The organism is Pseudoalteromonas sp. Z9A4, from assembly GCF_011378845.1.
Classification (GTDB): domain Bacteria; phylum Pseudomonadota; class Gammaproteobacteria; order Enterobacterales; family Alteromonadaceae; genus Pseudoalteromonas; species Pseudoalteromonas arctica.
Map to the genome: position 1 here is coordinate 57672 of NZ_WTLA01000005.1, position 57671 is coordinate 115342.

49 protein-coding genes and 2 tRNA genes (2 of these 51 cut by a window edge) are annotated in these 57671 nt (G+C 37.7%); 34 read left to right on the forward strand and 17 right to left on the reverse strand.

All coding sequences use genetic code 11. The annotated features are described in order from the left end of the window. A protein-coding gene (locus tag GQR54_RS05805; protein ID WP_166376821.1) for a peptidase U32 family protein crosses the window boundary here: on the reverse strand, window positions 1–995 show its 5' portion. It extends 1300 nt beyond the left edge of the window; the window shows 995 of its 2295 coding nt (coding positions 1–995); the start codon lies at window positions 993–995; its stop codon lies beyond the left edge, outside the window. Window positions 996–1291: 296 nt separating this feature from the next. On the opposite strand from GQR54_RS05805, the gene GQR54_RS05810 reads away from it, so the two are divergent. The 3 genes from GQR54_RS05810 to GQR54_RS05820 all read left to right on the forward strand — a co-directional run bounded on the left by GQR54_RS05810 (window position 1292) and on the right by GQR54_RS05820 (window position 5626). Beyond that, entirely contained in the window at window positions 1292–2401 is a 1110-nt protein-coding gene (locus GQR54_RS05810; RefSeq protein WP_166376880.1) for an endonuclease/exonuclease/phosphatase family protein, read from the forward strand. A 228-nt stretch (window positions 2402–2629) separates the two neighbouring features. Continuing rightward, on the forward strand, window positions 2630–5017 hold the full coding sequence (locus GQR54_RS05815) for a GGDEF domain-containing protein (protein ID WP_166376822.1): 2388 nt from the start codon (window positions 2630–2632) through the stop codon (window positions 5015–5017). A 189-nt stretch (window positions 5018–5206) separates the two neighbouring features. Next, the gene (locus tag GQR54_RS05820; protein ID WP_166376823.1) at window positions 5207–5626 is read left to right on the forward strand and encodes an MAPEG family protein; all 420 of its coding nucleotides are present in this window, start codon (window positions 5207–5209) and stop codon (window positions 5624–5626) included. A gap of 130 nt (window positions 5627–5756) precedes the next feature. Here GQR54_RS05820 and GQR54_RS05825 read toward each other — a convergent pair whose 3' ends face one another. Then, window positions 5757–7604, reverse strand: a complete 1848-nt coding sequence (locus GQR54_RS05825) for an ABC transporter ATP-binding protein (RefSeq protein WP_166376824.1) — start codon at window positions 7602–7604, stop codon at window positions 5757–5759. Between the two features lie 149 nt (window positions 7605–7753). Then, window positions 7754–8590, reverse strand: a complete 837-nt coding sequence (locus GQR54_RS05830; protein ID WP_165727855.1) for a hypothetical protein — start codon at window positions 8588–8590, stop codon at window positions 7754–7756. A 247-nt stretch (window positions 8591–8837) separates the two neighbouring features. Between GQR54_RS05830 and GQR54_RS05835 the strand changes: the two genes are divergently transcribed. Then, entirely contained in the window at window positions 8838–9242 is a 405-nt protein-coding gene (locus GQR54_RS05835; protein WP_165727856.1) for a GFA family protein, read from the forward strand. Window positions 9243–9248: 6 nt separating this feature from the next. Here the strand turns inward: GQR54_RS05835 and GQR54_RS05840 are convergent, their stop codons facing one another. Next, window positions 9249–10046: a hypothetical protein gene (locus GQR54_RS05840; RefSeq protein ID WP_166376825.1), complete on the reverse strand. Its 798-nt coding sequence runs from the start codon at window positions 10044–10046 to the stop codon at window positions 9249–9251. A 149-nt stretch (window positions 10047–10195) separates the two neighbouring features. On the opposite strand from GQR54_RS05840, the gene GQR54_RS05845 reads away from it, so the two are divergent. The 3 genes from GQR54_RS05845 to GQR54_RS05855 all read left to right on the forward strand — a co-directional run bounded on the left by GQR54_RS05845 (window position 10196) and on the right by GQR54_RS05855 (window position 12674). Further along, window positions 10196–10588 carry a hypothetical protein gene (locus GQR54_RS05845; RefSeq protein ID WP_024589167.1) on the forward strand — a complete coding sequence of 131 codons (393 nt, stop codon included), beginning with the start codon at window positions 10196–10198 and terminating at the stop codon, window positions 10586–10588. Window positions 10589–10706: 118 nt separating this feature from the next. After that, window positions 10707–12110: a M28 family metallopeptidase gene (locus GQR54_RS05850; RefSeq protein ID WP_166376826.1), complete on the forward strand. Its 1404-nt coding sequence runs from the start codon at window positions 10707–10709 to the stop codon at window positions 12108–12110. Window positions 12111–12227: 117 nt separating this feature from the next. Next, entirely contained in the window at window positions 12228–12674 is a 447-nt protein-coding gene (locus GQR54_RS05855) for a DUF4826 family protein (RefSeq protein WP_007580192.1), read from the forward strand. A gap of 62 nt (window positions 12675–12736) precedes the next feature. Here the strand turns inward: GQR54_RS05855 and GQR54_RS05860 are convergent, their stop codons facing one another. From GQR54_RS05860 to mnmA, 5 genes are all read right to left on the reverse strand, one after another. Further along, window positions 12737–13195 (reverse strand): GNAT family N-acetyltransferase, encoded by a 459-nt coding sequence (locus GQR54_RS05860; protein ID WP_010552647.1) that lies wholly within the window; start codon window positions 13193–13195, stop codon window positions 12737–12739. A gap of 154 nt (window positions 13196–13349) precedes the next feature. Continuing rightward, window positions 13350–14507, reverse strand: coding sequence for a cupin domain-containing protein (locus GQR54_RS05865; protein ID WP_166376827.1), 1158 nt, complete (start codon window positions 14505–14507; stop codon window positions 13350–13352). Window positions 14508–14595: 88 nt separating this feature from the next. Then, window positions 14596–15966 carry an adenylosuccinate lyase gene (gene purB / locus GQR54_RS05870; protein ID WP_024589170.1) on the reverse strand — a complete coding sequence of 457 codons (1371 nt, stop codon included), beginning with the start codon at window positions 15964–15966 and terminating at the stop codon, window positions 14596–14598. A gap of 31 nt (window positions 15967–15997) precedes the next feature. Then, entirely contained in the window at window positions 15998–16600 is a 603-nt protein-coding gene (hflD, locus tag GQR54_RS05875; RefSeq protein WP_024589171.1) for a high frequency lysogenization protein HflD, read from the reverse strand. Beyond that, a complete protein-coding gene (gene mnmA / locus GQR54_RS05880; RefSeq protein ID WP_166376828.1) occupies window positions 16600–17700 on the reverse strand; it encodes a tRNA 2-thiouridine(34) synthase MnmA in 1101 nt (366 codons plus the stop codon). Before mnmA ends, hflD begins: the two co-directional genes overlap by 1 nt. Window positions 17701–18060: 360 nt before the next feature. Between mnmA and GQR54_RS05885 the strand changes: the two genes are divergently transcribed. Then, a complete protein-coding gene (locus GQR54_RS05885; protein WP_101216243.1) occupies window positions 18061–19332 on the forward strand; it encodes a sensor domain-containing diguanylate cyclase in 1272 nt (423 codons plus the stop codon). 45 nt (window positions 19333–19377) lie between these two features. Here the strand turns inward: GQR54_RS05885 and GQR54_RS05890 are convergent, their stop codons facing one another. From GQR54_RS05890 to GQR54_RS05920, 7 genes are read right to left on the reverse strand one after another with little or no spacing between them, the layout of a single operon-like run. Continuing rightward, window positions 19378–19815, reverse strand: a complete 438-nt coding sequence (locus GQR54_RS05890) for an NUDIX hydrolase (RefSeq protein WP_165741350.1) — start codon at window positions 19813–19815, stop codon at window positions 19378–19380. Continuing rightward, window positions 19808–20494 carry a pseudouridine synthase gene (locus GQR54_RS05895; RefSeq protein WP_166376829.1) on the reverse strand — a complete coding sequence of 229 codons (687 nt, stop codon included), beginning with the start codon at window positions 20492–20494 and terminating at the stop codon, window positions 19808–19810. The genes GQR54_RS05890 and GQR54_RS05895 overlap by 8 nt, the downstream gene beginning before the upstream one ends. After that, the gene (locus GQR54_RS05900) at window positions 20494–20823 is read right to left on the reverse strand and encodes a TusE/DsrC/DsvC family sulfur relay protein (protein WP_007580207.1); all 330 of its coding nucleotides are present in this window, start codon (window positions 20821–20823) and stop codon (window positions 20494–20496) included. The genes GQR54_RS05895 and GQR54_RS05900 overlap by 1 nt, the downstream gene beginning before the upstream one ends. Before the next feature lie 3 nt (window positions 20824–20826). Further along, a complete protein-coding gene (locus tag GQR54_RS05905; RefSeq protein WP_007580209.1) occupies window positions 20827–21093 on the reverse strand; it encodes a DsrH/TusB family sulfur metabolism protein in 267 nt (88 codons plus the stop codon). Next, window positions 21090–21446: a DsrE family protein gene (locus GQR54_RS05910; RefSeq protein ID WP_166376830.1), complete on the reverse strand. Its 357-nt coding sequence runs from the start codon at window positions 21444–21446 to the stop codon at window positions 21090–21092. The genes GQR54_RS05905 and GQR54_RS05910 overlap by 4 nt, the downstream gene beginning before the upstream one ends. Continuing rightward, window positions 21443–21796 carry a sulfurtransferase complex subunit TusD gene (gene tusD, locus GQR54_RS05915; protein WP_165741353.1) on the reverse strand — a complete coding sequence of 118 codons (354 nt, stop codon included), beginning with the start codon at window positions 21794–21796 and terminating at the stop codon, window positions 21443–21445. The genes GQR54_RS05910 and tusD overlap by 4 nt, the downstream gene beginning before the upstream one ends. A 55-nt stretch (window positions 21797–21851) precedes the next feature. Beyond that, complete coding sequence (locus tag GQR54_RS05920; protein WP_007580214.1) at window positions 21852–22517, reverse strand: Bax inhibitor-1/YccA family protein; 666 nt, start codon at window positions 22515–22517, stop codon at window positions 21852–21854. Window positions 22518–22768: 251 nt separating this feature from the next. On the opposite strand from GQR54_RS05920, the gene GQR54_RS05925 reads away from it, so the two are divergent. The 24 genes from GQR54_RS05925 to GQR54_RS06040 all read left to right on the forward strand — a co-directional run bounded on the left by GQR54_RS05925 (window position 22769) and on the right by GQR54_RS06040 (window position 54263). Continuing rightward, window positions 22769–22859: transfer RNA gene (locus GQR54_RS05925), tRNA-Ser, on the forward strand. A gap of 83 nt (window positions 22860–22942) precedes the next feature. Continuing rightward, window positions 22943–23033: transfer RNA gene (locus GQR54_RS05930), tRNA-Ser, on the forward strand. Between the two features lie 633 nt (window positions 23034–23666). Further along, on the forward strand, window positions 23667–24299 hold the full coding sequence (locus GQR54_RS19755; RefSeq protein WP_346766073.1) for a LytTR family DNA-binding domain-containing protein: 633 nt from the start codon (window positions 23667–23669) through the stop codon (window positions 24297–24299). Window positions 24300–24417: 118 nt separating this feature from the next. After that, entirely contained in the window at window positions 24418–25230 is an 813-nt protein-coding gene (locus tag GQR54_RS05940; RefSeq protein ID WP_007586924.1) for a CPBP family intramembrane glutamic endopeptidase, read from the forward strand. 13 nt (window positions 25231–25243) lie between these two features. Then, window positions 25244–25489: a hypothetical protein gene (locus GQR54_RS05945; RefSeq protein WP_165727867.1), complete on the forward strand. Its 246-nt coding sequence runs from the start codon at window positions 25244–25246 to the stop codon at window positions 25487–25489. Window positions 25490–25663: 174 nt separating this feature from the next. Further along, a complete protein-coding gene (locus GQR54_RS05950) occupies window positions 25664–26044 on the forward strand; it encodes a hypothetical protein (protein ID WP_007586920.1) in 381 nt (126 codons plus the stop codon). 128 nt (window positions 26045–26172) lie between these two features. Then, a complete protein-coding gene (locus tag GQR54_RS05955) occupies window positions 26173–26631 on the forward strand; it encodes a GAF domain-containing protein (protein ID WP_007586917.1) in 459 nt (152 codons plus the stop codon). After that, window positions 26631–26909 carry a hypothetical protein gene (locus GQR54_RS05960; RefSeq protein ID WP_002961910.1) on the forward strand — a complete coding sequence of 93 codons (279 nt, stop codon included), beginning with the start codon at window positions 26631–26633 and terminating at the stop codon, window positions 26907–26909. Before GQR54_RS05955 ends, GQR54_RS05960 begins: the two co-directional genes overlap by 1 nt. Window positions 26910–26924: 15 nt before the next feature. Then, entirely contained in the window at window positions 26925–27575 is a 651-nt protein-coding gene (gene proQ / locus GQR54_RS05965; protein WP_007586916.1) for an RNA chaperone ProQ, read from the forward strand. Between the two features lie 26 nt (window positions 27576–27601). Beyond that, window positions 27602–29626, forward strand: a complete 2025-nt coding sequence (gene prc / locus GQR54_RS05970; RefSeq protein WP_007586913.1) for a carboxy terminal-processing peptidase — start codon at window positions 27602–27604, stop codon at window positions 29624–29626. A gap of 181 nt (window positions 29627–29807) precedes the next feature. Then, window positions 29808–31271 carry a Na+/H+ antiporter NhaC gene (nhaC, locus tag GQR54_RS05975; protein ID WP_197150988.1) on the forward strand — a complete coding sequence of 488 codons (1464 nt, stop codon included), beginning with the start codon at window positions 29808–29810 and terminating at the stop codon, window positions 31269–31271. Window positions 31272–31317: 46 nt separating this feature from the next. After that, complete coding sequence (gene pepN / locus GQR54_RS05980) at window positions 31318–33912, forward strand: aminopeptidase N (protein ID WP_166376832.1); 2595 nt, start codon at window positions 31318–31320, stop codon at window positions 33910–33912. Continuing rightward, window positions 33913–34134, forward strand: a complete 222-nt coding sequence (locus GQR54_RS05985; RefSeq protein WP_010552655.1) for a DUF2835 family protein — start codon at window positions 33913–33915, stop codon at window positions 34132–34134. It begins immediately after the preceding gene. 252 nt (window positions 34135–34386) lie between these two features. After that, window positions 34387–36486 (forward strand): DUF1302 domain-containing protein, encoded by a 2100-nt coding sequence (locus tag GQR54_RS05990; protein WP_166376833.1) that lies wholly within the window; start codon window positions 34387–34389, stop codon window positions 36484–36486. 13 nt (window positions 36487–36499) lie between these two features. Further along, window positions 36500–37864 carry a DUF1329 domain-containing protein gene (locus GQR54_RS05995; RefSeq protein ID WP_024592567.1) on the forward strand — a complete coding sequence of 455 codons (1365 nt, stop codon included), beginning with the start codon at window positions 36500–36502 and terminating at the stop codon, window positions 37862–37864. Between the two features lie 126 nt (window positions 37865–37990). Beyond that, on the forward strand, window positions 37991–38986 hold the full coding sequence (locus GQR54_RS06000) for a YCF48-related protein (protein WP_007586906.1): 996 nt from the start codon (window positions 37991–37993) through the stop codon (window positions 38984–38986). Further along, window positions 38986–41307 carry an MMPL family transporter gene (locus GQR54_RS06005; protein WP_007586903.1) on the forward strand — a complete coding sequence of 774 codons (2322 nt, stop codon included), beginning with the start codon at window positions 38986–38988 and terminating at the stop codon, window positions 41305–41307. The genes GQR54_RS06000 and GQR54_RS06005 overlap by 1 nt, the downstream gene beginning before the upstream one ends. Before the next feature lie 208 nt (window positions 41308–41515). Then, window positions 41516–46357, forward strand: a complete 4842-nt coding sequence (locus GQR54_RS06010; RefSeq protein ID WP_166376834.1) for an NAD-glutamate dehydrogenase — start codon at window positions 41516–41518, stop codon at window positions 46355–46357. Between the two features lie 120 nt (window positions 46358–46477). Continuing rightward, window positions 46478–47488: a quinone-dependent dihydroorotate dehydrogenase gene (gene pyrD / locus GQR54_RS06015; RefSeq protein WP_166376835.1), complete on the forward strand. Its 1011-nt coding sequence runs from the start codon at window positions 46478–46480 to the stop codon at window positions 47486–47488. A gap of 117 nt (window positions 47489–47605) precedes the next feature. After that, window positions 47606–48136 (forward strand): cell division protein ZapC, encoded by a 531-nt coding sequence (locus GQR54_RS06020; protein WP_007586900.1) that lies wholly within the window; start codon window positions 47606–47608, stop codon window positions 48134–48136. A gap of 91 nt (window positions 48137–48227) precedes the next feature. Further along, window positions 48228–50345: a bifunctional 23S rRNA (guanine(2069)-N(7))-methyltransferase RlmK/23S rRNA (guanine(2445)-N(2))-methyltransferase RlmL gene (rlmKL, locus tag GQR54_RS06025; protein ID WP_007586899.1), complete on the forward strand. Its 2118-nt coding sequence runs from the start codon at window positions 48228–48230 to the stop codon at window positions 50343–50345. After that, window positions 50338–50577 carry a glutaredoxin family protein gene (locus GQR54_RS06030; protein ID WP_166376836.1) on the forward strand — a complete coding sequence of 80 codons (240 nt, stop codon included), beginning with the start codon at window positions 50338–50340 and terminating at the stop codon, window positions 50575–50577. Before rlmKL ends, GQR54_RS06030 begins: the two co-directional genes overlap by 8 nt. Window positions 50578–50592: 15 nt before the next feature. Continuing rightward, on the forward strand, window positions 50593–52506 hold the full coding sequence (locus GQR54_RS06035; protein WP_166376837.1) for an ABC transporter ATP-binding protein: 1914 nt from the start codon (window positions 50593–50595) through the stop codon (window positions 52504–52506). An 11-nt stretch (window positions 52507–52517) separates the two neighbouring features. After that, window positions 52518–54263, forward strand: coding sequence for a DUF3466 family protein (locus GQR54_RS06040; RefSeq protein ID WP_166376838.1), 1746 nt, complete (start codon window positions 52518–52520; stop codon window positions 54261–54263). Between the two features lie 118 nt (window positions 54264–54381). On the opposite strand, the gene GQR54_RS06045 is transcribed toward GQR54_RS06040, so the two are convergent. Then, window positions 54382–54888, reverse strand: coding sequence for a DUF2062 domain-containing protein (locus tag GQR54_RS06045; protein WP_166376839.1), 507 nt, complete (start codon window positions 54886–54888; stop codon window positions 54382–54384). Here GQR54_RS06045 and GQR54_RS06050 point away from each other — a divergent pair. Both GQR54_RS06050 and msbA read left to right on the forward strand, forming a co-directional pair. Then, on the forward strand, window positions 54868–57135 hold the full coding sequence (locus GQR54_RS06050) for a DNA internalization-related competence protein ComEC/Rec2 (protein ID WP_166376840.1): 2268 nt from the start codon (window positions 54868–54870) through the stop codon (window positions 57133–57135). The two genes, GQR54_RS06045 and GQR54_RS06050, sit on opposite strands and share 21 nt — an antisense overlap. 60 nt (window positions 57136–57195) lie before the next feature. Next, window positions 57196–57671 carry the 5' end (the start) of a lipid A export permease/ATP-binding protein MsbA gene (gene msbA, locus GQR54_RS06055; protein WP_033027175.1) on the forward strand. 1270 nt of this gene lie beyond the right edge of the window, so the window shows 476 of its 1746 coding nt (coding positions 1–476); the start codon lies at window positions 57196–57198; its stop codon lies beyond the right edge, outside the window.

Below are 57671 nucleotides of genomic sequence, written 5' to 3' on the forward strand. Positions count from 1 at the left end.
TGAGTAGAAAGCTCTTGCTGTGCATCGTAAATTTGCACGACCGAAATTGCGTTGTTTTTTTCATTTGCGTGATCAAAGCTATGGTCGCGCGGGTTATCGGTAAACATGTTTTTGGTCATGTCGCCGGTTAAAAACTTATTAGTAAAGTTACGGTTAAATACTTTGTATAAGCTTGAATCGTCTTCAATTAGGTTACCGGTTTGCACAAACGTGTCTATTTGTTTGCGCCAGCTATCAATAACCGTATGTACGTAGTTAGCGCCTTTAATACGACCTTCTACCTTTAACGAATCAACACCTGCGGCTACTAGCTCTGGCAGGTCGAAATAAGCTGAGTTATCTTTTAAGTTTAACGGATGCTTGTTACCCATCGCAGTTGGCTCGTATTCATCACGACACGCTTGCGAGCAGCGACCACGATTACCCGAGTTACCCACACTTACTGAGCTTGAATAACATTGCCCTGAAAACGCAATACATAATGCGCCGTGCACAAATACTTCGGTTAATACGTCGCATTTATGCGCTACGTCGGTCAGTATTTTAATTTCAGTTAAGTTAAGCTCGCGCGATAAATTTACACGTGTAGCGCCAATGCGCGCTAAAAACTCAACCTGTGATTCGTTATGCGTGGTTAACTGAGTTGATGCGTGAATATGCAACGTAGGAAAGTGCTTTTTAACTATATTGAACAACCCTAAATCTTGCACAATAATGCCATCGAGCGTGGTATTTACTAGCTGATTTAATAGCTTAAATAGCGCACCCATTTCGTGCTCTAATATAACTACATTTAGCGTTAAAAATATCTCACAGCCGTATTCATGGGCTAGGCGAAGTGCGCCGTTAAGCTCATCAAACGAAAGATTAGACGCTCGGTTACGTGCATTAAAGGTATCTAACCCACAATAAACCGCATTAGCACCGGCTACAATGGCGGCTTTTACCGCGTTTACATCACCGCCTGGGGCTAATAGTTCAATCTTTCTACTCATGACAACTTCACTTCGCTCATATTTAATTGCCGCGAATTTTATCTGGTTAAGCACGTTAATGCTATTTATTGAGGGATATAATAAAGACTAAAATAAAAGAGTGTATAAAATTACAATTAAGCTGGCTGATTTATTACGTAAACATGTAATAAAATGATAGTTTATAAGCAAGCAACATTTTCAACTTTACTTAGGCGATACCCATCAGCAATCAAGATCTTAAACAGTTAGATACAGATTTAAACCGTGAAGAGTCTGTAATTATTAACACCCAACTAAAAATAGCCACATTTAACCTGTTTAACTATCTTGAGCCGCCCAATGCATACTATGAGTTTGAGAAGATTTATACCGCGCAACAGTGGGCTAAAAAGCAGCGTTGGATTGTTGATTACTTAACAGAGCACGAGCCTGATGTGATTGGTTTTCAGGAAGTGTTTAGTATTGACTCGTTAAAAGAGCTAGTTGCTGAGCAAGGCTATAACTACTTTGCAGTGGTAGATACACCAGAAGTGATTGACGATTTTATTTATAAGCGCCCCGTGGTAGCGATTGCCTCTAAATATCCCATAGTTGAGGTAGCAGCGGTTGAACACGATAGTGAGCTTGCAAGTACGCTTGGCCTTAATAGTGAGTTTACTTTTAGTCGTAAGGTATTGAGAGTGACCGTTACTTTACCGCACATAGGCAATACTGATTGTTATGTGGTGCATTTTAAATCTAAGCGCCCAATGATTAATGTTGATGAACACAACAAAGAGCTAGCGCCCGAGCAAAACATAATTGAGATTTTAAAAGCGAATGTAGCGGGTGGGTGGGGCTCAACTATTCAGCGTGGCAGTGAAGCTACATTGCTAATGATACAAATGATTACTCGCCGCGAAGCTACGCAACAACCCATGCTATTAATGGGGGACTTTAATAATGAACTTGCGGATGGCGTATTAAGCCATTTACTGACGAGTACGCTGCGCTTTGCACCTGCGTTTGACGCTAAAACCTACCTCGCTAAATATTGTCTAAATGATTCATGGGATTTGTTTGTTAAGTCGCAGCTAAGTAATGATGAGGTTTTTAGCGATGAAGCAATAACAAACGATGTACAAAGTGATTGTGATAGCAGTAACAGCGAGATTGTTGATTCAGCGGATAAAAGCCAAGTAAAAAATATAAACATAACAAAGCCAGCACCGTTAAGGCCGCCAACACATTATTATGGCGCGAGCAGCTCAGTGCTTGATTATATTTTATTGTCGTGTGAGTTTGACGCTAGTTACGATGACAGCTTTTTTGAAGTCAGTGGTTATAACACTTACGACAGGCACTTAATAAACCCTGAGTACGAGCGTGATGATTTAACTACCGACCACGGTGTTGTATTGGTTACCCTTAAACTGAGAAGCTAGGTTTCTCATTTAGTAAGTTACAGCGTACGATTAAGCTAAAAAAGAATTAAGCTGCATTATGCATAATTATGCTAAAATCATAAATTAACAATTACCCATATTGCAGCGAAACTTGACCTGCAGTCTTTATGTGTATATTTTATCGCCAGAATTTTTGCATTAAATTAATAACAAATCACTAAAATGGTAAATATGGAATTTTACACTTACTCGTATCACACGCGAAAGATGGACTTAACTTCGCAAGTACACACTTTCTTCGTAAATCGAATTTATAATTCTAAATTGTTAGTGAAAGCTTTGCTTTTTGCTTTGTTTATTAGTTTAAGTAGCGCTTACGCGCAAGAAACCACCTCATACAGTTTAATCAATGAATCTAATGCAGGGCTGCTAAAAAGAGCCGAATTACTTATGGATACTGACGTTATAACAAGTATCGAACTAAGTAAGGCGTTGTTGTTACAAGCGCAAAGTGCTGATGACACGTTACTCAGCGCAAAATTACATAACTTATTAGGTAAAGCGAATAAAAAAAATAACAATATTAATGAATCGCTTCATCACTTTTCACAATCCTCGGCTTATTACAGTAAATTAAATGATTCACGCAACCAAATAAAGGCGTCTATTAATTATATAAAAATATTATTAGATGAAAAACGTTATGACGAACTTGCTAACCGCATTGAAACTTTATTACCAACAACGCTTGTGTATGGCGATAAGTTTTTTATAGCACAAGTACTCCTAACAAAGGGGGATTCGTTTTATGAACAAAGAAAATACAATGACGCGATCACGCAATATTCATCTGCTTTAAAATACCTTGTAAATAAAGACGTACAAATACAAAAACAGTTAGGTGAAACGTATAAAAAATTAGCTCAGTCGTATAAGCGCCTTGAAAATAGAGAGCAAACGGCTCATTTTTATACCAAAGCTTTAGAGATATATACTAATTTAGATGATTTAAAGTTGATGGCGCGTACATTAAATACACTAGCAGAAGCGCAGCGCTATTTAGACAACTTAGTTTTAGCCCTTGATTACAGCACTCGTGCATTAGAAATACATAAAGAAATTGACGATCCTGTTGGCTTGGCTAAAGCATTATTAGGTGCTGGTATTATTTATCGACATATCAACCTTTATGAAAAATCACTTAAGCATATAAATGAGGCATATTTATATTATAAAAAAGTAAATAACGTGCTTGGGATTGCTAAAACATCCAATCAAATGGGGCTGCTATACACACGATTAAAGCAGTTTGATCAGGCCGAGATTTTCTATCAAATAACCATTGATTTACCAAAAGGTGTGGTCGAGGAAAAAACGCTCGCGTCGGCCTTAAGAGAAATGGCTGTTATTAACTATGAGTCTGGCGACTTAGAATCAGCGATGAAATTTGCTCAGAAAGCTTACGTAACTTATCAAACCAAAAATCTTACATCCTACATTTCTATAACGGCGCGTATTATTGCTAATATTTATCGTGCCCAAGGGAATAAAAACAAGGCTATAGAGTATTACAAAGAGTCGTTGTCGTTCGCCAGAAAAACGGGCAGTAAGCTTTATGAGATAAAGTCGCTAACAGCGCTCGCGGGGATTTTAATTGGTATTGATACAAATGAGGCGATTTCTTTACTAAAAAGGTCACTCGCTTTATCAACCGAAATAGATGATAAGTTACATATGCTATACGCTTATCGTGAAATTCGAATAGCAGAAAAACAGCGTGGACGAATAAATGAATTACTACGTTACGCGGAAGAAGAAATAGCCCTGACCGGAATCATTCAATACGAAAGAGACGAAAGTAAGCTTGCTCTTGAAAAAGCACATTTGCATTCTCACAAAATGGAAATAGAGCTGGAGACGTTAAGAGAAAAAGAAAAACTCCATCAACTTGAGCTTGAAAAGAAAAACAATGAAATTGAAATATCAGGCCAAGCTAGGGTTATATCAGAGCTAGAGCTTGCAAAAAACAAATACGCGAGTATTGCGCTCGCATTTTTATTAGCCGCTTGTTTAGCTATTGTTTTATTGGTTTATCGAAGCTTTATTGCCTCTAAAAAACGTAATGAAGAGTTAGACTATTTGGCCGCGAGAGACCCTTTAACCAATTGTTATAACCGCCGCATTTTATTTGAGATTATGAATCGCGACTTTTTGGATTTACCTCAGATTGAAGAATATTGTATTTTAATGGTCGATATTGACCATTTTAAAAGTGTTAACGATACTTATGGGCACAGCATTGGCGACACCGTACTTTGTGGCGTTGCCAGTCTTTTACAAGCCAATATACGTACGAGCGATAGCGTTGCCCGTTTTGGTGGCGAGGAATTTTGTATTATTTTACCCAACACGACTCAAGAGCAAGCAATACGTATTGCTGAAGCTATTCGTATTAAAGTAGAAAAAGCGATATTTGATGATATTCCTGTTACGTGTAGTTTTGGGGTTACGTCTATTAAATTTAAAGCCAGAACACCTTCTGAGTTAATTGAACAGGCCGATTTAGCACTTTATGAGGCTAAGTCTTTGGGTCGTAATCAAGTTGTGTTGTGGGATTGTGCGTTTGAAGAGTTTAAGCTTTTTAGATCGGAGTAAATCCAGCAGTATACAGCTCAGTTTTGATGTTATTTTTAAAATCATAACAAGTAAATTTTATACAACGCCGTGAGTTACTTACATATGTAATTAGGCTTATTAAATTAACCCTTTAAATATCAGTGTATTAACTTAGGCCTTAAAATTGCACTCTAAACTAAGTTAAAAAACAAAATAAAGGATTTAGTAATGACTGAAGTTGCACTTTCGGCCTATTTGGCATTTTACCTCTATTTAATTATGTTGCTTGTACAGTGGGCTGTGGCTACGTTTAGCAAAGCTAAAGAGCCAAATGCTGTACCAGGTAAAATTGACGAGGATTTATCGCACGATAGCTTTATATTTAGAGCGCATCGTACGTTTCATAATACGCTTGAAAACAGCGCATTATTTATAGGTACGGTGTTATTTGCGTTTGTAATTAATTATCAAAGCCCGATTTTTGCTATGTGTATTTGGGTGTACTTAATTGCGCGCTTAATTCACATGGCGCTGTACTACGCTATAGCAACGGAGAACAACCCAAGTCCACGTAGTTACTTCTTTTTAATTGGTGTGCTTGCTAATGTGGTTATGCTGATAATGATAGGGTTAAGACTAATCTCTTAATTTATAAAAAAGTTATAAGCTCTATTTATAACTTTAAACAAAAAAGCGAAGAGCCTTTAAGGCATCTTCGCTTTTTTGTTTAGGTAGCAGCAGAATATAAACCACGTCTACAGTAAGGTAATATTAATGGCTAATCGACGCCTATAAACCCACCTGTTTGGTGTGTCCACAGGGCTGCGTAAATCCCGCCCTTAGCGATTAGTTCTTCATGAGTGCCTTGCTCAACTACGCCGCCGTCATCAAGTACAATTAATCTGTCCATTTGTGCAATGGTTGAGAGCCTATGCGCTATGGCGATTACTGTTTTGCCTGTCATTAAGTCATCAAGACTTGCCTGAATTGCCGCTTCTACTTCTGAGTCGAGTGCACTGGTGGCTTCGTCGAGTATAAGTATGGGTGCATTTTTAAGTAGCACACGTGCAATAGCAATACGTTGGCGTTGACCGCCTGAAAGAGTAACACCGCGTTCGCCCACTTGTGCATCAAAGCCTTTGTTACCTTTGCTATCTACCAAGTCGTTTATAAACTCAAGTGCCTTAGCTTGTTTGGTCGCGTTGATCATTTCGTCTTGTGTTGCATCAGGGCGACCATACAAAATGTTGTCTTTTACTGAGCGATGAAGCAGGGAAGTGTCTTGCGTAACCATCGCTATGTAGCGGCGTAGACTTTCTTGGCTTACGTCTGTGATGTTTTGCCCATCAATTTTTATTGTTCCTGAGTCAGTATCGTAAAAACGCAGTAACAAGTTAACAAGTGTTGATTTACCTGCACCAGAGCGACCGACTAAGCCAATTTTTTCGCCAGGTTTAATGTTTAAGTTTAAACCATTCATTACTGGGCTGCGATTAGTCTCGTTTGCAGCTTTGCCGTAGTTAAAATGTACGTTGTTAAACTCAATAGCACCTCGGCTTACGTTAAGTGTATCGGCATTTGGTTTATCGGCAACTTCAATAGGGTTAGACAGTGTTTTCATACCATCGGCTACGGTGCCAATGTTTTCGAACAAGCTGCTTATTTCCCACATGATCCATTGCGCCATACCGTTTAATCTAAGCGCTAAACTAACAGCAACTGCAATGGCACCTGCGCTAATTGCACTAAGCGACCATAAATAAAGTGATACTGCGGTAACCGAAAATACTAATAAATAATTTAAGCTTTGAATAACAAAGTTTAGGCTGGTTACCAAGCGCATTTGTTTGTACACAGGCTGCAAAAATACATCCATGCTTTGTTTTGCGTATTGCTCTTCACGCTGGGTATACGAAAACAATTTAATAGTAGAAATATTTGTGTAGCTATCAACAATTCGACCGGTCATTTCTGAGCGCGCATCAGCTTGTGAGCTGGCAATTTTTTTAAGGCGAGGTACAAAATAAAGCTGTACGCAAATGTATAAAACCAACCAAACTAATAAAGGGATCATTAAGCGCCAATCAGCTTCGGCAACTAAAAATACCATTGAGCCAAAATAAACCACTATGTACATTAATACATCGAGTAGTTTGGTCACTGTTTCGCGAACGGCTAAAGAGGTTTGTAATACTTTGGTGGCTATTCTTCCTGCAAACTCATTTTGATAAAAGCTCACACTTTGGCGCAGTAAATAACGATGCGCTAACCAGCGAATCGACATAGGGTAATTGCCCAGTAATGCTTGGTGCAAAATAGCAGAATGAAAAAATACGACTACGGGCAATACCAGTAAGAGCATGACAGCCATTTTGATAAGTTCTGATTTTTGCTCTACAAACAAGGTTTCGGGTGTGTAGGCCGTTAACCAATCAACAAGCTGCCCCATATAGCTAAATAAAGAAACCTCTAAAATAGCGAGCATGGCGGCGCTGATTGACATTAGCACCAACGACAATTCCATTCCTTTGGTGTAGTGACGACAAAAAGCAAATAAAGTCGAAGGCGGCTGAGTAGGTTGATCCTCAGGAAATGCTTTTGTCATTTTTTCAAATAATCGATACATTTTAAAAACTTAAATGGCAAATAATGGTGGCTATTATACCATTTAAGTATTTTTAAATGCAGGTTTGTAAGGTATTAATTGTGAATATGCTAGAGCGTTATTAATATAAACTTATGTATAAAAGAACACCTAAAAACACTTCACTTACTTTATAGCATTGGGTTATTTAGGTTTGTACCTTTGCTCATGTATAAATCGTCATATCTGAGACCACCATTTCCGTAAGGCTTTTTAATTGGGCCTGTATTACAGTTTGCTAAAAAATATATAAGAGGTTGTTCGCGCTTCATTCTAAATTGTGCATTTTTATACACCAGTGTTTGCTTGCTAAATTCACCACCTTTTACGTAAACATCATATTGCTGACCTTGCTCTGAGGCTGCTGCGTTATTAACAACGTACCATACGTCGTACCAGGTATTTGTTTGCAGTGGCTTGGCCGATTGTTTGGTAGTGTAGTTTTGAATGTTGCTATACCCGCTGTCGGTTTTAACCATTAAAGCGCCATCGTTTACAAACCCGTTTGATTCTGTTTTATCGGTTACGCGAAGTGTAGGCTCAAACGCATCGTACGCATGTTTATTAATTAGCTCTGGCGTAAGGTTGCTTAATCCAAAAGCATGGTTATTAGGAAAGGCAGCTACGTTTATACGCATATAAAATGTGTAGGTTTGACCAACTTCAACCGCTTGTGGAAGTTTTGTATAAGAAAGCGCTTTACGATTTCCTACAATGCCCTCAGCTGCAGGTTTTTTTAGTAAATAATGATTTGTTGATGAGTTTGCTTGTTCTGGTTGTATAACTGTTATTTGTGGGTTTTTAACCTGTGGTTTAGTTTCATTTTGGGTATCGACACTTTGCCACTTGCTAAGTGAATTTTCAAAGTTATCAATAAGTAGCCAATCGCTCGATGTACTTTTTTGAATGGTTGAACATGCTGATAGCGTGCTAAACAAACATAGAATTAAAATGTGTTTGGAAGACATAATTGGCTCTCGTAATATTATTGATATTTGGTTAACCAATTTAAATTTTGGCTATAGTTTTTATTGAGAGTTATGTAACCAATTTAATGTTTTTATGTCAACCATTAAAGCAATAGGTAATGGCGTGGGAACTGCGAAGATACAAAAATTATTATTCCATTCAAAAAATTAACCAGTAAACTTATCCATTAAATCAACTCAGCAAATTTCAGCTGAGTTTAAAATAATTTAATAGTTAGGATGTTATATGTATACGGGTTCGTGTTTGTGCGGTGAGGTAAGGGTTGAAGTGTCGGGTAGTATAACCAGCATTATTCATTGTCATTGTTCACTGTGCAGAAAAAACAGCGGGACTGCATTTGCAACCAATGGCTTTGTAAATACAGATGACTTCACAATAACCAAAGGAAAAGCATTACTTAGTGAATTTAGTTTTAAACCAGGGCGCACTCGTTACTTTTGTAAGTGGTGTGGCTCGCCGGTTTACAGTAGCAATAATGATGACAAAAGCAGAATACGAATTCGTTTAGGAATATTTGATAGCGATATTACTGAGCAGGTTTTATCGCATAATTTTGTTACGTCTAAAGCTAACTGGGAGAAGTTAGAAACAAGTTTACCGTGCTATGAAAAACATGAACCTGGTCGGTAACGCGTTTTATTCAATGTGGTAAATGCTGTTAATACTTTTATAAAGGTTTGGTGCAAAATTTATAAACACCGGTGAGTTTTGTATTTCATCAACGTTTATGTGCATTAATGTTTGCTGGCTTAGTATGATTACTATATTTTTGTATTCGTTAAACTCTATTATCGCTAAGCACTTAAAATGTTGCCTTAAAAGTACTAAAAGCATTTGCAGCTCTTGGCCAGTTTGTGGGTTTAAATTAATGATTACTTGCGTATTTTGCTCACTGCAGCTATTTATATTTTGCCAAAAGCTATCGCTGGTTAAAAAAGGCTGGTGATATTCACCACTAAAAATATCGATAGTGATTACGTTAAAGTGATCAGTGCATTGGGTAATATATTGTTCGGCGCATTGTAAATAGGTGCTGTGCTTAATTGGTAACTTAAAGTGCTGGGCAGCAATTAAGGCAATGCTTGGGTTTATTTCTACCGTGTTAAATGTATTGATGGTGTTTATGTAAGGCGTATTACTTTGTAAGTGATACATAATTCGCTCAAACCCTGCAGTGCCCAAGCCTAAATTTAATATATTTAGTGTATCTACCGGTTTAAGTAAAAATAACATCATACACTGGTTTACAGGTACTATTACTTGCTCAGGGTGTATAAGGTTCATAACGCCCTGAATTGTAATGTCTTCATTGGTTTTTTGTGCAAGCGTTAACCACCGGTATTCTTTATTTTGATACACGCATACGGGGCCGTATGCGCTTTGCTGCGACTCAATAAGGTTACTTTTAACTGTATCTTCTTTTAGCTGACGCATAACTTAAACTATTAATATATAAACAATGACAGTGTGCCACGAAAAACATATTTTTTAATAGATTATTGTGTAACAAGGTTTGTAATTTAACCTCAAAATATAATATTGTATTAGCAATTAATTAGTTAGACGTTATTCAAGGATTGAAAATGAGAACATTTATTTGCGCTGTTCATTTTGTGTGTGCTCAGTGGATGAAAAAATTAGACTCAAGAAATAAAAATACGGCCATAAATGCTGCAGCATTGTTAGCTATGATATCTACTGTATATAGTTTTCTTTTAGCTATGACGTTTGACATTCACTACTTAGATAAAATAATCAGTACTTTTAAGCAAAACCCTTTACTTATTGGTGCTCTATTTTACGCAATCGTAATTGGAATTGTGTTTTTAATTTTGGGTGATTTTAACGGTTATAGAAGTAGAGTTAGATCTTGTATAAATAAAGGGAGCTTTAAAAAATATATTTTAGGAATAAAGCTGTGGATGTTTGGGTTAATTCCTATGACCGGTATTATGTTGATTGTACGACTCAATTAACTCTCTAAGTATTACTATAACTGCGCTTTAGCGTGCTCCTTTCTACATCTACCTCAAATGTATTGCCATAAAATCTTAGTTAAGTAATGGTTACACTATAATAATTAGGAGCTAATAGATGCTTAAAACACCTTTGAAAATCACAACAACGTTACTCAAATTTACTGCAATTGCAGGCGCTTGCACACTTGCATTATCAGCACATGGTGAAACGCAATTACAATATACCGACCAACAAAAGTTACACGATATAGCAAGTGAAGTGTCGGCTACCCGTATCGGTAGTGACATTCAAACGCTGGTGGATTTTGGTACTCGCCATACGCTTTCAGAGACTAAATCGGATACGCGAGGTATTGGTGCGGCTAGGCGTTGGATAAAAAAAGAATTTGAAAAAATATCTGTGCAGTGTGGTGGTTGTCTGGAAATTATTGAAGTAAAGGACACTATATCGGGCGAAAAACGCATTCCTAATCCTGTTGAAGTGGTTAACATAGTGGCTATTCAACGTGGGTCGAGCGAGCCGAATCGCATGGTGATGATGTCGGGTGATATAGATTCACGTGTAAGTGATGTTATGGACTTTACTAGCGACTCTCCTGGGGCAAATGATAACGCATCGGGCGTGGCAGGAGTAATAGAAGCAGCTCGCGTTTTAAGTAAATACAAATTTAATGGTTCGGTAGTTTACGCGGCGCTTTCGGGCGAAGAGCAAGGTTTGTTTGGCGGTAAAATATTAACGGCTTATGCACAAAAGCATAACTGGCAAGTTCATGGCGTTTTAAACAACGATATGATTGGCAATATTACCGGTATTAATGGGGTAACTAATAACACGACTGCACGTATATTTTCAGAAGGTACCCGTGTTGTAGAAACAAAAGAACAAGCTAATACTCGGCGCTTTACAGGTGGTGAAGTTGATTCTGCGAGTCGTAATTTAGCACGCTACATAGATACTATTGCCGACAGATACATTCCCAATTTAGATACAATGCTCGTATATCGATTAGATAGATTTGGCCGTGGTGGGCATCATCGTCCATTTAATGACGCAGGTTTTGCAGCAGTGCGTATTATGGAAACTAACGAGCACTACGATCGTCAGCATCAAGATTTACGCACTGAAAATGGTGTTGAGTATGGCGATACCATTGAAGGTGTTGATTTTGATTATACGGCTAAGTTAACTTCACTTAATGCGGTAACGATGGCGTCTATGGCGTGGGCACCCGCACCGCCAAAAGAAGTTAAAATAAAGGGCGCTGTTAAAGCTGATACGTCGTTTTCATGGCAACAAAGCAGTGATGAAAATATTGCTGGCTATAAAATTTATTGGCGTTACACGAGCGAGCCGCAATGGCAGTTTAGTAAATACGTTGGTAAGGTTTCACAGTACACACTTAAAAACGTAGTGATTGATAATTATTACTTTGGTGTAGCCTCTGTTAGTAAAGACGGTATTGAGTCTCCAGTAGTTTTTCCGGGTGATGTGGGTTCGTTTGATCACAATATAAAATAATAGTTTGGCTAAAAACACAGCAAACAGAGCGCTTTAAGGTGCAAACGACCTTTTTATACTTGCGCCTTATTTACTAAGCCCTTAGAGTGTTAAAAAAGAAGTAAAAGGTTATTAAGAATGCAACAACAAGAAAAAAAGCCGTTAACAGCAAAAGAGCAAGTTATAACTGATGAGCAAAGAATGCAGTGGCAACGCGAATGTTTTCAAGCAGCGCAAAAACATTTAGCCGAAAAGGGCATTATGCCAAAATCAGTAGTTGATAAAGACAGCCGATTTTTAGCACCACTTTGTGCAATGTGGAAATTTAAAGCCCAAAACGGTAAAACATATTGGGTAGTAACAGGGCGCTTACCTACAGATCATGCTGAAGTAAGTGCAGCTACAGATGCTCGCGATGCAATGCGTTATTTTTCTTTGCAGTGGCAATTAAAAGCGGATCAAATTATGAGTACAGGCGCGCGTGATAAAACGCAGGTAGATTTTGCTAACTTACTTATAAATAGAGCACATGGCTTGTACGAAATGTATGATAATGAACCGCTGTGGGCAAATGAACCAAAGTAACTACAGTTTGGGTTAAGTAACAATGTAGAGGGTGATAGCTTATTTATTGCCCTTTTCTTTATCTAATGGACAAGTGTGAAGGGGGTTGTATTAAACGCCGAAACAGAGCATTGCATACGTTGCCTAGGAATTCCCGCCTCCATAAAAACATTTCCTTGCTGAATAAAGCCATTTCGCTTAAAACGCTCTACCTCATTTAAAATACAATTAATGCTTACTTCTTCTATACCTTGGTTGGAAGCTAATTCAACAATAAAGTTAAGAAGCGATTTATATACTTTGCGATTACGGTGCTCGGGTAATACCGCTATTCTGCCGATTAAGCCATCTGTACACAGCCGACCTGTTGCAATAGGGCAGTTTGCATCGTCTGTAACAAGTACATGTAATGCAATTTTATCTAGGCTATCAAATTCGATGTGCTTGGGGATATGTAACTCGTAAACAAAAACTCGCTCTCGAATTTTTTGTAGCATATCTTTTTTTATATCCCATTCAACCTTATCAACCAGATAGCCCATTGCAAACTCCTATTGATAGCCAATTAAAATGAGTAAGCAATCACAGCAAAATTATTTAAGCCAATATCAGGTGAAAATTAAAATTTTTAACTAACCTGTATACATAATATTTTACGCTGCAAAATACTCACCATTATTAATAAAATTGGTATTATTACTCTTGGTCTATATTAAACCAAAGCCCCTCATTAACAAGTGTAGTAAAAGTTTGAGTAAAAACTAAACTTGGGTTTGTTAAATTTAATGCTGAACTTTCAAATTCAGTATTATCGGTAAGTAGTTTTACCGCCGCTAAGTCAGTTAATGGCATAGCGTAATTTTCACCGTTTACACTTAATAACACTTCGGTATCGAGCTGCTGATAAATAGCACGCGTGCCACCTAAACGCTCAAACACAGCTTCTTCATCACTTAAATCATCGCTTATTTGCTCAGGTGTAAATGGAGGTTCTACTGGTGCTAAATCCATTTCATGCTTGGGCTGACTAAGCGTTGAGCCTAACCATTGTTTAAATAAATCGTCATTTTCTAAAAGTGCCGCCATCAGTGTTTTAACTTTATCAACTTCAAGGTTTGTAAGTTCACCTTTTGATTTTCTTAGTGTGATGTTGTGATCGGTATAACGTTTTTGTCCGCTTTCGGTATCAATAATATGATCGGCAAAGCTCGACAATAAATCTTGTTGATTTGGCGCCCTAAAACCAACTGAATAATTTAGTGCGTTTTCTACAGCGTAACCTTCGTGAGGGCACCCTGGTGGAATATACAAAATATCGCCTGGTTCTAATATGCAATCAATTACGGCTTCAAAAGGTTCAACTTGCAGTAACTTTTTATTTTGAGCAAACTGTTTAAGTGTTGGATCGGGCAGGCCTACACGCCAATGACGTTTACCTTCGCCTTGAATAATAAATACGTCATATTGGTCTAAATGTGGGCCAACACCACCATTAGGCGTTGAATAGCTGATCATTAAATCATCTATGCGCCAGTTTGGAATAAACCTAAATGGCTCTAGTAGTTGTGCAGCTTCGCTATGCCAGTGATCAACTGCTTGCACGAGCAATGTAGAATGATCGTCTGTTAACTGCTCAAAGTCTTCAAATGGACCTTGGTGCGTTTGCCAGTCATTTTTATGATTGGTGATAATACGTGACTCTATGCTTTCTTCCATTGCTAGGCCGGCAAGTTCATTAGCATCAAGCGGGTCTTGAAAATTAGCAAAACCCTGTTTGATTAAAAGCGGCTTTTTTTGCCAAAAATGGCTTAAAAACTCTTGCTCAGACAAATTATTTATTTTTAATTGATACATACATTATGCCTACTAGTTAGTGCAATGGGGTTAAAACAAAAAAAGCGAAAGGATGATCCTTTCGCTTTTTAAAAGAGCAATTTAGTTTTTAAACTAAATCATCAATAAACTCAACAGCACGACCAATGTAATTAGCAGGTGTTAGTTTTTTCATTTCTACTTTAGCGTGCTCTGGAAGGTCTAAACCATCGATGAAGTCAGCCATTATTTCTTTGTTTACACGTTTACCGCGTGTTAAATCTTTAAGTTTTTCGTATGGCTTTTCAATACCATATTTACGCATAACTGTTTGAATCGGCTCGGCTAGCAATTCCCAGTTTTGATCAAGCTCGTCAGCTAAACGTTGCTCGTTTACTTCAAGCTTGCTTACACCTTTAAGTGTTGATTGGTATGCAATAATTGCATAACCCATACCTACACCTAGGTTACGTAATACCGTTGAATCGGTAAGGTCACGCTGCCAGCGAGAAACGGGTAATTTTTGTGCAAGATGAGCAAAAATAGCATTTGCTAAGCCTAAGTTGCCTTCTGAGTTTTCAAAATCAATTGGGTTAACTTTATGTGGCATTGTTGATGAGCCAATTTCGCCAGCAATTGTTTTTTGCTTAAAGTGATTAAGGGCAATGTAACCCCACATGTCACGGTCGAAATCTAACAATATAGTGTTAAAACGTGCAATTGCGTCAAATAATTCTGCAATATAGTCATGCGGTTCAATTTGTGTAGTAAATGGGTTTAGTGTTAAGCCTAAACTTGATACAAATTTATCTGCATGTGTATGCCAGTCGTAATCTGGGTATGCGCTAAGGTGAGCGTTGTAGTTACCAACAGCACCATTAACTTTACCTAGCATCTCTACTTGTGCAATTTGCCCGCGTTGACGCTTTAAGCGCATATATACGTTAGCAAACTCTTTACCCATAGTTGATGGTGTAGCAGGTTGTCCGTGCGTACGAGTCATCATTGGGATTGTTTTGTATTCAATTGCTTTAGCTTTAATTGCGCTTAAAAGTTCATCGCAATAAGGAAGTAAAACATTTTTACGCGCTTCGCTTAGCATTAAACCATGAGATAGATTGTTAATATCTTCTGAAGTACAAGCAAAGTGAATAAATTCGTTTATTGCATGAAGCTCACTGTTATCGGCGACTTTTTCTTTTAGTAGGTATTCAACCGCTTTAACATCGTGATTTGTAGTGCGTTCTATATCTTTAACGCGTTGTGCATCAGCTTCACTGAAGTTATCTACAATGGCGTTTAGAAGTGCATTAGCTTCTTCGCTAAATGCAGGTACTTCTTTAATATCGCTTGCTGCAGCTAACGCTTGCAACCAACGCACTTCAACAATTACGCGGTATTTGATTAAGCCAAATTCGCTGAAAATACTGCGTAGTTCAGTGGTTTTGCTGCCGTAGCGACCATCCACTGGAGAGATAGCCGTTAACGCTGAAAGCTCCATAATAACTCCTAAATTTTAGTTTGAACGATAGTTAAATTTTTGTTTTAGCAATGGCGAGTATTTTTCTTTTTGCAAAGAAAAAGTGACGGCGTTTACCGCCCATTTGTCGCCATAATACTGCACTTCTAATGCCGGCTAATAATAACGCACGGATTTTATTTTGAGTGAGCTGCTGTTTTAATAACTCGGGTTTGCCATAAACCTGTATTCGGTGCCCAAGGGGGCTCAGCACCGACGAGTATATATCTGCTAAACCGGCAACAACGCTCTCATCGGTAATAGCAAAGTGGTCTAAACGACGATGAATATCATCAATTCGTTTACCTAATTCGTTTAAGCTTTTGTCGTTTGCACTTAGTGCTCGCTCAAGCTGCATTAAACCACCTACGTACTTTACAATTTCAACATCTTTTTGAGCGCCTGCGGTTAGCTGCGCCATTAATGTTTTGTAACCATCACGTAAGTTGTCAGTACCTTGGTAAACATCTTCTGGCGATGCCGGAGATGTTTGAATAATACTTGAAAGTAATATTTCTAAATCATGTTCGTTATTGTTGCCATATTGGGCAATTTTTTGAACTTGTTTAGCAGCCTGGCACATGGCGGCAAGCGCCATGACTTGGTGTTCATTCATTACTTAATCACCGAATCAATAATACCGCCACCTAAACAGATATCTTCTGCGTAAAATACGGCAGATTGACCAGGCGTCACTGCTTTTTGTGGCTCGTCGAACAATACGCGGGCCATGCCGTCTTCACCTACAAGTAGGGTACAGCTTAAGTCTTCTTGGCGGTAACGCGTTTTTACTGTGCAGCGAGTTGTGCCTTTAGGGCCAATACGGTCTACCCAGTGAAGTTGGTTTGCGTTAAGACCGTTGCTGTATAGGCGAGGGTGATCTTTACCTTGGCCCACAATAAGTACATTTCGCTCAAGGTCTTTATCTACTACGTACCAAGGCTCACCAGAACCTTCTTTCATTCCACCAATTAACAAGCCTTTGCGTTGTCCAAGTGTGTGGTACATTAAGCCTTCGTGTTCGCCTACGTCATTACCGTCTGTGTCTTCGATAACGCCAGGTTGTGCTGGTAAGAACTTTTGTAAAAAGTCTTTAAATTTACGCTCACCAATAAAGCAGATACCTGTACTGTCTTTTTTATCGTGAGTGATTAGGTCTTGTTCTTCTGCTATGCGGCGTACTTCTGGTTTTTCGATATCGCCTACAGGGAATAACGTTTGGCCAATATGTTCATGGCTTAGAGTATATAAGAAGTAGCTTTGATCTTTATTGTTATCAAGTCCGCGACACATTACGTATTTGTCATCGCGAAGCTCACGGCGAACATAGTGACCCGTTGCAATAAAGTCAGCACCGAGTGCTTGAGCAGCAAATTCTAAAAAGGCTTTAAATTTAATTTCTTTGTTACACATTATATCTGGGTTAGGTGTACGACCTGCTTTGTACTCAGCTAAAAAGTACTCAAATACGTTGTCCCAGTATTCTGCTGCAAAGTTTACTGTGTGAAGTTCAATGCCTAACTTATCACACACTGATTGTGCATCTTTTAAGTCATCAGCGGCAGCACAGTACTCATCATTGTCGTCTTCTTCCCAGTTCTTCATAAACAGGCCTTCTACTTGGTAGCCCTGTTGTTGTAATAAATATGCAGATACAGAAGAATCAACACCGCCGGACATGCCAACAATGACTTTAATGTGACTATTTTCGCTCATGAATAATTTCGCTTATACAGATTGCTGTTAACTTGGAAAGGCCGCGATTATAGCATGTATTTTGTTTGTGCTTAAAGAGACTAAGGGCGCAAAGAGGGGAATTAGTCAGTATTTTATTTATATAACAAATAGCAAACTAGACTTAAGCGCGTTATCAGGCTGTAACTTTAGTAATATTAAAGTGATCTTTACTAATAAATTAAGACTATAGAATAATTCATGTAGTTATTGAGTTTTATTAATAGTATTTTCTTTTAAAACTACTAGAGTAAATATACACTTAATAAAATAAAAATAGTGGTGAGTATATGAATGTAAACCACTTTAAGTCGCTTGATATATAGTCAATGGAATGAATATATGAATTACGCCTATCAAATAAACAAGATAAATTCTTTAGTTGAACACTACACAAACGAATCTGATTTTGTGGATAGTGAATTACTCTCCAGTAAAACGACAGAGTTTAAAAAGTCAGCCTATCACCTTTTTTATGAGTTAATAAAACTCAAAAACCCTCACATTTTCCAAGAACCAAATCATGTACATGAGTTATTTAGCTTAATTAAGGGCTCAACCGCTAAAAAGAACATTGAGCTAAAGGTGCTTGAGCGTGTAGAGCATTGGTGGCTTGAATGGTATTTTGCTTTAGAAATGGACGAAAAGCTTAGTATTGAAAAAAGTGATATGCCAATGAGTTACTTACCTCAAAGTACGCTCAACCCTATGCGCAAGCATGAGATAAGTCATTACGCTAGATTATTTACCGTTTTGCCAATGCCGGTATGTAATGTGTGCGCCAAAACGGGTGATATTTTAAAAGTTAATCAACGCTTTGTAGATGTTTTTGGTTATACAGTAGAGGATGTACCTAATCTTAAATCGTGGTGGGAAAAAGCGTATCCAGATCCGCAATATAGAGCACTTGTAAAAGATCTGTGGCAAGACTCACTTGAAAAGGCGCTGAATAATAATAACGATATACCCGCAAATAACTATCGAGTTTCATGTCGTGATGGTTCACAAGTGATGATGGAAATTTCAGGGATTGATATAGGCGAAGAGTTTTTAGCTGTTTTTAATGATGCTACAGAGCGTTTAGAAGCAGAGGATATACTTAGGGATATGGCCTTTTTGGATGCATTAACCAAGATTGCAAATAGGCGTCGGTTTGATGAAAAACTAACGCATGAGTACGAACGAGCAAAAGAATGCGAAGGCATGCTATCGATGATTATTATCGATATTGACCATTTTAAACAATTTAATGACCGGTATGGGCATGTAGCGGGCGATACGTGTTTATATGATGTGGCTCAAACAATTGCTTCAACGGTTAGTCGCCCAGAAGATTTTGTTGCTCGCTATGGGGGAGAGGAATTTGTTGTTTTATTACCTCAAACCGATAGGCAAGGGGCGCTGTTTATAGCTGAGCAAATACAAAAAGCTGTAGAAAACTTAGCTATTGCACACCAGGATAGCTTTACCGGATTTTTATCTATAAGTATGGGTATTAATACCATCAGTGACTATACAAATAGTGATGAAATCAGCTTTGTAAAAGCCGCTGATAACGCCCTGTATTATGCTAAAAAACAAGGGCGTAACTGCATAGCTCTAAGCTCAGAGTAAATAAAATAGAGTTAATTATTTTATTTAAGCTACTCCCCAATATAGCTAATTATAAATAGTTTCTAGGCTTAATACTGGTCGATTCAGGCTGTCGTTAATACACTTCAATACTAAAGGGCTTCTAAGCGGTAGTGATTTTATTTGCTCTAATGTGTACCAGTTAGCGCTGATAATGTCGGTATCTATTGGCGTTGGCGCTTTTATATTATCAGGCGCTTCAAATAAAAAGCAGAATCGTAAATAGTGCACTCCATTTTCGGCATGCAAATTATACACACCCAAAAAGCCGACTGGCTCAAGCGCTAAGCCTGTTTCTTCAAGTAGCTCTCTGCTTGCGGCTTGTGCAAGTGTTTCATTTTTTTCTAAGTGACCTGCGGGCTGATTGTAGCAAATTTGATGAGTGAATTTATCGCGCTCTTTTACAAGTAAAAACTCATTTTGCTTTTTTACTATTGCCGCAACTGTTACATGCGGTTTATGCATCAACTACGCCCTTAATTACTTTGTATTCACCACAATTAATATCATCCAACGTATAGTTGCCAATGCTATAGCGAATAAGGCGAAGTGTAGGGTGGCCAATATGTGCGGTCATTCGGCGAACTTGTCTGTTTTTACCTTCATTAATCGTAATACTTAGCCAAGTGGTAGGGATTGCTTTTCGCTCGCGTACAGGCGGATTACGAGTCCAAATTGTAGGTTCATCAATTATTTTAACGTTAGCGGGGAGTGTAAGCCCGTCTTTAAGTTCTACGCCATTGCATAAAGCATTAATTGATTCGCTTGTTGGTTCACCTTCAACTTGTGCCCAGTATGTTTTATTCGTTTTTTTATCAGGTGCAGTTAAGGTGTTTTGCAATTTCCCACAGTTTGTTAAAAGTAATAAACCTTCACTGTCTCTGTCTAATCTTCCTGCTGCGTAAACCTCTTTAATAGGGATGAACTCAGCGAGAGTTTTTCTGTCTGCGTCATCTGTAAATTGGCATAGCACATCAAATGGTTTATTGAATAACACAATTTTTCTGTCTTTAGATGCTATTTGCGGCTTTATTTCTCTTTTACCTGAAGGTGTTTTGTTAAGTGCACTGCGTGAATAAGTACGCCCTGTACTTCTTTTTGGCTTGGATTCAGTTACTTGATTATTGCCTGATTTAGATCTCATTATATGCACCTAGCTGGTTTTGGTAATCCGGCGATTTTTGTTGCTTGCTTAGCAGGGCCTTTAGGGAATAATTTATATAAATAAAGGCTGTTTCCTTTGTCTTCACCGAGTGCTTTAGCCATTGCTTTTACAAGCATCCTAATTGCTGGACTGGTGTTATATTCAATATAAAAATCACGAACAAAGTTAATTACTTCCCAGTGTTGAACGCTAAGGGTAATGTTTTCTTGGATAGCAATTACAGGTGCAAGCTCCTTTGACCACAAAGTATGATCAAGCAAGTAACCTTGTTTGTCGGTTTCAATCTGTTGGTTGTTAAATTCAAGCATGAGTTACCACGTAATTGATTGATTAGTTGATAAAGTGAGTGCTACAAAGTCTTCATAGCTAATGGCTTTATCGTTATCTGTTAATTTTATTGCACGTACTTGCGCGTCTTGTTCAAGTATTAACAGTGTATCTGCAAATTGCCTAAATTGTTTTTTTGCAAAGCAGGCATCACCAACAAGTAGCACGTTATCGTCTGATAAAATTAAGTTCTCTAGCTGATTTGCCGAGTAATAGTTAAGCGGCTTAGAAAAAATATGTAATGTACTCATAAATTCACCACATGTTGCTGCGCTTTAATTAATGTTTGTTGTTGGCTAAAGTTGAGTGCTTTTGCCTCTATGAGTAAATCATGTTTATTTAAACCATAATCAAGCAATGACTTTTCACACACGTAGATGTTTTCAACATTATAGATTTCGAGTGTTTTAATGTTTTTAAAAAAATCTTTTAATCCAATATTGTTTGGTTGTTGATGCTTTTTTAAAGCTAAAACGGCGGGGCCGCTAAACAACCAACTCACATTTTGGTCAACGGCAGCAAATATCAATGTCATATCAAGTGCATCACGAATATTTAAATCGTCAAATGGACTGCACTGACTCATTACTAATACGTTTATCATTTAAATTGCACCCATTTATCAGCGTCGCTTGCAAGCATTGCAAATTCAGCTAGCCCTGCGACTGCAAATACACCTGTGTTTTTAATATCAAACCCGCGTTTTTCAGCGGCGGTAACACACAGCATTAAATTTAGTTTTTGATCGGCGAGTTGCTGCCAAAGTGCTGAAATTTGAAGTTCGTCTGAGGATAAATCAAAGTGGGTAGATGCATGATAAATACCTTGCTGGTATAAAAAAATAGCATCAATGGTGTGCCCTTGGGCTAAACATGCATTCGCAAACTTAACTAACCTTTGCGTTGTATCGTGATCGGATGGTGGTGTATGTAATGAAAGAACAAAACGTGACAAAACAATTCCAATAAAAAAGCCCCAATTAAGGGGCTATTTTAACAGAACTATTTAATTAGTCATCACTTGCGCCAAGTAGAGCAAGTAAAGACGTAAATAAGTTATATACGCTTAGGTATAAAGACACTGTTGCGCGAATGTAGTTGGTTTCGCCGCCATTAATGATTCGGCTTGTATCGAATAAAATCAAACCAGACATGATCAATACAACTGCAGCATTAAGCACCATAAACATCAGCGAACTGCCAACAAAAATATTAACAATGCTAGCTACAATCACAACTATTAAGCCAACCGTTAAAAAGCCACCCATAAATGAGAAGTCTTTTTTAGTGTTCAGTGCATAAGCAGATAAACCAAAAAAGATAAGCGCCGTAGAACCTAACGCTTGCATAATAAGCATTGGGCCATTAGGCATTGCAGCATAATGGTTAAGTAATGGACCTAAGCCAGCCCCCATTAAACCTGTGAAAGCAAACACCCAAAATACACCAGATGCTGTATCTGCTTTTTTATTTACAACAAATAATAAACCGAACGAAACAAGTGTAAACACAATTCCCATAAAGTAAGGTAATTGTAGTGCCATTGAAATACCGGCTGTAACAGCACTGAAAGCAAGTGTCATAGCTAGTAAAAAGTAGGTGTTTTTAAGTACCTTGTTTGTTTCAATGGTAGACATTACCGGTTTCGCGGTATTGTACGATTGATTAAACGCCATTGTAGAGCTCCTTTAAGTGAAACGTGTGTGTTTCGATAATTTAACTAAAATTAGATTACCAACTCTTATATGTTTGGGCAAACCTTTGTAGATCAATAGAGTTAAATATTTAAATAAAAGAGTATTGACGGCTAAATTAAAAACACTTTGTTCTAACTTTAGACAAATTAATTGTTTTTTAAGCACTTAAACAATTAATTTAAAAAAAAGCTTCACAAAAGGGATGGGTTTCCCTATTATGCAGGCCGTGCGGAGAGATGGCAGAGTGGTCGAATGCACCGGTCTTGAAAACCGGCATGGGTTTATAGCCCATCTAGGGTTCAAATCCCTATCTCTCCACCACTTATTTAATAAGTGTGTGGTAATTAAAGTATCATTCATTTAAATAGTTATTAGTACACTCTTACTTTTAACTTAGCAGTATCGGAGAGATGGCAGAGTGGTCGAATGCACCGGTCTTGAAAACCGGCATGGGTTTATAGCCCATCTAGGGTTCAAATCCCTATCTCTCCACCATATAACGAAATAGCCCGCTAATTTAGCGGGCTTTTTTGTGTTTGGAACAAAATCAGTGCACTTATACCAATCCGTAATAATACTTAATCATTTTGCGGGGCTAAACGTGTCGCTCCCTGCATTAAAAAATTCTCATTTAGAACAACTAATAGCGGATTTTTTGCCTAGCTATCAACACGTTTTTCCGCCCTCAAAATAGACCACTTAATTAAGCGAATTGGTATTACATGTTTTATCTCTCATTAGTAAAATCTTAAAAGCAGATAGAATTGCTCACACACCACCTTCTGCTGTTAAATAACGTTGATGTTCTCTTCCTTTTTTTGTTTTTAATAAAACTACCATCACAAAAAATTTTAAATGAGTTGGAATGCACATATTAATGTGTGCTATTTTTAAACATTGGTGGATTAAAGGTATGCAAAATAGGATGTTGTGGCTCAAAGATGATCTAGATTCGAGAAAGTTAGTTGTATATCGTGCCGTCATGTTTTCGTTTATAGCGCTTTTTGTACTTTTTGTATTTCAACCTTTCGCACTTCAAGCGATACCGAGTCTTACAAGTTTCTGCGGCTTTTTGGCTATGGGTTAGTAACCTTTTGTGCTTTGCTATTGTCAGGTTTCATAGAAATAGTGTTACTTAAGTTTAAGCTAAGTAAATTAAGCCGTTTAATTATTATTCCTGTCACATATATTTTAATTACTGCGTTATTCAATCATGGGTATTTTGTGGTTGCTGTACTTGGGTCTTGGCATTGGCAGAATCAATTACTTTTTGTAGGGTATATTTTTTGTATTGGTGTATTTCCTCTTATTTTTTTACTTGTGGTAAATAGGCATGTAATAGATTTAACTAAGCCAAGTACAGTTAGCGTCGATCAAGAGCAGTTGAGAGAAGTTGAATTAAAGACAATTACTCTTAAAGGCGATAATAAAAACGACGAAATTAACACGGCTCATCACCATATTTTATTTATTAAATCTTCAGACAACTATTGTGAAATAACAATACTGGAAGGAGCTTCAACTTCACGTAAACTATTACGTGTATCTCTTAGCGGTTTATTAAAGCAGCTTCCAGAAAATACAATTATATTACGATGCCACCGTTCTTATGCGGTCAACCTGCAAAACATTCAGCACTACAGTGGTAATGCTGGAGGGTTGCAATTATCGCTGCATACAATTGATATTAAAATACCGGTGTCTCGTTCTTATGTAAAAGTAATAAAAGATGCTTTGTCATTAATCCCAAAAACATGTTAATCCCCCCTAAAACATGGGCTTTATACCTCGTCTTGTAATTGAGACCTAATAAGTCGCTTTGTATTTTTACTATTGCCAAGATTAAGTTGAAATTTACAACTTAACGAGGAAAGTAGATATGAAATACGCTATCAAGGCACTTGTAATAATTTCTATATTTGTATTTTGCCACTATGTAATGAGGCAGTTTTGGGGAGAAGGTTGGTCTAGCTGGTTGTCTGAACTTGATAATCTAACTGGCATTTTATTTACCCCCGCTAAATATACTTTTTTATATGGACCGTTAGTTATTGCGGCTATTATTTTGTTTAAACAAAGTGAGCCTTTTGAATCTATAGGGCTTAATTCTTCTGGTTTTATTAACTATGCACTCGCAGCAATTATTTGTTGTGCTCCTATGGCAATAGGTTATGGATTTTTGAGTGATGAACTTAACCTATCAATACCAGCAATAATCACCGGCTCAGTTTATGCGGGTTTTTTTGAAGAGCTAATTTTTAGGGCTGCATTGTTTGGTGTTTTATTTAAATATTGTAGATGGGGCTTTGTGCCTGCGGCATTAATTAGTTCAGTAATATTTGGCCTGGGTCATATTTATCAAGGTAATGATGCGATTTCTGCATTGATGGCGGTTGCGATCACTACTGTAGCAGGTACATGGTTTGCGTGGCTATATTGTGAATGTGGTTATCGTATTTGGTTTCCTATGTGGATGCATATTTTTATGAATGCAGCTTACGGAATATTTGGTATGTCGGGTGGCGCAGTAGGTGATCTACAAGGTAACTTGTTTAAAGCAACAGCCATTGTGTTAAGTATTGTGTATGTTGAGATGCTAATTCGACGAGGAAAGCAGCGCGAAGTTACATTATCAAAATTATTTCAATGCACTAAAAGTGGCCTTTATACGCAACAAGCTAACTTAAATTGATTGGGAAACGACCATGCTAGAACTATTTATTGTAATAACTATATTTAGCTCACCCTTTGTGATTCTTACTATTACTAAACGTTATTTCACCTATAAAACTACAATAATGGCAGCGCAAGCAAAATTTAAAGGACTGAGTAATAATAAGATAACAAAATTAGAGGAACAAACAGCGATGTTGAACAAAAGATTGGCAGTGCTAGAGGAAATAGTAACATCTCGCCACTTTGAGTTATCAAATAAAATAGCTCAGTTATAAGCACTTTGATAAGTATGACCCAAACGTATGAGCCTATTAATTTATTAATAGGCTCATACTGCAATAAGGTTTATTTTTAATCATAAATTACGACCATAGTCTCTATTTCTAAGCTTTAGATCTTGGTGCATGCTTAATACATTAAAATTTATACTCTGTATTAAGGATTATTAGATGAAACATCAACTCGCAAAAAGTGTCGCGCTTTCATTATTGTCCCCGGTAATTATTGGTAGCTTGTTAGGATTGTATTATGCACTAACGCTACAGGGTGATTTCTTATCCGTATTTTTTCAACTATTGATGACTGCTATCTCAAATGCACATATTGTAGGCTTAACGATGGCGGCCTTTGTTGTGCCAGGGTATTTACTAATGTTTAAGTATTCTAAAGTTAATTATTCAGGTGTATTAACGCTTGGTTTGTTAGGTGGCGCTATATTTAGTTACTTATTAAGTGCCTCAACTGGCGAGATATTTTTGATTAATAGTGTTATGTCAGCATTTGCAGCCGGACTGTTTTTATTTGGTCTTCGCAAATCGGTAAAAAAATAATCGTAGCATTATTAACCAAGCACGCTGATAAACGGTGTGATTTCCTTTTTTTTACCTCCAAAAGGTTCCAATTTTTCACGACAAAGAGTACCTTTAGCTACTGTATGTTTAATAAGAAGTAGTTTGGTATGCAAAAGCACGATTTTTACCAGTCATTAGTTAAGCAAACTGAATCGCTGATAGCTGGTGAATCTAATGTAATTGCCAATTTGGCAAACATAAGCGCGCTGTTATTTACCTCTTTAGAAGATGTAAATTGGGCGGGCTTTTACTTTATGGATTCTCCTACTGAATTAGTACTTGGTCCGTTTCAAGGTAATCCTGCATGCATCCGTATTCCCGTTGGGAAAGGGGTATGTGGAACAGCTGCGGCAACCGCTGAAACACAATTAATTGAAGATGTTCACGCTTTTGACGGGCATATAGCCTGCGATGCAGCGTCTAACTCTGAAGTGGTTGTACCTATCATGAAACATGGTAAAGTATTCGCAGTACTAGACATTGATAGTCCAAGTATTGGCCGATTTGATGCTGATGATAAAGCTGGCCTTGAAGCATTAGTGAAATGCTTAGAGGCGAGCCTGTAATGAAAGATTTGCTAAATGTTCAAGACTACCTATTTGCTGTGCAAGATGTTGGCGACTGGGAAGGCGAAGAAGAGCATGTAGCGGAAACGCTCAATGATTTAATTCATATTGCATGGGATCGTCTTCCAGATGATTCAGAATGTGAATTTATTGATGAAACAATTAATGGTATTTGGGAACACCTTCGGGGTGATATGGCTGTAATAGAAGCCGATTTCGAAGAGTTGGTCGACTGGGTAACACACTACGTCGATTCGTCCCTTGATGAAAAGATGTGAAAAATAGGTTCTAAAATGGAAACCACAAACAAGCTAAAAGATATTAATGAAGTGTTGGAATTTTTATATCAAGAATTCCCACAATGTTTTAAACAAAAAGATGGCATCAAGCCGCTTAAAGTAGGTATTTTTAAAGATATTGCTGAGCGTATTGAAGGGTCTGAAAAAGTAAGTAAGACTCAAGTTCGTCAAGCGCTTAGAAAATACACGTCTAATTGGCGTTATTTAGAAGCTGTGACAAAGTCAGAGTTTCGTATTGATCTTGATGGTAATCAAGGTGAAAAAGTTGAGCAAGAGCATATCGACCATGCACAAAAAGCATTGGAAGAAAGCCGTGCTAAAATGGCAAAACGCAAAAAACAACAGCGTCCTCGCCAAGATTCTGATTCTAAATCTTTCAAGAAAAAACCAGCTCATGCTAGCAAAGCAGGCGATAAAAACGCACCTGCAGCTAACAAACCTGCTAAAGCAGCGCCAGTTAAACGTTCAGGAAAAATTGAACCTTTACCAGCAACTGAGGTCAAGGTTAATAATAAGGTTAAGGTTAAACTTGGCCAAGCACTTGTAAATGCAGTAATCACTGAAGTGAACAAAGATGACGTTCATGTTGAATTAGTGACTGGTATGCAAGTTAAAACCAAAGCTGACAGCTTATACATCGTTTAAGTTGTAAATAAATTAAGGAGTTGTGTATGAGTAAAAAGTTTACGCTCATTCCGTTAGTTGCTGCCCTGTTTTCAGGTTCATTATTTGCTGCTGTAGAAGCCGTTACAATTGACGATTTACCCCAGCTTAAGCAAGAGAGTCAACATGGTACTGCTAGCAAACGAGTGGCTAGCTTATTTGCTCGTTCACACTATACACCGGTTCGATTTAACGATGAGCTTTCTAGTAAAGTGTACGATCGTTATATCGAATCCCTTGATTTTAATAAAAGCGTTTTCTTAGCCAGCGATATTGCTTCTTTTGAGCAATATCGTGATGACTTTGATAACGCTATTACTACCGGTAAATTAGACTTTACGTTTGATATTTTTAACTTAAGTCTTAAACGCCGTTTTGAACGTTACGAGTATTCACTTACTTTACTTGAAAAAGAAATGACGTTTGATAAAGAAGATGAATACTTTTTTGACCGTGAAGATTCAGCATGGCCTGTGTCACAAGCTGAGCTTGATGAAATTTGGCGTGAGCGTGTAAAGTACGACGCACTGCGTTTAAAAATGACGGGTAAAGATTGGGAAGGCATTAAAGAGGTACTAACCAAACGCTATAAAAATGCTGAAAAGCGTTTAGTACAATCTAATTCAGAAGATGCTTTTCAAATTGTTATGAATTCGCTAGCACGCAGTATTGAGGCTCATACGTCTTATTTATCGCCACGTCGTGCAGAACAATTCAAAATGGATATGGACTTAGAGCTTGAAGGCATTGGTGCCGTACTAAGCCCTGATGAAGACTACACTGTTATTCGCAGCTTAGTGCCGGGAGGCCCTGCAGATAAAACAGATCAAATTAAAGCTGATGACCGCATTATTGGTGTTGCCCAAGATGGCGAAGAATTTGTAGACGTAATTGGCTGGCGTTTAGATGACGTAGTTGATTTAATTAAAGGTCCTAAAGGGACTAAAGTACGTCTACAGTATTTAAAAGGTGTTGACGCTCACGGCGCACCTAAAGTTGTTGAAATCACGCGTGATAAAATTCGACTTGAAGATAGAGCGGCTAAATCAGAAGTATTCGAAGCAAAATACTCTGATTTAACAAGTAAAGTTGGCGTGATTGAAATTCCAGGTTTTTACAATAATCTTTCGAAAGATGTAAAAGTTGAGCTGGCTAAGCTTAAAGAAGAAAAAGTTGATGGTATTATTATCGACTTACGCCAAAATGGTGGTGGTTCTTTATATGAAGCAACACAACTGTCTGGTTTGTTTTTTGACCAAGGTCCAGTGGTTCAAATTCATACCTTAAATAACCGTATTGAAGAGCAAAAAGATCGCGATGGTATAACTTATTACGATGGTCCTTTAACTGTTTTAGTTGACCGTTACAGTGCCTCTGCTTCTGAAATATTTGCAGCAGCTATGCAAGATTACGGTCGTGCAGTTATTATTGGCGAGCAAACTTTTGGTAAAGGTACAGTACAGCAGCACAAAGGCTTAGGCCGCGCTTACGATTTATACGATAATGCGCTGGGTAGCGTACAGTATACGATTGCTAAGTTTTATCGCATTAACGGTGGTAGTACGCAACATAAAGGTGTGATCCCTGATATTTCGTTTCCATCAGCAATCGATCCTGCAGAGTGGGGCGAAAGTAAGCAAGATAATGCACTCCCTTGGGACAGCATTGTTAAAGCAAAATACAAAAAATTAGGTAATTTAACACCTATTATTACGTACCTTGAGAAACAACACGAAGTACGAATTAAATCAGAACCAGAATTTGGTTATGTATTCAATGACATTACCTTATACAACGAAGAGAAAGACCGTAAAACTATCTCTTTAGTTGAAGCTACGCGTATTAAAGAAAAAGATGAAGGTGAAGCACGTGCACTTGTACGTACTAACGAACGTCTTAAGCGTTTAGGTAAAGATCCGGTAGAAAACTTAGACGATTTACCTGAAGTAATTGAAGAGCTTGACCCATTTTTGGAAGAAGCTGCATTAATTACTCAAGATTATATTAATTATGGTCGTATAGCTAAGAAGTAACAACTGGTTTTACCTCTATAAAAAAGGCGCTTTAGCGCCTTTTTTACTACCTAAAATTTACTAAATTGTTATAATCTTTGATTACATAAAGTTGAGTTAGATCAATCATGCTCAATTAATGCGCTTTACGTGCTGAAAATAATAATTAAACACACGGTAAGTGTGTCTAGGAGTCTCTACTTTGAAGCTATTGGATGACAAGCCAATCAAGCCCGCCTCGTTTTTTGATGCGTTAATTCCTATCTCTGTATTAATTTGTTTACTTGGTGCTGCAGTTTACTTATTTGGTGATAACTCTTCGTCAGGCCCTAACCAAATTGCACTTTTATTTGCTACTTTTGCAGCGGCTTTAATTGGGCTTAAAAACGGTTATACATGGAAAAAGTTAGAACAAGCCATGATAGAAGGTATAACGCTTTCGCTTGGCGCTATCCTAATCTTACTTATGGTAGGAGCACTAATTGGCACTTGGCTACTTTCTGGAACTGTACCGACTTTAATTTATTATGGCTTGCAAGTTATAAACCCAAGTTGGTTTTATGCAGCGAGTTGTTTAATTTGTGGCATTGTAGCTATGAGTATTGGTAGTTCTTGGACTACTGCCGCTACGATAGGTGTTGCTTTATTAGGCGTTGCAACGGGTCTTGGACTTGAACAAACAGTTACAGCAGGCGCTGTTATATCTGGCGCGTACTTTGGTGATAAGCTAAGCCCGCTGTCTGAAACAACCAACTTAGCGCCAGCAGTTGTAGGCGCTGATTTATTTGAGCATATTCAACATATGCTGTGGACGACAGTACCTAGTTTTGTAATTGCACTGATTATATTTATATTCATGGGCTTTAACGCAACTGCTTCAAGCGAAGCGGGGCGTATTGATGAAATAACGGCTATTTTACAGCAAAACTTTAATATTGGTTTTGAAATGCTAATCCCGCTAATTGTACTTTTAGTTTTAGCGATTAAAAAAATGCCAGCCTTTCCTGCTATCTCTATCGGTGCTGTTGTGGGCGCTGTTTGGGCCATGTTGTTTCAATCTGATTTAATTGCTAGCCAAATTGATGTTTCTCAAGGGCAGCTAGTTGGCTACTTTAAGCTTGTTTGGACGACGTTTTTTGATGGTTTTAGCATAAGTACAGGCGATGACAAAATGGACTCCCTACTCAGTGGTGGCGGTATGTCCGGAATGCTTACAACCACATGGCTTATTATGACTGCACTGATGTTTGGTGCCATTATGGAAAAAACAGGCCTTTTGGATGTTTTTGTTAAAAGCATACTTAAAATAGCTAAAAGTACGGGATCGTTAATTGCGGCAACAATAGCAACGTGTATTGGTACTAACGTGATAGCGGCCGATCAATATATTGCAATTGTTGTACCTGGTCGTATGTTTAAAGATGAATATGAAAAACGTGGTTTGAAGCCTGTTAACTTATCTCGTACATTGGAAGATGGCGGTACAATTACCAGCCCACTAATTCCATGGAACACGTGTGGCGCATATATGCAAAGCGTTTTACTAATAAATCCTTTTGATTATGCACTCTACGCTTTCTTTAACTTAATTAACCCTGTTTTAGCGGTGGTTTATGCCTACTTGGGCATTAAAATTTTACGTATTAAGCCAAAACAATCCGCCTAATTTTAAACAGCTCCTTTAACTTAAAAGGAGCTGTTTTGGAGTATCTATGACTGAATCAAGTAAACCTCAAGCACAATATCTTAAAGACTATAAAGCTCCTGATTTTTTAATTGACCACACAGAGCTAACCTTTGACTTACAGCCATTATCAACCAAAGTAAGCTCTTTGCTAACGCTTACGCGTGTTGGTGATAAAAAAGCACCTTTAGTGCTTGATGGTATTGATTTACGCTTACTGTCTTTATCTATTGATACGGTTGATATAACTGATTATGAAATTATTGGCGAGCAGCTAATAATTAATAACCTACCGGATAGTTGCCAATTAAGTATTGTGACCGAGATATCGCCTGAGACGAATACTTCTTTAGAGGGTTTGTATTTATCTGGCGGTGCGTATTGTACACAGTGTGAAGCGCAGGGTTTTAGAAAGATCACCTATTACATGGATCGCCCTGATGTACTTGCCACGTTTGATGTAACTATTATTGCCGATAAAAAGTATCTACAACTTCTTTCTAATGGTAATCAAGTAGACAGTGGTGAAACACAAGATGGTCGTCATTTTGTGAAATGGCAAGACCCATTTAAAAAGCCGAGCTATTTATTTGCACTTGTAGCGGGCGATTTTGATGTTTTAAAAGATACGTACATGACTAAAAGCGGCAGAGATGTAGAATTAGCATTGTTTGTTGATAAAGGTAATTTATCTAAAACACCCCATGCTATTGCCTCACTCAAAAAGGCAATGCAGTGGGATGAAGAACGCTTTAATTTAGAGTATGACCTTGATATTTATATGATTGTAGCCGTCGATTTTTTCAACATGGGCGCGATGGAAAATAAAGGGCTAAACGTTTTTAATAGTAAATGCGTATTAGCTAATCAAGAAACAGCCACAGATAAAGACTACCATACGATTGAATCCATTGTAGGGCATGAGTACTTTCATAACTGGACAGGTAACCGAGTTACTTGTAGAGATTGGTTTCAGTTATCTCTAAAAGAAGGGTTAACTGTATTTAGAGACCAAGAGTTTAGTAGTGATTTAGGATCTCGTGCACTTAACCGAATTGATGCGGTTAAAGTTATGCGTACGCATCAGTTTAGCGAAGATGCAGGCCCTATGGCTCACCCAATTCGCCCTGAGAAAGTTATTGAAATGAATAACTTTTATACAGTAACTGTATACGATAAAGGTGCTGAAGTTATTCGAATGATGCACACATTACTGGGTGAAACTAACTTTCAAAAAGGGATGACGCTTTACTTTGAGCGCCACGATGGGCAAGCAGTTACATGTGATGACTTTGTAAGTGCGATGAGCGATGCATCAGGTGTTGATTTAGAGCAATTTAAACAATGGTACAGCCAATCAGGTACACCGCGTTTAAATGCAATTCAAGAATTTGATAGCAGCTCAAATACATACACTTTGACAATCGAGCAAACAGCACCGGCTAATCAGCCAGAGAATAAACCGCTTCATATACCTTTTGCTATTGAACTACTTGATGCCAATGGGCAAAGTATTGCTCTGCAATATAAAGGTAAAAAGCTAGATCATGTACTTGATGTAACAAATACGACTCAAACATTTAGCTTTGACAATATTTTAGAAAAGCCTGTTGCGGTTTTACTCGAAGACTTTTCTGCACCTTGTATTTTAAACCAGCAAACAACAGAGCCCGAACTATTGCATATTATGCGTTTTGCGCGCAGTGATTTTTCACGTTGGGATGCACAACAGCAGCTATTCATTAAGGCGATTAAATCTCAAATCACCGATGCAACGAATAGCGTATTAAGCAGCGAAATTATAAATGCGCTACGTGTACTTATAAACACCAAAGAGGGCGATTTAGCTTTAATTGCAGAGCTGTTTAAATTACCGAGTTTTGACACGTTAGCTGCTGAATTTGATGTAATACCTGTAGATGACATTATTGAAATAACAGAAAAGTTTGAGCAACAAATTGCTGATGAACTTGCTGATGAGCTGCTTAGTTGTTACGAATCTCTTGAAGATGATGGCAGTATAAGTGCAAGCGCTGTTGCGAATCGTGCTTTAAAGCAAATATGTCTGCACTACCTTGCTAAAACACAAAGTCCAGAAGCTGTAACCTTTATTAAAGAAGCTGCAAGCTCGACTAATATGACTAATGTACTTGGTGCCCTAAGCGCTGTGGTAAAAGCTTCACACCCTGTTAGAAATGAGCTTTTGAGTCATTTTGATAGTCAGTGGCGTCATGATGTTTTAGTCATGGATAAGTGGTTTGCACTGCAAGCTATGCAATCAGGCAGTACTGCTATAGATGATATTAAGGCACTTTACGAACACCCGTGTTTTGATTTTTCAAATCCTAACCGTGTACGTGCACTTGTAGGAAGTTTTAGCCACTTTAATACAGCACAATTTCATCGAGCAGATGCTCAAGGCTATGCGTTATTAGGTGATTTATTAATAAAACTTAATGCAATTAATCCACAAAATGCATCTCGTATGCTAACACCGTTTATGTCGTGGAAGCGTTACGATGATGTTCGCTCACAAGCAATGAAACTGCAATTAAAACGCTTAGCCAATCTAGATGGGCTAAGCACTGACTTGTATGAAAAGGTTGAGAAAGCACTCGCATAAATGATTGAGTATTATTTTACCCTAAGATTGAGCTATAACGAGTGCATGGATTACTACCATGGCCGTTTTAGCTCTTTACAAGTTGTAGAGGATGGCGGTAAAACGATTCGTTTTGCTGCTACGCATTTGAGGCCCTTCATTTCAAGCTTAGGTGTACGTGGCCGTTTTAGACTCTTATTAACCCCCGAAAACAAGTTCATCCGCCTAGAGCGAGTGGCCTGACACTCGATTTTTATGTTATATATACATAAAAATATTGTATTTTTGTTAATTTCAATTTGTCCTATTGTTAAATTACGTGTATAAATTATCTGGTACGACGTCTTACTAATACGTAAGCGTCAACCAGAATAAAAAGTATATAACAGATTAGAGCGAGTATTTGTAATTTCACTGATTCGCTTCTATCGTTATGATTACACTAAAAACAATAACTTGATCACACAAAATGACCCGCGACAGGGGGGAACCAAAATGATAAGAAGATCGCTTTTTGTTAAAAATAGAATCGCTATAGGTTTAGCAGCCGCTAGTTTAGGTTTATCTGCAGCAAGTACACAAGCTGTAACATTTGAAGCTGGAGGTTTTGATATTACCTTCGATTCAACCTTTTCATATGGGCAAAGTGTTCGCGTAGAAGACAGAGACTTTAACCTAATTGGTAAAAGTAATAATCCAGCATTTGATTGGACAGGATACAACCCAGCGCTAAACAACACTATTTACTCATCTCAAGATGTATGGGCTCAACCTGGGTCTTATTCAAATAACGGTGATGCGGGTAATTTAAATTTTGATAGTGGTGACTCCTTCTCAAAACTATTGAAGGGCACACACGACCTTTCAATAAATAAAGATAACTACGGTTTGTTCACTCGCTTCATGTATTTTTATGACTTTGCGTTGATGGATGGAAATCATGCATATTCAAATCCTACATCAGGGCAGGGTGTTGATCCATGTGACGATAAAGACACCAAAGCACAAAGTTGTGCCGACATACGTTTATTAGACGCGTTTGTATGGGCCGATTTTGATTTTAATGATGGTAATAACCCTTTATCTGTCCGTTTAGGCCAGCAAGTAGTTAACTGGGGTGAAAGTACGCTTATATCTCATGGTATTAACGTAAACCCAGTTGATATAGATCGATTAAAAGCACCTGGCGCTGAGCTAAAAGAAGCATTTATACCAATCGGTATGCTTTGGGCATCGCTCGGAATTACTGAGAATATTACGCTTGAAGGTTTCTACCAATATCAATGGCAAGAAACACGTTTACCAGCAGCAGGTACATACTTTTCTACTAATGACTTTGCAGCAGAAAATGGTTATCAGCAGAATGTTCAATTAGGCTTTACGTCTAATCCTGATATTGATGTTGCTTTTTTAACGGATAGTTTAAATAACCTAACATCTGATTTTGCATTAGCAGCAGCTGCTCGAGGTATTGATCCTTCAAGTGCTGAAGGAAGCGCTTTATTAGCTCAAATGTATCTTGCTTACCCAACTAAGGTTGCGTTAAAAGGTAAAGGAGATAATGGTAAAAATGAACCTGAAGATGGCGGACAGTACGGTTTACGTTTAGGTATATTTTTACCTGAATTTAATGATACTGAAATTGCGTTATACCACGTGAATTACCATAGTCGTCGTCCACTTATATCTGGTCGTGTATCAAACTTTTCACAGGCAGCAATTGCTCGAGATTTAGCAATGATCATGACAACAGAAATCACGTCAGATAATGTTGCTGATTTAGCCGCTTTCTCAAAAGCTGAAAATGACTATCCTGAAGATATTAAACTATATGGTTTAAGTTTTAACACGACTATTGGTGAAACAGCCTTTGCAGGTGAATTTGCGTTTCGCCAAGATGAACCACTGCAAATTGATGATGTAGAGTTACTTTATACAGCTATGCCTGAGCAGTTAGCTCTTGCAGGTCTTCGTCCTGATTTTGCAGGTATTTCGCAAATGAGTTTTGGCGATGATATTAGTTCTGTTGGTGCGGGTGAAGTTGCTCAAGGCTATATTGAACGTGATACATCGCAAATTCAATTTACGGCTACTCACTTATTTGGTCCTTCATTAGGTGCTGATAGTTGGGCTGTTGTTGGTGAAGTGGGTGCTGTGAAAATTCATAACATGCCAGACTATGACGAAACGCGTTTGAATGTATCCGGTACTGGCCGTAGTGGCACAATTACAGGCCCTGGTACTACTGATTACTCAACATTGCAACTTGGTTTATCAAACGGCGCTGAAGAAAAATCATTTGCTACTGCGTCTTCTTGGGGTTACCGCTTAATTGCTAAAGGTGATTATTTTAACTTTTACAAAGGTATTAACTTCTCTCCACGTTTTGTATTTTCACATGACGTAAATGGTAATACACCAGATCCTATGTTCTTATTTATTGAAGACCGTAAATCTTTAGGTGCAACCATGAACTTTAACTACCAAAATGCGTGGTCACTTGATGTGAGCTATAACTCGTTTTGGGGCGGCGGCGATATTAATACTTTCTCAGATCGCGATTACGTTTCTTTTAACTTAAAATATTCTATTTAGGGGTAACATTATTATGATTAAAAAACCTACCCTCATCGCTACAGCTTTTTGTAGCTTGTTTGCAAGCAGCGCAGCTTTAGCTAAATTAAACGCTGATGAAGTTGCTCAATTAGGTCAAAACTTAACGCCAATGGGCGCAGAAAAAGCAGCTAATGCTGATGGCTCTATTCCAGCATGGAATAATGGCATTACTTCTGCACCAGCAGGTTATGAAGCTGGTATGCATCACCTTGACCCATTTACAGCTGATAAAGTGCTTTTCACTATTGATAAAAGTAATATTGAAAAGTACAAAGCTAATTTAAGTCCGGGTCAAATCGCTTTATTTGAAGCATATCCAGACACATTTAAAATGCCAGTGTATGAAACACGCCGTTCTGCGTCTTACCCTCAGTTTGTATATGATGCGACTAAAAAGTTTGCACCAACTGCGGAATTAATTGAAGGCGGTAACGGTATTAAAAATACGGCGATTGGTATTCCTTTCCCTATTCCTAAAACGGGTTTAGAGGCAATTTGGAATCACTTATTACGTTACCGTGGCCAGTCTATTGAGCGTTTTGGTGGTCAAGCTGCACCGACTGCATCTGGTTCTTATAACTATGTTGGCTTTGATGAGCAGTTATTAGTTAAATACTCAGACCCTAGTGCAACACCAGCAGAGCTGCAAGACTCAAATATTTTGTTTAAGTTTAAACAAAGCGTTACAGAACCAGCTCGTTTAGCGGGTACTGCATTATTAGTTCATGAAACAATGGATCAAATATTAACGCCGCGCCAAGCATGGACTTATAACTCGGGACAACGTCGTGTTCGTCGTGCACCTAATGTTGCATATGATGCACCAGGCACAGCTGCAGATAGCCTGCGTACTACCGATGATTTTGATATGTTTAATGGCTCGCCAAATCGTTACAACTGGACACTAAAAGGCAAGCAAGAGTTATATATACCTTACAACAGCTATAAACTTCATAGTGATAAGCTAGAGTACGATGATATTTTAATGCCTGGCCATATTAATCCAGAGCATACACGTTACGAAAAACACCGTGTTTGGGTTGTTGAAGCTAACTTAAAAGATGATACACGTCATATCTATAAAAAACGTGTGTTTTACATCGATGAAGATAGCTGGCAAGTACAGGTTACTGATATTTATGATAACCGCGACCAACTTTATCGTGTAGCAATGGCTTATGGCCTTAACTACTACGAAGTACCTACACAGTGGAGTACGCTTGAGGTTTATCATGATTTGAATTCTCGTCGTTATTTAGCAATTGGTTTAGATAATCAAGAAAAAATGTACGATTTTTCACAGTCATTTAACGATAACGAATTTACTTCAAGCGCTTTACGTCGCGCAGGTAGATAGTATTAAACTAGGCACTTAACAATTTGTTAAGTGCCTTTTCCTTTCTCATCGCGTTTGTCTTACAGCGCGCAACGCTTTCCCCAGTAAAAAGACAAACAACTCTCTCGTACAAGGCGATTAAAATTTATGAAGTATTTGGTATATGCCAGCCTGATAATAAGCGGTGCGAGTGTTGCACAAGAAGCCCCTAACAATGCAATCAGTGCAACAAATGCAGCTAAAACCTTACTCACCGACATAACCAACACGGGCAATGGTCTAATTGCAGTAGGTAAACACGGTACTGTTATTAAAAGTATCTCGGGTGATAAATGGCAACAAGCTGAGCTAGTCCCAACTCAAGTGCTATTAACTGCCGTTGATTTTAGTAATGAAAATAATGGATGGGCGTGTGGCCACGATGCAACAATAATAAATACTACTGACGGTGGTGTTAATTGGCAACTACAACAAGCACAACCAAAATTAGACAAACCATGTTTAGATATTCTATTTGAAGATGATTTAAAAGGTTTTGCAGTGGGCGCATATGGTATGTTTTATCAAACCACCGATGGTGGTAAACATTGGCAAAAACGCTTTTTAGATTCGCTATTATTTAGTGATGATCGTGATTACTTGAACGATTTAAAAGAAAATGATCCTGAAGGATACGAAGCCGAAACTGCTTCAATTTTACCGCACTTTAATCGAATCGAAAAAACAGATAATGGTTTAATGCTGGTTGGTGAGATGGGCTTGATGGCCAGAAGCATTGATGATGGTCAAACTTGGCAAAGGATAGAAGAAATTTATCCTGGTTCATTCTTTGCAGTTGCATCAGATAGCACGCAAGAAATTGTGGCAGGGCTTCGAGGTAATGTTTTTGCAAAGCAAAATGGTGAACAGCAGTGGCAGCATTTCGAAAATGTAAAAACAGCGACGATTAACAACATTATTAATTATAATAACAAACAATGGCTTATGCTTGCCAATAGTGGCGTTATTTTTCATCTTCAAGATGGGTTACTCACCCATGAGCAGCTTGCTGACGGTAAAGCGATTCTTGATGGTGTAATTTTAGATAACAGGCTGATTATGGCTACAGAAGATGGCATTAAAGTGAAGGAGTTAACCCCTTAATGCATAAACTACTCGATTTTATTGAAAAGGCGATTTTTAGACATCGCTTAATTATGCTTATAAGTTTTGCACTTATAACTTGTTTACTTGTATTCAAAGCGACTCAAATTCAATTAGATGCATCGTTTAATAAAAATATCCCGTTAAACCACGATTATATGAAAGTGTATACCAAGCATGAAAAGCAGTTTGGTGGTGCAAACAGTATTTTGATTTCAGTGTGTGATGATAGTGGTGATATATTTAATCCAGAGTTCTTTACCCAATTAAAAGCGGTTCACGATCAGCTTTATTTCATTCCTGGCGTAAATCGTCCATTAGTTAACTCAATATTTTCACCCAGTGCTCGTTTTGTTGAAGTAGTGGAGGATGGCTTTGCCGGTGGCCCAATTATTCCTGCTAACTTTAAAGCAGATAAGCGTGGTTTAGGTGTAGTAAAGGAAAACATTGAAAAAGCAAAAGTTGTAGGACGTATGATTGCCAGCGATTATTCGTGTGCAATGGTAACTGCTCAACTTTTAGAAACTGATCCTCAAACACAACAAAAATTAGACACATTAGCTTTTGCACAAAAGCTAGAAAGTGATTTAAGAGAGCCTTTAAGTACAGACAAAGTAAGTATTCATATTATTGGCTTTGCAAAAATGGCTGGTGATATAGCTGAAGGTGCAAAAGGGGTGGTTGTATTTTTTGCCATTGCTATCGCCTTTACTTTTATTATGGTTTGGCTGTTTTGTGGCAGTTTAAAGCTGACTATTTTGCCTATCGCATGTTCCATTATTGCTGTTATTTGGCAATTAGGCCTGCTTTCAAGTTTAGGTTTTGGCCTTGACCCTATGTCTATTTTGGTACCGTTTTTAGTATTTGCTATTGGTGTAAGCCATGGTGTGCAGATGATAAATGCGATTGGTAAAAAAGTAGGTGAAGGTAAAACAACACGTATTTGTTGTCAGTCAAGTTTTAGGGCTTTATTAGTGCCAGGCGGTATTGCACTGCTTTCAGACACCGTAGGCTTCTTAACATTACTTACCATCGATATTGGTATTATCCGTGAACTTGCCATTACAGCGAGTTTAGGTGTAGCAGTAATTATATTTACTAATTTAATCTTATTGCCAGTTTGGGCTTCGTACATGAACTTTGAAAATAGTGTACATATTCAATCTGGTGATGCAGCAAAACCAAACATGCTCGATAAAATCCGCGACTTACTTGTTAAAGCGACTGATCCTAAAGTAGCTAAAATGATTATTGGTTTTACACTTGTTTTATTTGCTTTAGGTTACTGGCAAGCAGATAAAATGCGTATAGGTGACTTACATGCAGGCGCGCCATCACTGCATCAAGATGCCCGTTATAATCAAGACACGTTTTTAATATCAGACAAGTACACTATCTCGTCTGATATCTTAAAGGTAATTGTAGAAGCGTATCCTGCAGCATGTACTGAGCATGATGTGATGGAGCGTATAAGCCGTTTTCAATACAAAGTAGAGAATGTAGCAGGTGTGCAGTCTGCTGTAAGTTTGAGCTCTGTAGCTCAATCGGTTAACGCAGGCTACAACGAAGGCAATTTGAAATGGCAAAGCTTGCCACGAAATTCAGCAAGTTTAGTACAGTCAACGTCTCGAGTTGAAACTAGTACAGGTTTACTTAACGGTGATTGTTCAGTTATGCCAGTGATTATATTTTTAGATGATCATAAAGCACAAACTATCGATACTGTAATTAAGAGTGTTAAGCAATTTGCGCAAGAAGAGGGCACTGATAAATTAGCATTTAAATTAGCGTCAGGACCTGTTGGCGTAATGGCCGCGACTAATGAGTCAGTTGCAGAAGCGCAAATACCAATGATGCTTTATGTTTATGGTGCCGTTATCATTTTATGTTTAATGAGCTTTAGAAGCGTAAAAGCAACGATTGCTGTGGTATTGCCGCTTTATATCGTATCAACACTTGCACAAGCACTTATGGTGCAATTAGAAATAGGCTTAACCGTTTCTACTTTGCCAGTTATTGCTCTAGGTGTAGGTATTGGGGTCGATTACGGCATTTATATACTGTCGTCGATGATGGGGCAGCTTAAGCAAAATGTACCATTAAGTGTTGCTTATCGAAATGCGCTTGTTGAACGTGGCAGTGCGGTTCTATTTACCGGTATTACACTTGCGATTGGTGTGAGTACGTGGATATTCTCAGATCTTAAATTCCAAGTTGATATGGGTATACTGTTAACCTTCATGTTTTTAGTAAATATGTTAGGTGCAGTGTTGTTATTACCCGCTATTGGTAGCCTTCTCTGGACCGACCAGAAAAAATAATGTGAATAATTTTGCTCCTAAATGGCCTGTAAAGGCCATTTATATCTACAATTTGTGAATAGATGACCAAATAGCTGAAATGGTTAAAATGTTTTCATCGAAAGGGCTGTTTATTAACTGTAAAAGGGTTAGAATTTGGTTGACTCCACGCTAATGAATAGCTGTACAAATTCCTGCTCCTGAGCAGTAATAGATTAAGGAACATACAATGACACGAAATGAAGGCCAAGCCTCGGTTATCCTAGATAATGTCTGTAAGCTGATCCAGAAAAAAGTTCGCGCTGATAATGTGTTACTCGTTGAGAAATTCGCCAAAGCCTTGTACAGCAATATGTCTAAAGAGGATTTGGCAAACCGCAACGATAGTGACCTATATGGCGCAGCATTAAGCCTTTGGAACTCGCTAGAAAAAAATACTACCGACGACGCTGTTATCCGCGTTTTCAACCCTGAAGTGGCAAAAGATGGCTGGCAGTCATCACATACAATCGTAGAGATTATTACTAAAGACATGCCGTTTTTAGTTGATTCTGTTCGTATGGCCATGACTCGTGAAAATATCGCCTCTCACTTATTACTTCACTGCCCATTAAAAATTCAGCGCGATGAAAACGCTAAAATTTCTGGATTATCAAATTTAAAAGCAGAGCAAGAATCCTCATCTACTAAAACAGTATTTTTTATTGAAATTGACCGTCAAACAGATTCTTCTGTGATTGAGTCTTTCAAGAAAGAGTTAGAGTCGGTTCTTGTTGATGTATCAGTTGCTGTTGATGATTGGCAGCCAATTCGTAAAAAATTGATTGCAGTAACCAAAGAGTTACCTAAACGTCATCATAATAAAACGACAGAAGAAGTTTCAGAAACAACTGAGTTTTTAGATTGGTTAGCGAAAGATAATTTTACCCTAATGGGTTACCGTGAATATGAGCTAAGCCCAGTTCAAGGTGATTACCAATTAAAAGGTAAAATGGAATCAAGCCTTGGCTTGATGAAAAACTCTACTGAAGAACACACACGATTATTATCAGAATTACCAGAAGTTGCTCGCCAAGAAGCCCGCAGCAGCAATCTACTGATCTTGACAAAAACAAACTCTGTTTCTCGCGTTCACCGTCCAGCTTACATTGATTACGTAGGTATTAAGCGTTTTGACGATGAAGGCAATGTAATTGGTGAAGACCGCTTTATTGGTTTGTTCTCATCAAGCTTTTACAATAACAGTGCTACTGATGTGCCTGTTTTAAAAAGTAAAATCAACCGCATTATGGAAATGTGTGATTTTGCTAAAGGTACACACGCTTACAAAGCTGTTTTAAATATTTTAGAAACCTACCCACGTGATGAGCTAGTTCAAGCGCGCGAAAGTGAGCTACTTGAAGTTGCTATGGGTGTTTTACAAGTACAAGAGCGCGATATGTGTCGCTTGTTTGTACGTAAAGATGCGTATGGTCGCTTTTTATCTTGCATGGTTTATGTTCCTCGCGAACGCTATAACACGGCTCTTCGTCGTGAAACGCAAGATATATTAGCTAATGCATTTAATTCTGACGATAAAGTCGAATTTACTACTTATTTCTCTGAGTCAACACTGGCGCGTACTCATTACACCGTTCGTGTGACCGACAACAAGATCGAATATAACGTGAAAGACATCGAAAACAATTTAGTAGAAGCTGCACGTACGTGGGAAGATAAACTTCAATCTGCACTTTTAGAGTCTGCGGGTGAAGCACGTGGTAACGATTTAAATCGTAAATACTGTAATGCGTTTGCACGCTCATACAAAGACGAAGTGCTTCCAAGTGCAGCGGTTGTTGATATCGAAAAGTTAGAACTACTTAGCGATGAAAACAAGCTAGAAATGCTGTTCTACCGTCCTCAAGAAGAAGCAAACAGTAATATTGTACGATTAAGCTTATTCCATAAAGATGAGCCAATTCACTTATCTGATGTTATGCCAATGCTTGAAAACTTTGGCCTTCGAGTTGTTGGTGAAACACCATATTCAGTTAAAACCAGTGATGGTCGTATTAATTGGATTATGGACTTCTCTATGCTTATTGATAGCAAAGGGATGGCAGATTTTGATAAAATTTCAGCACGTTTTCGTGCTGCATTAACAAACGTTTGGGGCAACCGCCTTGAAAATGATGGTTTTAACCGTTTAGTGTTAATAGGTGGCCTAACAGGCCGTGAAGCCTCTATTTTACGCGCTTACGCTAAGTACATGCGCCAAATTGGTGTAACGTTCTCTCAAACTTACATTGAGAGCACATTTGCTAACTATCCAAATATTGCTGCGCAAATTGTTAATTTATTTGCTAAAAAGTTCTCGGTTAAAAACCCTGCAAGTGCTAAAACACTTGAAAAGTTAAGTACGCAAATTTACTTAGAACTCGAAAATGTAGCAAACCTTGATGATGACCGTATTATACGTTTATACGTAGATATGATTGTTGCTACGCTACGTACTAACTATTTCCAAAAAGACGATGCAGGTCAGTTTAAGTCTTATGTTTCGTTTAAAATACAGCCTAGTTTAATTCCGGATGTACCGCTTCCTCTTCCTGCGTTTGAGATTTTTGTATACTCTCCGCGCGTTGAAGGTGTGCATTTACGTTACGGTAAAGTAGCGCGTGGTGGACTGCGTTGGTCTGACCGTCGTGAAGATTTCCGTACTGAAGTACTTGGCCTAGTTAAAGCACAACAAGTTAAAAATACAGTAATTGTGCCAGTTGGTTCTAAAGGTGGTTTTGTATGTAAACAACTACCTAGTGAGCGCGAAGCGTTTATCAAAGAAGGCCAAGAGTGTTACAAAATCTTTATCCGTGGTCTTTTAGATATTACAGATAACATAGAGCGCGGTGAAGTAGTGCCAGCTCGTGATGTTGTTCGCCACGATGAAGATGATGCTTACTTAGTAGTTGCAGCCGATAAAGGTACCGCGACTTTCTCTGATATCGCAAACGGCATTGCTAATGAATACAATTTCTGGTTAGGTGATGCATTCGCATCAGGTGGCTCGGTTGGTTACGATCACAAGAAAATGGGTATTACAGCTAAAGGTGCATGGGAATCAGTTAAACGTCATTTCCGTGAAATGGACATCGATTGTCAAACGACTGACTTTACAGCAGTGGCAATTGGCGATATGGCGGGTGACGTATTTGGTAATGGTATGTTGTTATCTAAGCATATTCGTTTACAAGTTGCCTTTAACCATATGCACATTTTTGTTGATCCAAACCCAGATGCTGCTACTTCTTACCCTGAGCGCGAACGTTTATTCAATATGCCGCGTTCATCGTGGGATGATTATAACAAAGAGTTAATTTCTGCCGGTGGTGGTGTTTTCTCTCGTGCAGCTAAATCAATTACGCTTAGCCCTGAAATGAAAAAAATGTTGGGCACTAAAAAAGCGAGTATGACGCCAAACGAATTAATAAAAGCATCGTTAATGATGGAGTTTGATTTACTGTGGAATGGCGGTATCGGAACGTATATCAAAAACTCTAAAGAAACTGATGCCGATGTAGGGGACCGTGCAAACGATGCGCTACGTATTAATGGTAAAGATCTGGGCGCTAAAGTTTTAGGTGAAGGCGGAAACTTAGGTGTAACTCAATTAGGTCGCGTTGAGTTTGCTAGTAAAGGTGGCCGCGTAAACACGGACTTTATTGATAATGTTGGTGGTGTTGCGTGTTCTGACAACGAAGTAAATATAAAGATTTTACTTAATGGCCTAGTAGCTGAAGGTGATTTAACGCGTAAGCAACGTGATGAGCTACTTTACTCAATGACTGATGAAGTATCTCAATTAGTATTAAAGGACTGTTACCGCCAAACTCATACTATTTCAATTACACAATCTAAGGGCACTTCGACGCTTAAAGAGAAGATTCGTTTCATCCATGCTCTTGAAAAAGATGGTAAATTAAACCGTGCTATCGAGTTTATTCCAAGTGATGAAGAGTTGGCAGAGCGCGCAGCAGCGGGTAAAGATTTGACCCGTCCTGAGCTTTCAGTGCTTGTTTCGTACGCTAAAATGGTATTAAAAGAGTCTTTAGTAAGTGATGAAATTACTGAAAACCCGTATTATCGTCAATTGCTTGTCAAGTCGTTTCCACGGCCATTGCGTGAGAAATTTAATGATGCGATGAATAATCATCCGCTTCGTAAAGAAATTATTGCAACTAAGCTCGCTAACAGCATCGTTAACGATATGGGCTTAAACTTCATGGTACGTATGCATGAAGAAACTGGTGCTAATGAAGCTGAGATTGCAATGTGTTACTCAATTGCTAGCGAAATATTTGAAATGCGCGATACATGGTCTTCTATTAGTGCACTTGATAATAAAATACCAGCAGCAGTTCAGACCGAAATGCTTTACCAACTTCGTCGTACTGTTCGCCGTGCAACACGTTGGTTCTTACGTCATCGCAATAAGTCTCAAACGATTGAACAGGGAATTGAATTCTTCGCTCCAACGTTTAAAGATTTAAGCGATAATTTAAATACGTACATGATTGAAAAAGAAAATGACCGCATTGTAATTGAAGCTAATAAGTTAATTGATGCGGGCGTTCCAGCAGATATCGCTAATCGTATTGTCTCGTTATCAAGCTTATTTTCTGTGATGGATTTAGCAGAAGTTGCTAATAGTTCAGGTAGAAATATTTCAATGGTATCGAATACTTACTTTAAACTAGGTGCGCGAATGGGACTGCATTGGTTCTTAGAGCAAATAACTAAGCAACCAGTAGCAAATCATTGGCAAGCACTTGCTCGTTCATCTTATCGTGAAGAGCTTGATTGGCAACAACGTACATTGTCTGAAGTTGTATTAAATAGCTTTGAAGGTGATGAAAGCGATGTTGATAGTCAAATAGATGAGTGGATGGATAGCCAAGATTTATTACTTCAACGTTGGAAACAAATGTTGGCTGAGTTTAAAACATCACAAAGCCATGACTTTGCTAAGTTCTCAGTTGCACTGCGTGAACTAATGCTACTAAGTCATAATTGCAATACATCAGGAAAATAATTTAGCTTTAATCAGTTATTTGTTTAGTAAATAAATAACTGATTGTTAAAATTGTTATACAATACCTCAGCCTTGTCTGAGGTATTTTTTTGTCTGAAATTTAAAAAGAGGATTATATTGATGTTTTATGATTTAGCTCGCCGTTTTATGTTTACCCGTGATGCGGAGTGGGCGCATGAGTTTGCACTTAATAATCTTCGTCGTTTTGCTAATACGCCTCTAAATATAGCTTGGTCACAAAGTGTTTCAGATAAACCCGTAAACTTTTTAGGTCTTGAATTTAAAAATCCAGTAGGGCTTGCCGCTGGCCTGGATAAAAATGCAGAATGTATAGATGCATTTAGCCAAATGGGATTTGGTTTTATTGAAGTTGGAACGGTTACACCGCGTCCTCAAGTTGGTAATGACAAGCCACGTATTTTTAGACTTCCAGAGTCAAACGCAATTATTAACCGTATGGGTTTTAATAATAAAGGTGTTGATAATTTAGTCGAAAATGTAAAAGCAGCAAAGTACAGTGGCATACTCGGTATCAATATTGGTAAAAATAAAGATACACCTAACGAGCAAGGTAAAGATGACTATATTCATTGTATGCGTAAAGTATTTGAGCATGCCTCATACATTACGGTAAATATTTCATCACCAAATACCCCAGGGCTTCGTGATTTACAATATGGTGCTGCACTTGACGATTTGTTGCAAAGTCTTAAAAATGAACAGCTAGATTTAATTGCAAAGCATAATAAGCAAGTCCCTATGCTTGTAAAAATTGCACCGGATCTCGATCAAATACAAATAGAGCAAGTAAGTGAGTCACTTTTAAATAATAAAATTGATGGTGTAATTGCTACAAACACAACGCTTGAACGAGCTGCAGTCATAGGCCAACAATATGCAGAAGAGGCCGGCGGTTTATCAGGTCACCCTGTTAGAATGCGCTCTACAGAGGTAGTAAGTGAACTAAAACGCTTAACACAAGGTAAGCTACCAATCATCGGAGTCGGCGGTATTGATGATGCTACATCTGCAAAAGAAAAGTTAGATGCAGGCGCAAATTTAGTTCAGGTTTATACTGGGTTCATCTACAAAGGTCCACAATTGGTAAAGTCGATCGTTAACGGCTTATAAGGATCAGTTATCTAAGCTTTTGATCGTTAGCTAAATGTTCTAAGCAAACATTTTAAAAGTGGTCAAAAGCGGTTATACTCAGAGCAATAATTATTCAACATACCCAAGGAGGAGTAAATGTTACAAGCATCAAAGCAATGGCAGTGGATTACTTGTCCTGATAAAAATCGTTTGTTACTTGATTTAAATGACGACATGCAATTATGCACGCCTTATAAATTAAGACAGCTCACCGATTCTGTTTTTAAAAATCCACGTTTTAGTCTCGAAGATGCTGCATTTTACGAACAAGTTTATAATTATCTGGATGGATTTGAATTGTGGTCTGCGGCTCAAATTTGTCAAATATCATTAAATGCAACTGCTGTTAAGTATCACTTAAAACCCGTTTTAGCAAAAAGTTGGTTTTTTGAAGAATATACCGGGACAGAGCCAAGTGTAGAAGCAATAGTAAAATTAACATCTAAAGCGCAGTCAGGTGATTTTTTAATTGTAGAGCATTGTCCTGATGCATCTATTTGTTTGAATTTAAGTGAAACTTTTAAATTAGACGAAAACTTATCTTTAGCGCAATTTGAAGTAATCCGTATTTTGAATAATCGAGTACACCCCATCCTAAATCAGCAATATCAAAGTCAAACCGCCTAACCAAATTTAAGTCTTAAGCGTGTCTTTATGGCGTGTTTGTCGCCCAACCTATGTTATAATCCTGCGCAATTAGCTATTAAGGGTTATTACTTTGCAATTTATCGCACTTACTTCTATCGGAATCGAAAATTTATTGGTTGATGAACTAACAGAGCTTGGCGCAACCGTGTCTAAGCAAACTGTTGGTTCTGTTCGTTTTGAGGCTGACTCATTACTTGCGCAAAAGGTTTGTTTATCAACTCGTTTTGCAACGCGTGTGCTTATGCTTATTGAAGAAAAAGAAGGCGTAGATGACAAAAATAGCCTGTATAATTTTGCGCGCTCGCAACCTTGGCAAGAATGGTTTGGACCTACGCAAACATTCGCTGTCGACTTCAACGGTACCAATGACTCATTAAAAAACACGCAATTTTCGGGTCTTGTAATCAAAGATGCGATTGTTGACTATTTTAATGATTTATACGAGCAACGTCCTAACGTTGATAAGCAAGATGCTAACGTGCGCGTAGTTGCACGATTAAATCGTTACGGCGTATCGATGTATATTGACTATTCAGGTCCTCGTTTGTCAGAACGTGGTTACCGCCAAGGCCAAGGTAAAGCGCCAATTAAAGAGCACTTAGCTGCTGCATTAATTAAGCGAAGTGGCTGGCTTGAAAATGTAAAACAGCCTTTATTCGATCCATGTTGTGGTGCGGGTACTATTTTGATAGAAGCTGCCGGTATGGCGCGAAACGAAGCGCCAGGATTATTCCGTGAAGGTTTTGCTTTTGAGCGTTTACCCAGTTTTAGAGCCGCTAAGTTTAAAGAGCTTAAAGAAGAGTTACTCGCTAATATTACTGATCCTAAATTGTGGTTAATTGGCCACGATTACGATGAGCAAGTATTAAGTAAAGCAATTGATAATGCTAAACGAGCCGAGCTTGACGACGTGATTAAGTTTAAGCAAAGTGATGCAACTAAACTTACAGCTGTTGCAAAATTACCGGGTGTTGTAATTTCAAACTTACCTTATGGTGAGCGTATTGGCTCTATGGCTGAGCTTGTTGATTTACACCGTAATTTAGGCGTTGGCTTTAAAAAGCACTTCAATCACTGGAAACTTGCCTTATTGGGTATGGACGAGAGCTTATTTAAACTTTTAAAACTTGTGCGCCTTAAGCGTTATAAATTTAAAAATGGCCCGCTTGATGTAGAACTTAACTTATATCAATTAGATGATAAGCAAGTAAGTTTGACCACAGATGACAAAAAAGCACTCAATTTTGAAGGGTCAACGTCATTTGCAAATAGATTGAAAAAGAATAAACAAGGCTTAAAAAACTGGCTTAAACAAAATAAAATAGATGCTTATCGCGTCTATGAAGCGGATATCCCTGAATACAATGTTGCTGTAGATATTTATGGCGACTCTGCTGTAATTTTTGAATATGCAGCGCCTAAAGAAATTGATGAAAAAACATCAGAAAAACGCCTGCAAGACGTAATAAGTTTAACGGCTCAACAGCTTGAGATTTCACCTGAAAACATTGCTGTAAAAGTACGTAAAAAGCAGAAGGGCGAAGATCAATACACCGCTATGTCTAAACAAAACCGTACTATGGTTGTTGAAGAGTTTGGTGCTAAGTTCAAAGTTAATTTATTTGACTACTTAGACACAGGCTTGTTTTTAGATCATCGCTTAATGCGCCGTTATATTCAAGAAAATGCTAAAGATAAACGTTTCTTAAACCTTTTTGCATACACAGGTACAGCTTCTGTACATGCTGCTCTTGGTGGTGCTAAAGCCATTACTACAGTCGATTTATCAAAGACCTACTTAAAATGGGGCCAAGATAACTTTGATTTAAATGGTATTAGTAATACACGATACCGTTTTGAACAAGCTGATTGTTTAAAATGGTTAGAGCACGCGACAGCACAATATGATTTGATATTTTTAGATCCTCCAACGTTTTCAAACTCAAAACGTATGAAAGACGCGTTTGATGTACAGAGCGATCACATTAAATTATTAACGTGGGTTAAAAAGATTTTAAGCCCATCAGGTACCTTAATTTTCTCTAATAACAAACGTGGCTTTGTGATAGATGAAGTTGGTCTGATTGGTTTAGGTTTAAAAGCCATTAATATTTCAGATAAAACATTATCACCAGACTTTAAACGTAATAAAAAAATCCATAATAGCTGGTTAATCACACATGGCTAAATGGGTTTTATACCACACTGATGGTTGCCACTTGTGCGAGCAAGCTGAGCAACTTATCACTGAGGTACTTTGTGATACTAGTGAGTTATTACTAATCGATATTATGACTGATGAGCAGCTTATAGCTGAGTATCAAATTACGATTCCTGTATTAAAAAGTGAAAAAGGCGAGCAATTATTTTGGCCTTTTACTTTACACACTGTGCGCGAATTTTTAGCACAAGCAGAATAAGAGCAAATAAGAACTATGGATTTAATTAGAATTTTAAAAGCACAACTTGCTTTTGGTACGCATGCTTTGCTTAACAAAGCAGATGCCGTTATAGAAAGTGGCGAAAGAGTGTGTGTTGTTGGTCGAAATGGCGCGGGTAAGTCAACTCTATTAAAAGTGCTTGATGGCGAAGTTGTATTAGATGATGGTGAAATAAATCAGCTAGGCGGGATTAGAATCTCTCGTTTAGAACAAGATCCACCAAAAGGCGCAAATGGCACAGTATTTGATTATGTTGCGCAAGGTATGCCTGAGATTGCAAACTTACTAATTGATTTTCATCATGTAAGTAATGAGTTGCAAACAGTGTGTACTGATAAGTTATTAAACAAGCTTGAACGTTTATCAAATCAACTAGAAGCGGCTGATGGCTGGCGCTTTGATAGTCGAATTCAATTAGTGCTAACACAATTAGAATTAACGCCAGAAGCTAAACTTGAGTCTCTTTCTGGTGGTTGGTTACGTAAAGTAGCACTTGCACGTGCACTTGTTAGTGAGCCTGATTTATTATTGCTTGATGAGCCAACAAACCATTTAGACATGGCAAGCGTCATGTGGCTTGAGCAATTTTTAAAAGAGTTTAAAGGCGGAATCGTATTTATATCGCATGACCGTGCGTTTATTCGCGCTGTTGCTACGCGTATTTTAGATTTAGACCGTGGTAAGCTTATTTCGTACCCTGGTGATTACGCTACGTACTTAGAGCAAAAAGCCCATGATTTAAAAGTAGAAGAAAGCCAAAATGCATTGTTCGATAAGCGTTTAGCCGAAGAAGAAACATGGATCCGCCAAGGTGTTAAAGCGCGTAGAACGCGTAACGAAGGACGTGTTAGAGAGTTAAAACAGCTTCGTACAGAGCGTAAGCAACGTGTTGATCAAGTTGGTAAAACTGATTTCAATATTGAAACAGCAGATCGCTCTGGTAAGTTAGTATTTGAAGCTCAACATCTTTGTCATGCATTTAAAGACAAAGTTATTGCTGATGATTTTTCTACACTGGTAATGCGCGGTGACAGAATTGGCCTTGTAGGTCCAAATGGTATTGGTAAAACAACACTGTTAAAGCTGATGTTCGGTGATTTAGAACCCGATAGCGGCATAACTAAACAAGGTGTTAATTTAGAGTTTGCTTACTTTGATCAATATCGTGAAAAGCTTGATGAAGAAGCAACCGTGCAAGATAACGTTGCAGAGGGTAAACAAGAAGTGATGATGGGCGGTCGCTCGCGTCATGTTTTAGGTTATTTACAAGACTTCTTATTCCCGCCTGCACGAGCTCGTACACCGGTAAAAGCACTCTCTGGTGGTGAAAAAAATAGACTATTGTTAGCTAAACTGTTTTTAAAACCATCTAATATCCTTGTTCTCGATGAGCCAACAAATGACTTGGACATTGAAACTTTAGAATTACTAGAGGACATCATTAATCAATATCAAGGTACAGTGCTTATTGTAAGCCATGACCGAGAATTTATTGATAATACATGTTCAAGTGTATGGGCGTTTGAAGGTAATGGTAAAGTAACAGATATCGTAGGTGGTTATAGCGATTATGAGGCTTACGTTAACTATTTAGCTGAACAAGAAAAAAAAACTCAGCAGCAACCAGTAAAAAAAGTTGAAAAAGTAGTCGCTCCAATTGCTAAACCAGCAGCTAAGACAAATAAACTCTCTTACAAATTAAAACTTGAATTAGAGCAACTACCGAATAAAATGGAAAAACTAGAAGCTGAAATTGAAGCTCAACAAGCTGTAGTTAGTGACTCAGACTTTTTTAAACAAGAGAGTGATGTAACAACTAAAGCATTGAACCATTTAGCACAACTTGAGTCTGACCTTGAAGCTGCCCTTGAGCGCTGGGAAGAACTTGAAGAATTACAGAATCAGTAGTAAGGACTAAAATGAAATATAAATTACTCGCTGCTAGTATTTTAGCGACATTAAGCACTACAGCAACAAGTGCAACGTACCAGTTAAGTGAATTAGGGACTCTTGAAGACGCTAAATATTCTTATGTAACAGATGTAAGCGAAAGCGGGCATATCATTGGTTTCGCAAATGGTTTATACAATTTACCTATTGATATCAGCTATATAGATTTTACTGAAAGTATTATTGAGAATAGCTACGATAATACAGAGGCTGCATTTGAATTAAGCGATAAAGAAATTACCTTTACACTTGATGACATTGAAAATAATGATGCTGTACTCACTAATGCTGATGCGCATACTTTCATGGTTAGTTTTTTATCTTCAATTTCTACAAATTTTGAATATCAGAAATTAAGCTCATTAGTTGGTATAAAGTACAATGATACACAAGTTACAGAGCAACCAATATTTGATGTTGAATCTGTTGACTATGATGGTCTAACACGTTCTACGACTAACCTTTTTAATGCTGTAAGTGAAGACGGCGTTACGGTTGGTTGGGGTAATGCACCATACGATAAGGTTTCATTTACACCTGATGGCGATGATGAAGCAGAAACATGGTTTACTCATGAATTTATAGAGCGTGGGATTGTAATAAGCGCTGATGGCATGATCAAAGTTCCATTAGAACCAGAGTTTAATGAATACGGCGGCACAAGTCGTGCTAACGATATAGTCAAAACAAATAGTGGTTACACTGTTGTAGGTAATATCTCTACAAGTATTCCTGATGACAGACAAGATAATATTGATGATAACTGTGATAATGAAGACGAACCAACGTCAGTATGTATCAATTTATTAAACTCTAATATTTCACGAGGTTTATTTAATAAACGTGCTGTTAAATGGGAACTTGACGAATCACTGAATGTTATTTCTGTTAAAGAGCTTGGTTTAGCGCTTACACCTGATGAAGGTGAAACTGAAGATGACGCTTTTACAAGTACTGCTTTAGCAGTAAATAGTAATGGTACAATTGTAGGTTCATCGAATACGCGTTATTACAAAAATGACGATACGATTCTTACAATGCCAGTTTACTTTAAAGATGGTGCAGTTATTGATTTTATTGATCAAGAAGATGACTGGCAGGCAGGTAAGTCAGTTGCTATAAATGATAATGATGTAATTACAGGTTATGCAACTAAGCGTATTGAAGGTACGCTTCGTAACAAGTTCTTCTATCATGATATAGCAACCGGTAATACTGTATTTCCAAATGATTATTTTTCAAGCTCAAGCTCTTACGGCAACGATATAAATAATCAAGGCTATATTGTTGGTGAAGGTGAAGTGGGGGTTTCTGATAACACACGTCGTAAAGAAGCGTTTATTTATAAAATTGGTGAAGATAAAATCACTAATTTAAACGATTTACTGCCTTGCTTTGATACTGATGGTGAAACTGACTACGCGTACACAATGGCCGAAGCCACATCTATTAACGAAAATAATGAAATATTTGGTACTGCGACTAAGACAGTTGAAAAGCTAGATTCTTTAGGTGGTGTAGTAACTGATGTTAATGGTGAAATTGAATATGAGAGCATTGCAGTTGCAGTTAAACTAACGCCAATCGCAAATGGTGAAGTAGAAAACTGTGCTCCACCAGAGGCTGAAGTCTATGAGCGCAACTCTGCTAGCTTCCCTTGGTATACACTATTGTTATTACCACTCGTTGGCTTAAGACGTGTATTTCGTTTTTAAAGTTTACAAATATTGATTATAAAAAACCAACTTAATAAAGTTGGTTTTTTTTCGTCTATAATATTTAATAAGATCAGGATTGCCGTGAATCTTATAATTATTATTTAGTTTAACGCTACTAGTTATTGCGTGCTAACCATGCTTTTTTAACAGAGCGACGCCAAATAATATCAATACCAAAATAGCCGATAATTGATGCAATAGAAGCACACACTAATGAGCCAAGTAAAAATGCGGGGCCAATAGTTTCTATACTTTCTAAAAACCAAGACCAACTTGCTTCAAATACAAAATGCTGTTCGGGTTGATTAAGTATTAGCGTACCCACTAAGTACGAGCCATAAAAAATAGGCGGCATAGTTAAAGGATTTGTAAGCCATACTAAAGCAACTGAAATAGGTAAGTTAACTCTAAAAATAATAGCGCCTGCTGCGGCTAAAACCATTTGAAAAGGAACAGGGATGAAAGCAAAGAATAACCCGACTGCAAATGCACCTCGAGCAGAGCGTCTATTTAAATGCCAAAGATTTGCATCTTGTAAAAGGCGCCCAAATATTCTTAGTGATTTATGATGTCTAATTTTATTTGGATCAGGTAAAAATCTTTGGATCGTTTTTTTAGCCATTTAAAGCAACCATTTACATCAGTGTGGATAAGTCTTGGGTTTGTAATTGGCTCTATAGCAACCGTATTTTATTATCAAACTCTCGAATTTACAGTATTCACAATTTTCATTGTAATAATGAGCGCTTATTTTAAGCCGTTTTCAAACGTATTGTTAGGCTTTATTTGCGCAATTTGCTTTGTCGGACTGCATTTTTACCTATTTTATAGTTTTGAAATACCAAAACCGAACGAAAAGTATGCACTAGAATCGACTTTGGTAATTGAAGAAGTTATTTCTAGCAAAAAACCTCAGTATATAAAAGTTAAAATAGTCGCATTAGAAGGGAGCCATTTTTCTGATTTTAGAGCGCCTAAAGCATTAGTTAGTGTTAATTCGGCGCAGCTTCTAACTGTAGGCGATGAGTTTTCTGCTTTAATTCATTTAAAGTATTTTCGTAGTAATAAAAATTTTAATGTATTTGATAATGAACGTTATGCTTTTATAAATAGGATATTATTTAAAGGCAAAGTGCTTAATAAAAACCTTGATATTATAAATAGCGACGACCAAAGTATCATTTTAGGTTACCAACACTTTCTTAAAAACACCTATGCGGATACAAAGCTACAGTGGCTCTATTACGCATTGCTCAGTGGTGATAAGTCTTTGATGAGCTATACAAATAAGCAATTAATGCAGTCTCTGGGATTAAGCCATTTACTCGCTATTTCAGGGCTACATATTGGCTTGATTTTTAGTCTTGGTTATCTATTTACTCGATTCATAGTTTTAAGAGTTAATTTATCAATTGGGCAATCATCTAACCTTACTCTTTATTACAGTTTATTCGGATTTTTAGCTGCCTTTGTTTATGTATACTTAAGTGAATTTATAGTATCGGCAACACGAGCGCTCATTATGCTCGGATGTTATCTATTACTGTACTTTTTAGCTAAGCAGCCATTGCGTTGGCGTAGTATTTTATTTGCCTTAGTTATTGTTCTTATTGTTAACCCATTTAATTTACTCAACCCAGGACTCTACTTTTCATTCTTAGCAGTCGCTATCATTTTTACAGTTATTAATAAATTACCAATACTAAACACACGAGTTAAAAATAAAGTTATTACACTGTTTGTAATACAAATAGCGTTATTTATTGGCTTACTACCGCTTTCACTCTATTTTTTTAATGGCGTCAGTATTGCGGGATTAATAATAAACTTAATAGCAATACCGCTGCTTTCAATCATTATTTTGCCATTTATAATCGTTTTTACACTATTGAGTATGCTTTTAGATATAGGCATTTTAATAAATCTATTTGATACTGGTTTATATACGTTATTTCAGTTGCTTAACGAAATCCCTGAATCGTTAAGGTGGATAACAACAGGGAGAGTTGAGCCAATATTTGTCGTTTTTACTTATATTATTATGTTGATGATTTATTTCCTTCCTTATAAATGGCTCGCTTTTATTCCAGCAATAACGCTTTTATTAGATTATTGGTTAACAGAAAAGCCAAAGTGGCAAGTTCATGTATTTGACGTAGGTCATGGACTCATGGTGTTAATCGAGAAGGATAATCAAGCACTTATATATGACTTTGGCCCCAGTTATTTTAATCGTTTTAGCCGCACGCGAAGTATCTTATTACCTTATATAAAAGCAAATAATTTAACAGTAAAAACAGCAATTTTAAGCCATGAAGATAATGATCATGCTGGAGGATTACAGCATTTTATTGATGCTGGATTAGAACAAACATTAAAGTATTTCCATCCTAAAAACACCCAAGATGTATGTGAAGTCATAAACATTGATTTTGCTGGATTAAAAGTACAAAGCTTTACTACAAAAGGGTTTGGAAATGAAAATGATGATTTATGTGTTGTTAGGGTATCAGATAATACTCATAGCGTGTTACTTACCGGAGATATATCAAAAGCGCGTGAAGCATCGCTATTAACGGATAATAAATCGTTGAAAAGTACAGTAATGTTAAGCCCGCATCATGGCAGCGATACATCCTCAAGTGTTAATTTTATAAATAACGTTGCTCCCCAAGTAGTTATTCATTCAAGTGCCTATAAAGGGCAGTGGGAATTCCCCAAGCCTCTTGTCGTCGAACGTTATAACCAAATAAACGCTCAGCAATTTACGACAGGCGTTGAAGGGCAAATTAGTATTAAATTTTATGCAAAGAATTTGGCTATAGAAACAGCAAGAGGGCAGGAAAGTTACTGGTTTATCAAAGATTGACGTTTAGTTTTATCTCATCGGAGGATACAATACAGATTGTTACTGTATTTAGAGAGTGTTATGGATCAAAGTACTACACAAATTTATAAACGTCTTGTCTCGTATGTTGGCACTTACAAAAGCGTCGCATTTGTCGCAATTATTGGGATGATAGGCTATTCAGCAATGGATGCTTTATTTATTCAGTTAATGAAGCCGTTTATTGATCAAGGTTTGAACCAGCGTAATACAGAAGTTTTAAAGTACGCTCCTTTTGTCGTTATCGCGTTAGTACTCGGACGTGGAGTTTTCAACTTTATGTCTTCCTACTGTTTAAGTTATGTAGGCTCCCAAGTTGTACGTTCTTTACGCCAAGAGTTATTTGAGCACATACTTCATTTACCTGTGTCATTTCATGACAAAAACTCAACGGGTGATTTAATTTCAAAAATTACCTTTGATACAGAACAAGTTCAACAAGCAATTACTAAAGCCTTATTAATAGTCGTACGTGAAGGGGCGTTTGTTGTATTTTTACTGGCTGTGATGTTTTATAC

Coding starts and splice junctions, on each gene's coding strand:
- GQR54_RS05995 (WP_024592567.1), top strand. CDS start 36,500: ATGATTAAAAAACCTACCCTCATCGCTACAGCTTTTTGTAGCTTGTTT.
- GQR54_RS05905 (WP_007580209.1), bottom strand. CDS start 21,093: ATGAGTACATTACATATTTTTTCTAAGCCGCTTAACTATTACTCGGCA.
- GQR54_RS05910 (WP_166376830.1), bottom strand. CDS start 21,446: ATGATAAACGTATTAGTAATGAGTCAGTGCAGTCCATTTGACGATTTA.
- pyrD (WP_166376835.1), top strand. CDS start 46,478: ATGTTTTATGATTTAGCTCGCCGTTTTATGTTTACCCGTGATGCGGAG.
- GQR54_RS05860 (WP_010552647.1), bottom strand. CDS start 13,195: ATGGGCTATCTGGTTGATAAGGTTGAATGGGATATAAAAAAAGATATG.
- GQR54_RS05835 (WP_165727856.1), top strand. CDS start 8,838: ATGTATACGGGTTCGTGTTTGTGCGGTGAGGTAAGGGTTGAAGTGTCG.
- GQR54_RS05895 (WP_166376829.1), bottom strand. CDS start 20,494: ATGAGATCTAAATCAGGCAATAATCAAGTAACTGAATCCAAGCCAAAA.
- GQR54_RS05945 (WP_165727867.1), top strand. CDS start 25,244: ATGCTAGAACTATTTATTGTAATAACTATATTTAGCTCACCCTTTGTG.
- GQR54_RS05940 (WP_007586924.1), top strand. CDS start 24,418: ATGAAATACGCTATCAAGGCACTTGTAATAATTTCTATATTTGTATTT.
- GQR54_RS06035 (WP_166376837.1), top strand. CDS start 50,593: ATGGATTTAATTAGAATTTTAAAAGCACAACTTGCTTTTGGTACGCAT.
- GQR54_RS05885 (WP_101216243.1), top strand. CDS start 18,061: ATGAATTACGCCTATCAAATAAACAAGATAAATTCTTTAGTTGAACAC.
- GQR54_RS06000 (WP_007586906.1), top strand. CDS start 37,991: ATGAAGTATTTGGTATATGCCAGCCTGATAATAAGCGGTGCGAGTGTT.
- GQR54_RS05950 (WP_007586920.1), top strand. CDS start 25,664: ATGAAACATCAACTCGCAAAAAGTGTCGCGCTTTCATTATTGTCCCCG.
- GQR54_RS05845 (WP_024589167.1), top strand. CDS start 10,196: ATGAGAACATTTATTTGCGCTGTTCATTTTGTGTGTGCTCAGTGGATG.
- GQR54_RS05955 (WP_007586917.1), top strand. CDS start 26,173: ATGCAAAAGCACGATTTTTACCAGTCATTAGTTAAGCAAACTGAATCG.
- prc (WP_007586913.1), top strand. CDS start 27,602: ATGAGTAAAAAGTTTACGCTCATTCCGTTAGTTGCTGCCCTGTTTTCA.
- GQR54_RS05865 (WP_166376827.1), bottom strand. CDS start 14,507: ATGTATCAATTAAAAATAAATAATTTGTCTGAGCAAGAGTTTTTAAGC.
- purB (WP_024589170.1), bottom strand. CDS start 15,966: ATGGAGCTTTCAGCGTTAACGGCTATCTCTCCAGTGGATGGTCGCTAC.
- GQR54_RS05890 (WP_165741350.1), bottom strand. CDS start 19,815: ATGCATAAACCGCATGTAACAGTTGCGGCAATAGTAAAAAAGCAAAAT.
- GQR54_RS05830 (WP_165727855.1), bottom strand. CDS start 8,590: ATGTCTTCCAAACACATTTTAATTCTATGTTTGTTTAGCACGCTATCA.
- GQR54_RS05920 (WP_007580214.1), bottom strand. CDS start 22,517: ATGGCGTTTAATCAATCGTACAATACCGCGAAACCGGTAATGTCTACC.
- GQR54_RS05825 (WP_166376824.1), bottom strand. CDS start 7,604: ATGTATCGATTATTTGAAAAAATGACAAAAGCATTTCCTGAGGATCAA.
- GQR54_RS06030 (WP_166376836.1), top strand. CDS start 50,338: ATGGCTAAATGGGTTTTATACCACACTGATGGTTGCCACTTGTGCGAG.
- GQR54_RS05850 (WP_166376826.1), top strand. CDS start 10,707: ATGCTTAAAACACCTTTGAAAATCACAACAACGTTACTCAAATTTACT.
- GQR54_RS05815 (WP_166376822.1), top strand. CDS start 2,630: ATGGACTTAACTTCGCAAGTACACACTTTCTTCGTAAATCGAATTTAT.
- mnmA (WP_166376828.1), bottom strand. CDS start 17,700: ATGAGCGAAAATAGTCACATTAAAGTCATTGTTGGCATGTCCGGCGGT.
- GQR54_RS06040 (WP_166376838.1), top strand. CDS start 52,518: ATGAAATATAAATTACTCGCTGCTAGTATTTTAGCGACATTAAGCACT.
- GQR54_RS05820 (WP_166376823.1), top strand. CDS start 5,207: ATGACTGAAGTTGCACTTTCGGCCTATTTGGCATTTTACCTCTATTTA.
- GQR54_RS06045 (WP_166376839.1), bottom strand. CDS start 54,888: ATGGCTAAAAAAACGATCCAAAGATTTTTACCTGATCCAAATAAAATT.
- pepN (WP_166376832.1), top strand. CDS start 31,318: ATGACTGAATCAAGTAAACCTCAAGCACAATATCTTAAAGACTATAAA.
- GQR54_RS05900 (WP_007580207.1), bottom strand. CDS start 20,823: ATGCTTGAATTTAACAACCAACAGATTGAAACCGACAAACAAGGTTAC.
- GQR54_RS05960 (WP_002961910.1), top strand. CDS start 26,631: ATGAAAGATTTGCTAAATGTTCAAGACTACCTATTTGCTGTGCAAGAT.
- proQ (WP_007586916.1), top strand. CDS start 26,925: ATGGAAACCACAAACAAGCTAAAAGATATTAATGAAGTGTTGGAATTT.
- GQR54_RS05990 (WP_166376833.1), top strand. CDS start 34,387: ATGATAAGAAGATCGCTTTTTGTTAAAAATAGAATCGCTATAGGTTTA.
- hflD (WP_024589171.1), bottom strand. CDS start 16,600: ATGAATGAACACCAAGTCATGGCGCTTGCCGCCATGTGCCAGGCTGCT.
- GQR54_RS06005 (WP_007586903.1), top strand. CDS start 38,986: ATGCATAAACTACTCGATTTTATTGAAAAGGCGATTTTTAGACATCGC.
- GQR54_RS05840 (WP_166376825.1), bottom strand. CDS start 10,046: ATGCGTCAGCTAAAAGAAGATACAGTTAAAAGTAACCTTATTGAGTCG.
- GQR54_RS06020 (WP_007586900.1), top strand. CDS start 47,606: ATGTTACAAGCATCAAAGCAATGGCAGTGGATTACTTGTCCTGATAAA.
- GQR54_RS05855 (WP_007580192.1), top strand. CDS start 12,228: ATGCAACAACAAGAAAAAAAGCCGTTAACAGCAAAAGAGCAAGTTATA.
- GQR54_RS05985 (WP_010552655.1), top strand. CDS start 33,913: ATGATTGAGTATTATTTTACCCTAAGATTGAGCTATAACGAGTGCATG.
- GQR54_RS06010 (WP_166376834.1), top strand. CDS start 41,516: ATGACACGAAATGAAGGCCAAGCCTCGGTTATCCTAGATAATGTCTGT.